The following is a 45448-nucleotide window of genomic DNA, read 5'->3' as shown; positions in this document are numbered from 1 at the left end:
AGCGAACTCGCAGTGTTCGTGCGCCAGCATGCCTCGGCATCGCTGGTTTGCGCGGCGCTTGCAGTGGCCGCTGCATGGGGTCCGCACCCCGTGGCCGGCGCCACCCTGTTCTTGCTGTGGGCCGCGTCGCCACTGGCCGCCTGGTGGGCCAGCATGCCGCGCCCACGGGGCACCGCACAGGATTTGCGCGATAAGGACCGGCTTTACCTGCATGCCCTGGCGCGCGACACCTGGCGCTTCTTTGAGCGCTGCGTCGGCCCCGAGGACAACCACCTGCCACCTGACAACCTACAACTCGTGCCGGAGTTCACACTGGCGCACCGGACATCGCCTACCAACGTGGGCTTGTACCTGCTGGCGGTCTGCTGCGCGCGCGAATTCGGCTGGATCAGCACGGGCGAGGTCATCAGCCGCCTTGAAGCCACGCTGTACAGCATCGAGCGGCTGCCCAAGCACAACGGTCACCTGCTCAACTGGTACGACACGCGCACGCTCGAAGTCCTGCAGCCCTATGTGTCGGCGGTCGACAGCGGCAACCTGGCCGGCCTCCTACTGGCGGTGGCGCAGGCCTGCATCGACCTGGCGCGGGGCGGCGCCGACGGCAAGTCGGCGCAAGACGCCTTGCTGCACCTGGCCGAACGCTGCCAGACTCTGTACGCGGCCATGGACTTCCGTGGCCTGTACGACGGCAAGCGCCACCTTTTCCATATCGGCCTGCGGGTCGATGAACAGGTACTGGACGCGAGCTATTACGACCTGCTGGCGTCTGAGTCGCGGCTGACCAGCTTCCTGGCCATCGCCAAGGGCGACGTGCCGCGCCGCCACTGGACCGCGCTCGGCCGGCCCTTCCTGTCGGTCGGTGTGGCGCCGGCGCTGAAGTCGTGGTCAGGATCCATGTTCGAGTACCTGATGCCGTCGCTGCTGATGCCGGAGCCCGAGCACGGCTTGCTGCATACGGCGGCGCTGGCGGCGGTGGCCGAACAGCGGGCTTTCGGCACCGCGCAGCAGTTGCCCTGGGGCGTGTCTGAGTCGGCCTATTTTGCGCAGGACCATACGCTGGCCTACCAGTATTCGCCCTTCGGCGTGCCACGTCTGGCGCTGCGGCGCACGCCACCTGCCGACCGTGTCGTCGCGCCCTATGCCACCATGTTGGCCACCGCGCTCGAGCCGCGTGAAGCCGTGCTCAATCTCCAGCGGTTGCAGCGGCTGGGCGCACGCGGCGAGCTGGGCCTGTTCGAGGCGCTGGACTTCACCGTGTCGCGCCAGCCGGGCACCCAGGCGTTCAGCATCGTCCAGGCTTTCATGGCGCACCACCAGGGCATGTCGCTGGCGGCGCTGTGCAACGTGCTGTGCGGCGATGCGCCCCGGCGCTGGTTTGCTGCCGACCCGCAGGTAGCGGCGCACGAGGCGCTGCTGCATGAGCGTACCCCGCGCCAGATCGTGGAAAGCGCGGAGCCGCGCCAGCCACCCGAGCCCGGTGGCTATGTGCCGGCGCCGGTGTTCCAGTCGCGCGAAGTGAACCCGCTCAGCGCCGGCTGGAAGCCCACCCACCTCCTGTCCAACGGGCGCTACAGCGTTGCCCTGCGCGCCAGCGGAGCCGGCGTCAGCCGCTGGCGGGGCCGCAACGTCACGCGCTGGCGCGACGACCTGCTGCGCGACGGCTACGGCACCTTCTTCTACCTGCGCCGCGAGGGTCAGCACGCCGTGGCCTCGCTCACCGCCACACCGGCGCCGGGCGCCAACTGGCGCTACCACGCGCGCTTCATGGCCGACCGGGTCCAGTTCCATGCGCACGACGACGACCTGATCGCGACCATCACCGTGCTGGTCAGCCCCGAGGACGACACCGAACTGCGCACCGTGACGCTGCACAACATAGGCCAAACCGAACAGGTCCTGGAACTATTCTCCTGCTTCGAGGCCGTGCTGGCCGACCCGCGCGCCGATGAAGTGCACCCGGCCTTCTCCAACCTGTTCGTACAGACCCGCTGGGAGCCGCAATGGCGCGCCCTCATGCTCACGCGTCGGCCCCGCCTGCATAGCGACCCGAAAATGGCGGTGTCGCATTTCCTGGCCGAGGCCGAGACCGACCTGATTTCGGTGGACTGCATCGCCGACCGTCGGGTGTTCGCCGGCCGCAACCATCCAGCCCACCAGCCGGCCCTGCGGCCGCAGCCGAAGGGCGCCGACGACAACCCCATCAACGGCCTCGACCCGGTGGCCAGCCTGCACGTGAAGCTGCGGCTGGCGCCCGGCGCCATCGCCAAGCTGTGCTTTGCCACAGCCGCCGCCGAAACCGAGGACGAACTGGCGCCGCGCATCGACAAGTACCTGCAGCCGATGCACGTGGAACGCGCAACCCGCATGGCCGCCACGCTGGCCCAGGTACGGATGCGCGACCTGGCATTGACCCCCGAGGAAAACCTGGCGCTGCAGGACCTGACCACGGCGCTCATGTACAGCCTGTCCCGGCCGGCGGCCGAACGCACGCCGCTGGACCAGCGCCAGCTCTGGCGCTTCGCCATTTCGGGCGACAAGCCCATCGTGCTGGTGCGCATCCATTCGCCCAGCGGGATGCCGCTGGTGCATGCGCTGCTGCGGGCGCAGCCCTGGTGGGCCTTCGGCGGGCTGGCGGTTGACGTGGTGGTGCTCAACAGCGAGCCCAACTCTTACCTGATGCCCTTGCAGCGCGACATTCTGGCGCTGCGCGACCGGCTGATGCAGGCCGTGCAATACAGCTTCCCACCCAGTGACGCTGCGGGCTTTTACCTGCTGCGCGAGCACGAGATGGCCGTCACCGAGAAAGCCGCGCTGGCCGGGCTGGCGCGTGTCGTGCTCAGCGCCGATGGCCGGCCCCTCGAAGTGCAAGTGGCGGCCCTGCGCGAGAGTTGGCTGCCGCAGCGCAACAGCGCGGTGGCCCGGGCACCACTTTCCGGCCAGGTGCCCGCGGCGGGGACCGCGACGGGAATATCACCCCAGGGCCACTTCGACCCAGCAAGCGGCGAGTTCCATTTTGAGTTGCAAGACGGCCAGACATTGCCCAGGCCTTGGGTCAACGTCATCGCCAACCCGGCGTTCGGTTTCCAGGTGTCGGAAACGGGCAGCGGCTATACCTGGGCTGGCAACAGCCGGCTGCACCAGATCACGCCTTGGTCTAACGACCCGGTGCGCGACCCCGCCTTCGAGCATTGGCTGCTGCAGGACCTGGACAGCGGCCAGGTCTTTCCCTTGGCGCCCTCCCTGTTAACTGCGCCGGACAGCCGCTGGAGCGTGCGCCATGGTCAAGGTTATTCGGTGTTTGAGGGCCTGCACGGCGGCCTGCAAGTGGAAACGACTTTCTTTGCCGACCTGAGCGAGGCGGTGAAGGTGGTGCAGGTGCGCGTCCGGCACGAAGGTGGCGGACGGCGGCGATTGCGCGCCGTGGCGATGGTGGAATGGCAGATGGGCGACGCACGCGGCGCACGGCGTACGCTGCACACCTGGAAAGGCCCCGAGCAGGCGGCCGTGTTCGCCCAGCAGCGCGAAAGCCAGGGCGGCTTCGGCGGCTCCACCGTATTTCTCGCTTTTCTCGCCACAGTCGGCGCGGCGACCGGAATGCAGTGGACCTGCAATCGTGGCGAATTCTTCGACACGCTGGGGCGACTGGTGCTACCCGACACACTGGGGCAACGCAGTGGTGGCGCGCTCGATCCCTGCGCCGCCCTCGCCGGCGAGTTCATCCTGGCCGGCGGTGGCGTGCTGGAGTTCAGTTTCATCCTGGGCCACGGGGCGGATGCGGCTGCCGCGGAGCAGATGGCCCTGGACTGGGCACAGCGCAAAACAGCGGACGATGGCGGCCAGGCACTGGCAGGCGTCAAGGCCTGGTGGTCACAGCTGCTGGGCAAAGTGCAAGTGCAAACGCCCGACCCGCTGTTCGACGCCCTGCTCAACCGCTGGCTGCTCTACCAAACCGTGGCGTGCCGCCTCTGGTCCAAGGCCGGGTTTTACCAGGCCGGCGGCGCTTTCGGCTTTCGGGACCAGTTGCAGGACGCGATGGCCTTGGGCCTGGCCGACCCGGGGCGCCTGCGCGAGCAGATCGTGCTGAACGCCTCGCGCCAATTCCCCGAAGGCGATGTCCAGCACTGGTGGCACGCGCCCGGCGGCGCAGGGGTGCGCACACATTTTTCCGACGATCTGCTCTGGCTGCCTTATGCCTGCGCTCACTATGTCGAGGTGACCGGCGATGTGGCCCTGCTCGATGAAGCCGTCCCCTTCATCGACGGCCCGCCCATTCCCGAGGGCGCCGAGGACGCCTACTATGTGCCGCACATCAGCGCGCAATCCGCCAGCGTCTATGAGCACTGCGCCCGCACCATAGACCACAGCCTGGCGGTGGGCGTACACGGCTTGCCGCTGATGGGCACGGGTGACTGGAACGACGGCATGAACCGCGTCGGCCACGAAGGCCGCGGTGAATCGGTCTGGCTGGGCTGGTTCCTGTGCAGCGTGGTCGAGTGCTTCCTGCCTTTCGCCAAAGCGCGCGGTGACAACGGGCGCGCTGCGCGCTGGGTTGAGGCGCGCAGCGGCTGGGTCGCCGCGCTGCACGATGCCGGCTGGGACGGCGCCTGGTTCCGCCGCGCCTTTTTCGACAACGGCGCGCCGCTGGGCTCGGCTGCCAACGCCGAATGCCGCATCGACCTCATCGCGCAGGCCTGGGCGGTGCTGTCCGGTGCGTCCACGGCGGCCTTCACCACCCCGGCCATGCAGTCACTCAGCGAACAGCTGATCGATGAACAAGCGGGTCTGCTGCGCCTGCTGGATCCGCCATTTCAGCATTCGGGGAACAACCCCGGCTACATCCAGGCCTATCCGCCGGGCGTGCGCGAAAACGGCGGCCAGTATTCGCACGCCGGCGTCTGGGCCATGATGGCTCAGGCCCTCACCGGTGACACCGAGGGCGCCTGGAACAGCTTTGAGGCCCTCAGCCCCGCACACCGCAGCCAGCATCCGCAGCGCGGCCCCGCCTACGAAATCGAGCCTTATGTGATGGCCGGTGACATCTACAGCGCCGCGCCCTATGTCGGCCGCGGCGGCTGGAGCTGGTACACCGGATCGGCCGCCTGGCTGTACCGTGCAGCACTGGAAACGCTGCTCGGCCTGGCCGTGCGGCCGGGCCGGCTGTCCTTGTCGCCGCGCCTGCCGGCGCATTGGCCCGCCGTGGAAATCCGCTTGAAGTTGCAAGGGCGCGACATCACCGTACACTGGCAGCGCAACCACGATGCCGAGGCGCCGCTGAAGACCGACCAGGTGCTGGGCTGGGGCGAGTGGGTGGCGCTCGATACCCTGCCGCAGCCAGCCGTGCTGCTGGTGCACGGCGAAGCGGTGCTGGCGCACCCGCCGGAAGTTGCTGTTCCAGGCCGCTCGGACTAACAACGAGCAGTTTGAATGCTACAACTTTAATAGCTGTTTACGCCCGTCCTGTCTTGGATAGAGGACTAAAAGGCTTTACAAAATGCCGTCAGCCCGCTTATCTTCCGCGCCGTCGTCAGCCACACTACGATCCCAGAAACTCGCCAATCGGCTTCAGGTCATCCACCCGGTCACAAATGGCCTTGACGATCATCAGAATGGGTATCCCCAGCAGCAGTCCCCAGACGCCCCACAACCAGCCCCATGCAAGCAGCCCTACAAAGACCGCCACCGGGCTCATGCGGCTGGTGCGGCTGGTCAGCCAGGGCGTGAGCAGGTTGCCGACGAGGGTGTGTATGAGCAGCGAGGCGCCGCCCACCGCCAAGGCCATGTTGAGCGAACCAAACTGCAAAAAACCGACCAGCGCCGAGGCTGCTGCCGTGACCAGTGAACCCACATAAGGCACCAGATTCAGCACGCCTGCAACAATGCCCCACACCGCAGCATTGTCAAGTCCGATGGCCAGCAGGGCCAGCCAGGTCAGCACCCCCACCAGCGCGCTGATCAGCAACTGCACCTGCAGGTAGCGCTGGATCTGGCCGGTGATTTCGTGCAGTGCCTGCAGCGTGATTTTCTTGTTGCTGAGGCTGGGGCCGGCCAGCTTGATCAGCTTGCGGCGAAAGGTGTCGCCAGAGAACATCAGAAAGTAGGTGAGGAAAACAACCACGGTGGTCTGACCCATCAGGGCGATCAGGCCAATCGTGCCCGACCACAGATAGTCCTTGACGTTGAAACGCGGCGGCTCGACCACCACACGCGTGGCGCCGCGGGTGCTGCCGGGCGTTGCACTCTCCTGCGCAGCCTGCTCAATTTGCGACGCGGCTTTCTGCACGGTTTCCAGCGTGCTGTCCGATCTGCCGCTGCGCGGTTTCACTGCCTCCCTGAGCTTTTGCGCCGCCGCCGGCAGCGCCTCCACGAGTTGCGAGGCCTGATCCCTGAGCGAATACGCGGTCGACCCAATCGCACTTAAAATCGCCAGCAGCAGCACCGCGGAGCCCAGCCAGCGCGGCACGCGTTTGAGTTCCATCCAGTTGACCAAAGGCGAGAGCGCGTAGCTGAACAGCACGCTGAGCATCACCGGTATAACGACGGCCTTGGCCCAGTGAAGCACAAAAACACTGGCCAGAACGGCCAGTACCACCAGCGACATATTGCGGATGTCCACCGGCATGTGAAGAAGCACCCGTTCTGGCTCGGTCAACAACGCCGCTTCAGGGTCGGCAAGCGGAATGTCTGCAGGGTGTTCTTCGGTCATCTGGTTCCTCATAAATATCCGCTGGTGCAGCCTCGCTGGCGCACTGACCTGCTGATTGGCAAAAAACGGCGCGCGCACTCCCACAATCGTCGTGCGTCCATTCAAACCCAGGAACAAGCGAAACCGTGTAGGACGCTGGCGCCGGAACGGACCGGTTGCCGTGCCTGATGGGCGCTGCTGGAGAAGCGCCATCAGCCCACGATAGCTTCCCGAACCGCGCTGAGCTGTCGCCGCGAAACCGCCAGCACTTCGTCAATGCCGTTGAGCCGCACCGCCCAGCCCTCTCCCTCCTCAGGGTCAAAATGCTTTTCGAGCGCACGTATGGCGCACCGCGCAATCAGTGCATTGCGGTGTATGCGCATGAACTGCGCGGCATGGCGCTCTTCCATCTCGCTCAGTGAGCCGTCCAGAATGTAGCTTCGGCTGGCGGTGCGCACGGTGATGTATTTGAGCTCGGCTTTGAAGTAAAGCACTTCGGCCAGCGGCACACGCTCCGTCCTGCCCCGGTCCTGGATGATCAGCATTTCATCAGGTAAATCAGGCCGTAGCGCCCGTTGTGATTGCGCCAGGCGCTCCACTTTTTGTAGCGCCTGCTGCAAGCGCTCCAGCCGCACTGGCTTGGTCAGGTAGTCCATGGCTTCGACCTCGAAGGCCTGCACAGCATGTTCGGAATGCGCCGTGACAAACACCACGGCGGGCGGCTGGGGCAAGGCGGCGATGGTTTGAGCCAGCGCGATGCCGTCAAGCCCCGGCATGCGGATGTCCAGCAACACCACATCAAAGGTGTCTCTCCTCAGGGCCGTCATGGCCTGCACGGCATCGGCCGCTTCCGCGGCCACCAGCGCAGCCGGCGCCACGCAATCGCCCAGCAGGGTACGCAGGCGCGCGCGGGCCAGTGCTTCGTCGTCAACCACCAGTACTTTGAGTGTCATCCTGGAAACCACAGTTGACCGCTTGGGCCACTAAAGAAGTCCGCAATAATGCTCACTTTTTTCATCCTGAAACATCTCACCGCTTGGCTGAGAGCGCGTCCAACTGTCGTTTCCAGGATCATGCAGGAATCTCCAGCCTGACCTGAAATACGCCGTCCTTGAACACGGTCTTAAACTGTGCCTGCACATCATGCAGCAAGAGCAGGCGCTCGCGCACATTGGCCAGTGCCAGCCCGTGGCCACGCGTTCCCACGCCGGCGGGTGTTGAATTGGTCACTTTGATCACCACCGTGCTGCCGCGCCTGAGGGTGGAGATTCTGATTTGCGCGCCGCTGGCACTGGGCTCCACGCCGTGCATGACCGCGTTTTCCACCAGCGGCTGCAGCAGCAAGGGCGGCAGTTTGGCCTGATCAGCACGGGCGTCCAGGCTCCACTGCACCTGCAGGCGCTCGCCAAAGCGGATCTGCTCAATCGCCATATAGCGCTGGGCCAGCGCGATTTCCTGCCCCAGCGTGACCGACTCGGCCGGGTCGGCCAGCGCATGACGAAACAGCTCGCTCAGGTCTTCCAGTACGGCTTCGGCCTTGGCGGGCTCGGCGCGCACCAGCGCAATGGCGCTGTTGAGCGTGTTGAACAGAAAGTGCGGACGGATGCGCGACTGCAACTCGGCCAGCCGCGCCGCCGTGGCCGCCGGTGTGCGCGCCTTGGCGCGCCAGAAAAGACCTGCCAGCACCATGGCCGAGAGCAAAGCGCCTGCCGCCGCGCTGGCCCACCAGGGCGCCGGCTGCAGCAGCCCCATCAAGGCCAGCAGGCCGCAGCCATACAACCCCGCGGCCGCACCCAGCACCATGCCGGCCAGCCACTGACGCGAAGGCTCCAGCCGGTTCAGGCGGGTCTTCAGTGCGCAAACGGCGATCAGCCAGGCCAGCGTGGCGGGCAGCACGCCGCCGGTCAGCAGAGAAAACCGCAGCAGCCAATCGACCGCCTGACTGGCCCCAAACATGGCGCCCACCCCCACCACCGCCTCCACAAACAGCACCGCGCGCAACACTACCCCGACGTGGCAGGCGTCAAACATGCTGGCGCGTGGCGGCGGGCATGGCACCGCCGCGTCGTCGTCCAGGATAGAACCTCCCTGCAGCGTGGATTCTTCTACGTTCTGTGGACAGTGCGACGGCTTCATCGATTCTGTGGAAGTTGTTGAGCTTATTTCAATCTCCAGGGCAGGTGCGGCGCGCAGATAAAATCACAAGGACGAGTATTGCACTGTCGTGGCCTTTCAACCATGGGTTGAACCACCAGGTAAGCCGAGCCCGACCGCACAGTTGTCCAGAATAGCGCACTTGGCCCCCTAGCCTCCACCCTGCACGGCCCCGACCCGTGACCGCCCGAAAGAAAGCCCGACGTGAATCAATTCGACAAAAAGTCCCAAGCCTGGTCTGCCCTATTCTCCGAGCCCATGAGCGATCTGGTCAAGCGCTACACGGCCAGCGTGTTTTTTGACAAGCGCCTCTGGCAGGCCGACATCACCGGCTCGCTGGCCCATGCCGACATGCTGGCCGCGCAACAGGTCATCGCGCCCGCCGACCATGCGGCCATCCAGAAAGGCATGGCGCAGATCACCGCGGAAATCGAGTCGGGCGCGTTTGAATGGAAGCTGGACCTGGAAGACGTGCACCTCAACATCGAAGCGCGCCTGACGCAAATCGTGGGCGATGCCGGCAAACGCCTGCACACCGGCCGCAGCCGCAACGACCAGGTCGCCACCGACGTGCGCCTGTGGCTGCGCGGCGAGATTGACCTGATCAGCGGCCTTCTCACTGACTTTCAAAAAGCACTGGTCAACATTGCCGAAAAAAATGCAGAGGTGATTCTGCCCGGCTTCACACATTTGCAGGTCGCGCAGCCAGTGAGCTTTGGCCACCACATGCTGGCCTATGTGGAAATGTTCAGCCGCGATGCCGAGCGCATGCTGGACGTGCGAAAGCGCGTCAACCGTCTGCCCCTGGGCGCCGCCGCGCTGGCCGGCACCAGCTACCCGCTGGACCGTGAGCGCGTCGCCCGCACCTTGGGCATGGTCGATGACCAAGGCCAGCCTCAAGTCTGCCAGAACAGCCTGGACGCCGTGAGCGACCGCGACTTTGCGATTGAATTCGCCGCCGCCGCCTCGCTGGCCATGGTCCACATCAGCCGCTTGAGCGAAGAGCTGGTGCTGTGGATGAGCCAGAGCTTTGGTTTCATCGACATTGCCGACCGCTTTTGCACCGGCTCATCGATCATGCCGCAGAAGAAAAACCCCGACGTGCCCGAACTCGCGCGCGGCAAGACCGGCCGCGTGGTCGGCCACCTGATGGGCCTGATCACCCTGATGAAAGGCCAGCCGCTGGCCTACAACAAGGACAACCAGGAAGACAAGGAGCCGCTGTTTGACACGGTAGACACGCTCAAGGACACGCTGCGCATCTTTGCCGAAATGGTGGGCGGCATCACCGTCAAACCCGAGACCATGGAACGCGCCGCCCTGCGCGGCTACGCCACCGCCACCGACCTGGCCGACTACCTGGTCAAGAAGGGGTTGCCCTTCCGCGACGCCCATGAGACCGTGGCCCACGCGGTGAAAGCAGCCATCTCGCATCAAGTCGATCTGTCGGAATTGCCATTGCAGGTGTTGCAGCAGTTCAACCCGAACATTGAGAAAGACGTGTACGAGGTGCTGTCCTTGCGCGGCTCGCTCAATGCCCGCGACATTCTGGGTGGCACCGCGCCGAATCAGGTGCGGGCGCAGATTAAGCGGCATCGGGCTCGGCTGGGGTAAGGGGCTTGATTTATTCCCTTGTGGCTGGCTTGAATTGCTATTAATTCAGCAGCTGGTTGCGCATGTGCTACGGGACTAGAAGCGGGAATTTCTCATAAACTACCGCATGAAATGAGGGTCTGAAATGAGGGTCAGATTCCAATTTGACTCATCTGGTTTGCCAGCGGGTATTTTGCGGCGACGTCGTAAACCGAAGTGAACACTTCAGCCACTGATTTAACCTCAGGCAACACATAGACCACGCCATGGCGGGCGTTGAACGCCGGACTCACCACGTTTTCAAAAAATTCAACCGGCACGTTGATACAGCCATAGGAAATGCGGTGGTCCTCCACAGAGGGCGAAGCGAGACGCTCGAGGCGACGCTCTTGGGGCACCAGGGTGCGCACGCGATGCATCGAGACCGCCGCATCGTAGTCCACCCACACCACATCTTCACCCGATGCGTTGCGGCCTAGCTCCGCCATGAAACGGCCCGCCGGTGTGGTTCGTTCGTGAGGCTGAACTTTGGCTATGGGCCGGCCGCCGATGCCGGCAACTGAATCATCACCTTTGGCCGAACCGATCAGCACCGGCGTCGCACCGCGCAATTTGCCTCCCGGATCAAATACGAACACCTTGGCGTTTTTCTTGTCGAGGATCACAAAAAAGAGTTGATGGTTATCGCCTGAGTCAACCACCCAGTTCGCCACCTGTTGGGCTTCGACGGAAGCACTTTCGTCACCGAAGTCCGCGAAGCGTGGCGGCGCCTGAATCGCCACCAACGCGCCTGGCAATAGGCTGGATACGGAAGCGGTACGAAATGGCGGCAAGGTCAGCGCCAGGATCGCAAGACCCACCAAAATGCCATGCTTGAGTCCGTCAACCCCATCCGAACATCCGCGTGTCCCCGAATGGCCGCCTTGGGGAGCCGGATTCTGTGAAATATGGCGATGCATAGTAGTTAAGCAAAAAGCACGCCTCTTCAACCACTGCCCGAAACACCCCGGGCCGCATGCGCGAAACGCACGATGCCCGCCCGGGTTGCCTCACGCCAGCGTGCATGAATGCCTTGACTTAATTGCGGTCAGCCTGAGCCGGGCGCTCGGTCGCCGTAACCGCAGTGTCAGTAGTGCTGGTCGAAGGCGTTTGCACGCCGGTGTCGGGGCTGGCCGTGCCCTGATTCTGCAAGGTCTGGCCGGAGCTGTAGCTCGGCGCCGTGGTGTCGGCAGTCTGGGCGTAAGCCAGGCTGATGACACCCACCACAGCGGCCGCCGCTAGTATCGAGGTCAGAGATTTGGATGCTTTCATAGCGTTGCTCCTAAGTTCATGCCCATGACAGGCAATCGGGTGACAAAATCGGCTGACCGGATTGCCAGCCGAAGATAAATTTTCCTCTAACGGCCATGCCTGCGTGTCAGCCCGACACGAAGGGTGATGTAGGACAAGCACGGTCACTAAATGCAAAACTTCAGAGCTCCCCGCATAAACTCATTTCAACATGCAAGCAGCGCGCAACTGTTGCGTAGCTGGATGATCCAACGCCTGATTTGCTGCCCGCGCCGTCCGTTCTCAGTGTTTAAGGCTGGTCTAAGCTCCAGATCGCATACTGTGCGGCTTCAAGGACACCTCAATGCGTTTACTGCTGATTGAAGACGACGCGATGATCGGCGAGATGGTGCTGCAACTGCTGCGCGACCAGCACTACGCCGCGGACTGGGTCCGGGACGGCCACATGGCCGACGAAGCCCTGCGCAGCGAGCAATACGACCTGGTTTTGCTGGACCTCGGCCTGCCGCGGCGGGACGGGCTGGAGGTGCTGCGGGCGCTTCGTGCCCGGCGCAATACCGTGCCGGTGCTGGTCGCTACGGCGCGGGATGCGGTGGGTGACCGGATTGCCGGCCTTGATGCTGGTGCCGACGACTATGTGGTCAAACCTTACGACACCGACGAACTGCTGGCCCGCATACGTGCCTTGATACGCCGCAGCGCGGGACGGGGCGAGCCGGTGTTCGAGCACAAGGGGATCAGCCTGAACCCGGCCACCCGCGAAGCCACGGTCCATGGCCAAGCCGTGTCGCTGTCGGCGCGCGAATGGGCGGTGCTTGAACCCCTGCTGGCCCGACCCGGCGTGGTGCTGTCGCGCAGCCAACTCGAAGAGAAACTCTTTAGCTGGAAGGACGACATCAGCAGCAACGCGGTGGAAGTTTATATTCACGGTGTGCGAAAAAAACTCGGTGCCGACCTGATACAGACCGTGCGCGGCCTCGGTTACCTGATCTCCAAACAATGAACAAAGTGAAGGAAGTGAACAGCCCGAGCGCCGCCGGACCGCCCCAAGGCGCGAACGCCCCCTCGGGAGGCAGCGTAGTACGCGAGGCGACAAGCGTGGGGGCTACACATTCCTTGCGCGGGCGGCTGCTCTGGTTTGTACTGGTGGCTATTTTGCTGGTCGCTGTGTTGCAAGCCGTGACCGCCTACCGGGGTGCCCTGCAACAGGCCGATGCCCTGTTCGACGATCATCTGCAGCAGATGGCCCGCTCGATGCGCAGTGGCATTCCGCTGGGGTCACCCTTGGCAGAGAGCGACGATGCGGACGGCTTTGACCTTTACGTGCAGATATGGGGGCCTGATGGCACCCAGCTGTTCCGTTCAACGCGCTCTGCACTGCCGCCGCGGGCGGTCCTGGGCTTTTCCGACGTGGAGGCCAATGGCAACCGCTACCGGGTTTATTCGCTGCAAACCGCATCGCAAACCGTTCAGATCGCGCAGGACCTGAGCGCCCGCACCGCGCGCGCCAGGTCGCTTGCCCTGCGGGCGGTGCTGCCTTTTGCCCTGCTCACGCCCTTGCTGATGCTGGCAGTCTGGTGGGTGATCACCCGATCCCTGGCGCCGATAGAACGCGCGCGCCGCGAGGTCGCCCGCCGCGCCGCTGACGATTTTTCACCCCTGAGCGATGACGGACTGCCCGACGAAGTCCGTCCGCTGGTCGACGAGCTCAATTTGCTGTTCGGCAGGGTGCGCAGCGCCTTCGATGCCCAGAAGAACTTCGTGGCCGATGCCGCCCATGAGCTGCGCTCCCCGCTGACAGCACTGAAGCTTCAGGCGCAGTCCCTGCGCCGCTCTGATGAGGACCCGGCTGCGCGTGAAGCCGGCATCGCACGCCTGAACCAGGGCATAGACCGGGCCATCCGGCTGGTGGAACAGCTCCTTCTGCTGGCCCGCGAGGAGGCCGGCAGGGGCCAAGCGCCAGCCGCTGACGAGCGGGTCAATCTGCGGGAGGTGGTGAAGCTCGCGGTTGCGGACCTTTTGCCGCAAGCGCGACTCAAGCACATTGATCTGGGTCTGGCAGAGAACCACCCCCTGCAAGCCGATGTTCAGGTGAATGGCCAGGGCGAGGCCTTGCGCATTTTGCTGCGCAACTTGCTGGACAACGCGGTCAAATACACGCCCGCATCCGGCCAGGTGGATGTATCCCTTCACCTGCAAGAGGGGCAGCCGGTACTCACGATTGAAGACAGCGGACCAGGCATCGCGCCAGGCGACCGCCCGCGCGTTTTTGACCGCTTCTTTCGCGCCAGTGAGGTACCGTCCGAAACCGGCAGCGGCCTGGGCCTGGCCATCGTCAAAGTCATCGCCGAGCGGCATGGCGCGACGCTTGCGCTGGGCCAGTCAAGCCGCTTGGGCGGATTGAAAGTCGATGTGCGTTTTCCTGCTGCCCTGCCCGCGCCCGTCCTATTTTCTGGCAGCGCCAGCGCCTGAGGCTTTTTCCGCGAGTTTAAGTTTCACCTAAGGCGGGATCCCCATAGTTGACTGTACCGGCACCGGTGTGTGCCACCAACTCAAGGAATCCAGCCATGAAATCCACAGCATTTAAAAGTACCCGACTGGTCATTGCGCTGTTGACCGCCGGTGCCATTGGCGGCGCTGGAGTGGGTGCGTTCAACGCGATGCATGTCAGTGCCGCCGCTGCGCAGACGCCAGCCGTGGTAGCCGCCAGCATGGCCCCCACGCCCATGGCGCTGCCAGACTTCACCCAGATCACCGAACGCTACGGCCCGGCCGTGGTCAACATCAGCGTGACCAGTACCACCAAGGTATCCGATGAATCACAGATGGCGCAGGGTGGCGGTGATTCGTTGTCCAACGATCCTTTCTTTGAATTTTTCCGCCGCTTCCAGCAGGGCCAACAGGGCAATGGCATGGGCGGGCAGCAGGAAGTTCCCACGCAGGTACAGGGCTCAGGCTTTATCGTCAGCAGCGACGGCATCATCCTGACCAATGCCCACGTGGTGCGCGATGCCAAGGAAGTTACCGTCAAATTAACCGACCGGCGTGAATTCCGCGCGAAGGTGCTCGGCGCCGACGCCAAAACCGACATTGCGGTACTCAAGATCAACGCCAAAAACCTGCCGGTGGTCGCCTTGGGAAAAACCAGTGACCTCAAGGTCGGCGAGTGGGTGCTGGCGATCGGCTCCCCTTTTGGTTTTGAGAATACCGTCACCGCTGGCGTCGTCAGCGCCAAGGGCCGATCATTGCCCGATGACAGCGCCGTGCCTTTCATCCAGACCGACGTGGCCGTCAACCCCGGCAACTCCGGCGGGCCGCTCTTCAACACGCGTGGCGAGGTGGTGGGCATCAACTCGCAGATCTACAGTCGCAGCGGTGGCTACCAGGGACTGTCGTTTGCCATCCCGATCGACGTGGCGACCAGGATCAAGAACCAGATTGTGGCCACCGGCAAGGTCGAGCATGCGCGCCTGGGTGTGGCTGTGCAGGAAGTCAACCAGGCCTTTGCAGACTCTTTCAAACTGGACAAGCCGGAAGGCGCACTGGTGTCCACAGTGGAAAAAGACAGCCCGGCCGCCAAGGCGGGCTTGCAGTCGGGCGACGTGATCCGCAAAGTCAATGGGCAGCCCATCGTGTCTTCGGGCGACTTACCGGCCCTGATTGGCCTGGCGGCCCCTGGCGACACCGTCAAGCTGGATATCTGGCGCCAGGGCGCGTCGAAAGAACTCACGGCACGCCTTGCCAACGCCGATGACAAATCGGCCCAGGTGGCCAGCAATAATGACGCGTCCAAGCACGGCAGGCTCGGCCTGGCACTGCGTCCGCTGCAACCCGATGAAAAGCAGCAGGTCGGCGTTGACGGCGGTCTGCTGGTGCAGCAGGCCAGCGGCCCGGCGGCCATGGCGGGCGTGCAATCGGGCGACGTGCTGATATCGGTCAACGGCATTTCGGTGAAAAATATCGAACAGGTCCGGGCGGTGGTGGCCAAATCGGACAAGTCCGTGGCGCTGCTGATCCAGCGTGGGGATGCCAAGATTTTTGTGCCGGTGAATCTCGGCTGAGTCGCCCGATCAGGCACTGATCTCTAAAAGGCGGGCTGCGGCCCGTCTTTTCACGCGCCTCTTCACTTCCCGCAGCGCTTGCCTCGACCGTGCATGCGCCTTTGGTATGAACCTAGAAACGGCAGTTGACCGCTTGATTACTTTGGTAAATCCGCATGAAATCCAGCTTTCTTGCCTTCGATCACGTTCACCTTTTGGGTGAGAGCGCTACGCAGCCACCGGCGCAGCTCGGTTTTCAGCACCTTGCCGTAGTTGTTCTTGGGCAGCGCATCAATAATTTCATAGCGTTTGGGCCGCTTGAAGCGCGCGATCTGCGCCAGGCACAAAGCATCGAGTGCCCGCGCGTCCAGCACGGCGCCAGCGCGGGGAACCACGAACGCGACCACGGTCTCGCCCCATTCGGCATCATGTTCACCCACCACCGCAGCTTCTGCCACGTCGGGATGCAGCAGCAGCGCCTCCTCGACCTCACGCGGGTAGATGTTGGAGCCGCCGCTGATGATGAGGTCTTTGCTGCGGTCTTTCAGGGTGAGGAAACCATTGGCGTCGAGTGAGCCCATATCCCCTGTCAGCAACCACCCCTCACGAAGGGCCGCCGCCGTCGCCCCGGGGTTGCGCCAGTAGCCGGCCATGACGCTGTCGCCGCGAATCAGCACCTCACCCACGTCCCCCAGAGCCAGGTCGCGGCCCTCGGCATCGGTCACGCGGATTTGCACGGGTGTTTGCGCCACGCCCACCGAAGCGATGCGCGCCGCATACTGCGGGTGCTGGGTATCCATGAGGTGAGGGCGCGACAAGACGGTCCCCACCATGGGGCTTTCACCCTGGCCGTAAATCTGCACGAAGCGTGCGCCCATGACCCGCATGGCGCGCTGGATATCGGCGGCATACATCGGCGCGCCGCCATAGACAATGGTTTTGAATGCCGCGGCACAGGACGCAGGCGTTTCCCCGTTGGCTTCGGCGTGGTCCACCAGCCGCTTGACGATGGTGGGCGCCGCAAATAGCGACAGGGCACCGATGTCGCGGCCCAGTGCGAACAATTCGGCAGGATCAAACCCGCCTGAGGCAGGCACCGCATGACGGGCTCCGGCCATGAGGTGCGGGATGGCGTAGATGCCGGCCCCATGCGACATGGGCGCAGCATAGGCGATGACGTCCTGGCTCGCAATCGGGTCCACATCGTTGAAATAACCCAGCCCCATGGTCATGAGGTTGCGGTGGGTGAGCATCACCCCTTTGGGGCGCCCCGTCGTGCCGCTGGTGTAAAACAGCCAGGCCAGGTCGTCCGGCGCGCGATCAACGATAGGCGCTTCAGTGGCCGTTTCAATGGCCTGGTCAACCCAGTCGCCGTTCTGCAACCAGCCATCGCAAATTGCGCCGCCGGGCCTGCCAGCCCGGCGCGCATCACGAGGTCCGCCTCCGGCCCCCTCATTGCGCTGGACCCCGATATTCCGCCCAGGCTCGAACGCCTGCGCTTCAGCGACCAGGGTCGGGTCGTGCGATGGCTGACGGACGGCGAAGAGCTTGCGCGCGCCCTGCCCTGTTGAAATAAATTACCCGTCACCACGCTTCATTCAAAATTTATTCAATCGACCCGGCGCCCAAACCGCTAGGATTGAGCACCTCAGGAGACAAGACATGACAGTGATCACCAACATCGAAGACCTGCGCGTTCTGGCGCAAAAACGCGTGCCCCGCATGTTTTACGACTATGCCGATTCCGGCTCGTGGACCGAGAGCACCTACCGCGCCAATGAAGCCGATTTCCAGCCCATCAAGCTGCGCCAGCGCGTGGCCGTGAACATGGAAAACCGCAGCACCGCAACGACCATGATCGGGCAGAACGTGGCCATGCCCGTGGCCATTGCCCCCACGGGCCTGACCGGCATGCAGCATGCCGATGGCGAAATCCTGGCGGCGCGGGCCGCCAAAAAATTCGGCATCCCGTTCACTCTGTCCACCATGAGCATCTGCTCCATCGAAGACGTGGCCAAGGGCACGGACGGCCATCCGTTCTGGTTCCAGCTCTACGTGATGAAAGACCGCGACTACATCGAACGCCTGATTGACCGCGCCAAGGCCGCCAACTGCTCGGCCCTGATGATCACGCTGGACCTGCAAATTCTCGGCCAGCGCCACAAGGACCTGAAAAACGGCCTGTCCGCGCCGCCCAAGCCGACCCTGGCCAACCTGATCAACATGGCGACCAAGCCGCGCTGGGGCCTGGGCATGCTGGGAACGCCACGCCGGCAGTTCGGCAACATCGTCGGCCACGTCAAGGGCGTGGACAACATGGGCAGCCTGTCCGAATGGACCGCCAAGCAGTTCGACCCGGCGCTCAACTGGGGCGACGTGGAATGGATCAAGAAGCGCTGGGGCGGCAAAATCATCCTCAAGGGCATCCAGGATGTGGAAGACGCCAGGCTCGCCGTCAACTCCGGCGCCGACGCGCTGATCGTCAGCAACCACGGCGGCCGCCAGCTTGACGGCGCCGAGAGCAGCATTCATGCCCTGCCCGCCATCGTCGATGCCGTGGGCAGGCAGATCGAGGTCCACATGGACGGCGGCATCCGCTCCGGCCAGGACGCTCTCAAGGCAATCGCCCTGGGCGCGAAAGGCACCTACATCGGCCGCGCCTTCCTCTATGGCCTGGGCGCCCTGGGTGAGGCCGGTGTGACCAAGGCGCTGGAGATCATCCGCAATGAACTCGACCTGACCATGGCGTTTTGTGGGCACACCAACATCAATACGGTGGACAAAAGTATTTTGCTGCCGGGGACGTACTAAAAGGCAGCACTGAAAAACCAGTGCTGCTCGGGCGACGGCAATAGCGAACATCGACACCCGCGCCCCAAAGCAGCACCGGCGCAATCAACGCTATGCTTGCCGGGTGAGCGCCTTTTCTCCTTCCTCCTCCGCCAAACTCCGCCGCATTGCCCACCTCGACATGGACGCATTTTTCGCGTCGGTCGAGCTGCTGCGCTATCCGCAGCTCAAGGGCTTGCCGGTGGTGATTGGCGGCGGGCGGCGCAGGGTGGACGAGGAGTTGCTGGCGGCGCAGGGGGAGCGGGCGCTTCGCTTCATCCCCGTGGCGGACTTTCCCTTGCTCAAGGACTATGTGGGGCGCGGCGTGATCACCACGGCGACCTATGCGGCGCGGCAGTTTGGCGTGGGTTCGGCCATGGGCATGATGAAGGCCGCCAAGCTGTGCCCGCAAGCGATTGTGCTGCCGGTGGATTTTGACGAGATACGCAAATACTCGCGGCTGTTCAAAAGCACCATCGCCGAGATTGCGCCGCTGATGCAGGACCGCGGGGTGGACGAGGTCTACATCGACTTCACCGATGTGCCGGGCGGCCAGCGTGAAGGCGGCCGCGTGCTGGCGCGGCTGATCCAGAAAAGCATTTTCGACAAGACCGGCCTGACCTGCTCGGTCGGTGTGGCGCCCAACAAGCTGCTGGCCAAGATGGCCAGCGAGTTCAACAAGCCCAATGGCATTTCGATTGTTCATGAGGGCGACCTGCAAACCAGCATCTGGCCGCTGGCCTGCCGCAAAATCAACGGCATTGGCCCCAAGGCCGATGAGAAGCTCGCCAGGCTGCACATTCACACCATTGGCGAGCTGGCAGCACTTGACCCTGCCGTGTTGATAGCCCATTTTGGCAAAGCCACCGGCGCCTGGATGCATGAGGCCGCCTGGGGCCGCGATGACCGCCCGGTGGTGACCGAAAGCGAACCCGTCAGCATGAGCCGCGAGACCACGTTTGACCGCGACCTGCATGCGGTGCGCGACAAGGCCGAGCTGGGCGCCATTTTTACCCGGCTGTGCGAGCAGGTGGCGGCCGATCTGCAGCGCAAGGGCTATCTGGCCAAAACCATTGGCATCAAGCTGCGCTATGACGATTTCAAGAGCGCGACACGCGACCAGACGCTTGAGCAGTTCACAGCCGACGCCAAAACCATACGGAAAATAGCGGGACTGTGCCTGAAACGGGTGCCGCTGGACAAACGACTGCGCCTGCTGGGGGTTCGCGCGGCCACGCTGGTAAAAGCCGGGGAAGAGTCAATTTACGAACAAAATAGGCATGTATCCCAATCAGGACGGTCACATGCAGCTACTGAAATAATAGCAACTGATCAGCTTTTTTAGCGGGTACGGTAAATGGGCTGCATGCGCAAAAGAAGCCCGTGCAGGTGTTGACAGCACCTTTCTCGAAACTTACAGTAAAGCCTCTGTACGGAGGCTTTATGTCAGACCCTTCCAGACACCACCCTTGGCACCACATCACATTGGCGCAACTGCAGCGCGTCAAAGACTGGCATGTGGCCCAACAAGGGGCGCGCCCTGTGGAATACCAGGTATGGGAGGCCGTGCTGACGCTGTGGGTGATGGGCTGGATCGGCTGGCTGCCCGCCTTTGCATTTGAGGCGCCCTGGGCTTACCCCTTGTGCCTGCTGGGCATTTTCACACCACGGCTGTATGTGGACTGGCGCGCACATGCCCATGGGACGCGGCGTCTCAGGTGTGACTGGCTGGATCTGGTAGCCTGATTTACATTGCAGGCATGAACCCACTCATCTGCCCTCCCCTGACGTGTTTTAGCCTCACCACCACCGAGCACATTGCCCATCTGGTGCTCAATCGACCAAAGGCGATGAACACCATGCACCCGACTTTCTGGCGCGAACTCGATGAGGTGCTGACGCACATCAACAAGGCAGCCGACGCCCGCGTGCTGGTGATCTCCAGCACCGGCAAGCACTTCAGCGCGGGCATGGCGCTGGAAACCTTTGACGGCGACATTGCCGTGGACGACCAGAGCCCCGAAGGCCGAGCGGCGATCTTCGACCTGCTGAACAGCATGCAGGCCACCTTCACCAAACTGGAGACGCTGCGCATCCCGGTGATTGCGGCGATTCAGGGCGGCTGCATTGGCGGCGCGGTGGATATGGTGAGCGCCTGCTGCCTGCGCTACGTCAGCGCCGACGCATTTTTCTGCATCCAGGAAATCAACATCGGCATGGTGGCTGATGTGGGCACCTTGCAGCGCCTGCCCAAGCTGATGCCGCTGGCGATGGTCAAAGAGCTGGCCTACACCGGCCGCAAGCTCAGCGCCGCCAAAGCGCTGGGTTACGGGCTGGTCAACGAGGTGTTCGAGTCGCCCGAGGCGATGCTGGCCGGTGCGCTGCAATGCGCCAAAGAGATTGCAGCCAAACCCCCGGTGGCCATCTGGGGCACCAAGCAGGCGATTCACTACGCGCGTGACCATTCGGTGGACGATGCCCTGCAACAGATGGGCTGGCTGCAGGGTGCGATCTGGAGCAACCAGCATGTGCGCGAGGCCGTGACGGCCATGAAGGAAAAACGTCCGGCACGCTTTGCAGCGCTTGCTCCACTCAAGAGTTTTTATGAATTAGGGCTGTAGCGCTTATTGGACGGTCGCAAACAGCTATTTAATTGATAGTAGGTTAATCTGGCTGGCATGCCGGGTCTCGCCCCGGCGGGCGACTTACTTTTCTTTGCTTCGCCAAAGAAACCTAAGGAAAAGAAAGGCGACCCGCTGTCTGGGTCCGGGTTTTTGGGGTCAGACACCAATTTCGCTGCGGTGCATGGCACCGCACCCTGCGGGCGAGCCGAAGGCTCGGCGAATTTGGGCTCTGACCCCAATAACCCCCCCTGCGCTGCTCGAAGTGACCGGAAATTTTAGAAACTAGTCCGCTTCGCGGCCGTCGGACATCTAAAATTTTGATCCGGCCTCTCCTCCGCTGCTCGGCCCAGCCAGGACGGGGTGGGAGCGGATACCAGGACAAATTCAAAGACAAACAAGCACGCGCCATGGCGCGTGCTTGTGGAATTCGGACTTCGGTATTCGTGACTTCAAAGCCCTTCTGGCTGCGCCGAGGAGCGCAGGGCCAGGCGGATCAGGGCTGGCACTTGTTTGAGGCGAAGCCGAGTTTGTGCCAGACCCCGCCTGGACCGAGCACCGCAGGTTGCCCGTAGCGCAGCGAAGGGACGCAGACAGTAGGGTCGCCTTTTCTTTGCTTACTTTCTTTTGGCGAAGCAAAAGAAAGTGAGTAGCTGCCGGGCTACCCCCGGCCTGCTAGCCACGCTAACCAATTAGCAATTTAGTAGCGACTCGTGCCCAAATCCATTGGGCTACAAATCAACGCGCCAACCAACCTGACGCATTCCAAAAAACCAAAATAACACCTACTGCCGCGCCGTTCGGATATTCGCCGGCAGGCCCTGCGGATGGCTGGTGCGAAACGGGTTGATGTCCAGCCCGCCACGGCGCGTGTAGCGCGCATACACCGACAGCTTGGCAGGCTTGCAGCGCGTCCATAGGTCCATGAAGATGCGCTCCACGCATTGCTCATGAAACTCGTTGTGCTGGCGAAAGCTCACCAGGTACTGCAGCAGCCCAGCCTGCTCGATCTGCGGGCCGCTGTAGCTGATCTGCACGCTGCCCCAGTCGGGCTGGCCGGTGACCGGGCAATTGCTTTTAAGCAGGTTGCTGGTCAGAACTTCTCTCACCGGCTGCTCGCCAAAGGCGGCGGTCAGCAGCTCGGGTGCCGGGGTGTAACGGGTGCATTCCACGTCGAGGCGGTCTAGGTTCAGGCCATCGAGCTCGTGCACAGGCTCTCGGTCAAACATGTCGGGCAGCAGCAGTTTCACGCCGACTTGCGAGGTCTGCGGCACACCGCGCCATGCGGCTTCACTGATGTCGGCCCGAAGCCGCGCCTGCACCTCGGCCGCCTCGGCAAAGCGCGTGTTGTTAAAGCTGTTGAGGTAAAGCTTGAAGGATTTGCTCTCGACGATGTTGGGGGTTTCGCAGGGCACGGTGAAGTGCGCCAACGCCACCTGCGGCTTGCCGCGCGCGTTGAGCCAGCTCAGTTCAAACGCAGTCCACAGGTCGGCGCCTAAAAATGGCGGCGCGCCGGCAATGCCGAGCTCCAGTCGCTTCTCGGCCCGTGGAATCGGGAAGAGCAGCGAAGCGTCGTACTGGTCGGCATAGCTTGACGCCTTGCCGAGTCGGGAGTGTTCAGGGGTGTTCATTTTCAATGTGCCTTATTCAACTCGCATTCACTTCGAATTTGCAGCGTCGAAGTGCGGAATCAGCAATTCCAGCAAACGGTCCACCACGCCGGGGGGTAAATCATGGCCCATGCCTTCAATACCAGCCAGCCTGGCGCCTGGAATGCGGCGCGCGGTGTCTTCGCCGCAAGCAAACGGCACCAGCGGATCGGCCTTGCCATGCACCACCAGCGTGGGCACGGCCACGCCAGCCAGCGCCGCGGCGCGCGTGCTGTCGGCAACAATGGCGACCATCTGGCGAAGAATGCCCTGCGGGTGAAAGCTTCGTTCGGTGGCGGCGGTCACGCGTTCGCGCAGCACCGCGTCGTCCATCGTAAAACCGGGGCTGCCGATCGCCTTGAACAGCCCGACAGAATGCTCGATGGCGGCCTGCGCGCCTTTGCCCGCGGGGCGGCTGAGCAGCACGCGCGTCACTTCTGGCTTGGCCGCGGGCAGGCCGCGCGCACCGCTGGAACTCATGATGCTGGCCAGGCTCAACACGCGTGCCGGGCCCAAGAGAGCCAGGCGCTGCGCAATCATGCCGCCCATGCTCACGCCCACAATGTGCGCTTTGTCAATCTGCAGCGCATCCAGCACACCCAGCGCATCGGCCGCCATGTCGTGCAGGCTGTAAGGCGGTGTGATGCGCCAGCCCAAGCGGTGTTTCAAGACCACCCACTGCAGGCTGGGAACCCTCAGGTGGTCAAAGTGCTGGCTCAGCCCCACATCGCGGTTGTCAAACCGCACGACGCGGTAACCGGCATCGACCAGGGCCTGCACCATGTCAGGCGGCCAGGCAATCAGCTGCATGCCCAGCCCCATGATGAGCAGCACGACGGGCCGGGGCTGGCCCCCTGCATCCAGGCCTGCGCCGCTGTCTTCGACTTCGATGTCAATACCGTTTGCTCTTATTTTCATAGCTGCTTTCGCCCGTAGCACCTGCACTATAGGGCTTTTTGTCTTATAAATTTGGCAAACCTGCGCCGCCGGACTGCACCCACGAAGGTCTCAGCTGCACTGCGTGCGCCGGAACACCAGGCGGTCGGGCTCGGACGCGGCGGCGTTAAAACGATAAGCTTCGGCGTCAAAGTCTTCCAGTTTCTTGACCGTGCCCAGCTTCTTTTCGATGGCGTAGCGCACCATCAGGCCGCGTGCGCGCTTGGCCATGAAGCTGATGATTTTGTACTTGCCGCCCCTGAACTCCTCGAACACGCAGGTCACCACACGGGCTTTCAGCGCCTTGCGGTCCACGGCCTTGAAATACTCTTCGCTGGCCAGATTCACGATGACGGGAGACCTGTCAGCCTCAGCGCGCTCATTGAGGTAGTCGGCAATCTGCGAACCCCAGAACTGGTACAGGTTTTTGCCGTGGTCGGTGGCCAGCGCGGTGCCCATTTCCAGGCGGTAAGGCTGCATCCAGTCGAGCGGGCGCAGCACGCCGTATAGCCCGCTCAGAATGCACACATGGTCTTGCGCCCAGCCAAACTGCGCCTCGCTCAAGGTTTTGGCGTCCAGCCCCCCGTACACATCGCCATTGAAAGCCAGCATGGCCTGCCTGGAGTTTTTGGCGGTGAATTTGGGGGACCAGGCCTGGTAGCGCGCGACATTCAGGCCCGACAGCGCATCCGACAGCTTCATCAGCGTGCTGATTTGTTGTGGCGATTTCGTTTTGAGCAGGCCAATCAGCTGGGCGGACTGGTGCTTGAAAAGCGGCTGGGTGTGCTCAGTAATGTGCGGTGGGGTTTCGTAGTCGAGCGATTTGGCAGGCGAGAGTAGAAATAGCATGGCTTGGAGTGGGGAAGGCGAAGCAAAAGCCTGACTTTACGACAGGCGCGGTCCTAATCAATGCAAATCGCTCGCCAGCGATGCCAGTGTTTCAGCGGGAATCGTCACATGCGGGGGGTAATGGGTGTGGTCGGCTTCGATCAAGATGGCCGAAGACTGCAATACCTTAGCGTGCCTGGCGCGCTGCGTCTGGTTGGCAGATTCAATGCACATAATTGATAAAAGCTATTTACAAGAGCTTGTGAATAACCAATTCTCAATTGTGGAGTGGTCGATCACAGGTCGCCTGCCGGCATCCCTTTCCTGGCAGTAACTTCGAATTACGTTATAGCGAATCGATTACGGATAGGTAAACTTATACTGGTGTCAGATTTTCGGCGGCAGCGCCCTTGGAGATTGCTCATGACTTCGCTCGTCAAAGGCTCGCATACCGGCTTGGCCAGCCTGGCTAATGCTGGCTTGGCGGCAACCGGGTTGCCTCTAGCGGCCCTGCCTTCGCCCAACACGCCGCGGTGGGCCAACCACACTTCATTCCGCGTCGATTCCGTGGCCGACGAATTCCAGATGCGCAAGGAAAGCCAAACGGCGCATGCGCGGCTGGCCGAATGGACGGTGCGCAAGGCACAATGGCGCAAAGACCGCGCCGAAGGCAAGGCACCCGAAGTGCTCAAGCCGCAGCAAAATGACAGGCCCGAGTATGTAAAAAAATCAGCAGACCGATTTTATCTGCTACTATTTTAATAGCTGCTACTTCCCGTCGCTATTTGGCTGTATGCCGATTTGACTCATGAAATCAGACAGGAGACCGCACACCATGCTGGAAACCCCCACTCCTTATTCCGAGGTGAGCTTCACCAAGGACTATGAATTCACGCAAGGCTCGGGCTATGCGCTGCCCGAGTATCCGTTTGCGGTCCCTCCCGAGTTGAGCACGGGCCAGGTGCATCGCTACCCGGTGGTCATCGTCGGCGGCGGCATCACCGGCCTGACGCTTGCCTGCTCGCTTGCACGCCTGGGCGTGAAAGCCGTGCTGCTGGACGAAGACAACACTGTGGGCTTCAATGGCGCCTCCTCCCGGGGCATCTGCTACACGCAGAAGTCGCTGGAGATCTTTCACAAACTCGGCATTTACGAGCGCATCGCGAAAAAGGGTATCCAGTGGAACGTGGGCCGCACCTTCGCGGGCGAGGACGAGGTGTATTCGTTCGACCTGCGCCAGCAAAACAGCTTCAACCTCTCCACCCAGCCACCGTTCATCAACATCCAGCAGTTCTATGTTGAGGGCTATCTGGTCGAGCGCATCTATGAACTCGGCCAGGTGGAACTGCGCTGGAAGTCGCGCGTCAGCGCCTTTGCGCAGAACGCCGACTTCGCCACACTCACGGTGGAGACACCGGCTGGCAGCTACCAGCTCGAAGCCGATCACGTGATTGACGCTAGCGGCTCCCACACCCCCTTCCATCAGTGGGTCGGTGCCACGAAGCAGACCCAGCGCGGCGATGACCGCTGGTGCATTGCCGATGTGCGCTTTTCCAGGCACCCGCCGGTGGAGCGCCACACCTGGATCGAAGCGCCCTTCAACGAGAACCGCGCCGTCTGGCAGCACCTGATGGCCGACGACGTGTGGCGCATCGACTACCAGATGGCCCCGAACGCCGACCTCGACGATGGAAGCAGCTTGACGCAAGTGCGCGAGCGTCTGCAGCGCCAGTTCGGCAAGGATGTGGAGGTCGAGATCATCTGGGTCGGGCCCTACGCCTATCGCAGCCAGTGCCTGGACCAGTTGCGCGTCGGCCGCGTGTTCTTCATGGGCGACACAGCCAAGATCGTGAGCCCCTTCGGCGCGCGCGGCGGCAACACCGGCGTGGCCGATGCCGACAACCTGGCCTGGAAGCTGGCCGCCGTGCTGCGCGAACGCGCCAGCCCGACGCTGCTGGACAGCTACAACGAGGAGCGCCTCGAAGCCGCGCAGCAGAACGTGCGGGTGACCAACCGCACCACGCGCTTTCTGCGCCCGGCTGACGGCATCGAGCGGTGCTTTCGCAACGCCGCCATCAGCCTGGCCAAACAGCACCTGTTCGCCCGGTCGCTGGTCAACACCGGCCGCATGGCCGTGGCCAACACTTACACCCGTTCGCACATTTGTGAAGGCACCACCGGCGGCCAGTCGGTGCAGAACGCTGCCTTCCGCTGGGCCGATGGTTCGCAAGGTACGGTCAACGACCTGCTGCAGTGGGCTGCGGGTGATCTGTTGGTGCTGGTGTTCGGCGAACTGTCGGCCGACGGGGCGCAGCGCCTGAAGCAGCTGGCACGGCATGCACCGGTGCGTAGCGTGCAGGTGCTGGGCCCGGACGACCGAGCGCAGGCACGCGAGCATGTGCGCGACATCAATGCCCGTGGCGTCGGCCATCTTCAGGGAGCCTGCCACGTGTTCGGTCACGCCTGGGCACTGGTGCGGCCGGACAGCTACCTGGCCGCCACCGGCGAGGCCGTGGACAGCCACCTGATCGCCGCCGTGGAAACAACCCTCGGCCTGCACTGACGACCGTAAGGACACCCATGAAAACCACCCCCAATTTCCAGGACGCCGATGCGTTTTACGAAAGCCTGCTGGACGCCCACAGCGGCCTGAGCCGCGAGGCATCCGAGCTGCTCAATGCCAGGCTGATCCTGATCATGGCCAACCAGCTGGGCGACAGCGCGCTGCTGCAAGCCTGTATTGCGGCGGCAAGCCAGACAGCCCCACCAAGCGCCCCGCCCGAAGTCTCACCCGGCGAGGGCCAGCCAGTCGAATAAAATCTGGGCAGTTACATCCAACCCAAGGCGGCATCCCTTCGATGCCGTTTTTCATTGCCCCATGACCGACGCTGCCATCCCAACCCCCGCCTCCCCTGCACCCGACGCTGCCAAAGTGTCACCACCCACGCCGGGGCTGGACAGCCTGGCCAAATCGTTTGAGCCTGCGGCGATTGAAAGCCACTGGGGCCCGCTGTGGGAGCAAAGCGGCCTGTATGAACCGACAATGGACGCTGCCAAACCCTCGTTTTCCATCCAGTTGCCACCACCCAATGTGACCGGCACGCTGCACATGGGCCACGCCTTCAACCAGACCATCATGGACTCGCTGACGCGTTACCACCGCATGCTGGGCCACAACACCTTGTGGGTACCGGGCACCGACCACGCGGGTATTGCGACGCAGATCGTGGTGGAACGCAAGCTGCAAGGTGAAGGCCAAACCCGCCATGACCTGGGCCGCAAAAACTTTGTCGCCAAGGTCTGGGAGTGGAAAGAAGAGTCGGGCTCCACCATCACACGCCAGATGCGCCGCATGGGCGACTCGGTGTCGTGGAAGCACGAATACTTCACCATGGACCCGAAAATGTCCAAGGTCGTCACCTCGACCTTTGTGCAGCTCTACGAGCAGGGACTGATCTACCGCGGCAAGCGGCTGGTCAACTGGGACCCGGTGCTGAAATCCGCCGTCAGCGATCTGGAAGTCGAAAGCGAGGAAGAAGACGGTTTTCTTTGGCACATCCGCTATCACCTGGCGGATGGCTCGGGCTCTTTAACGGTAGCCACCACGCGCCCCGAAACCATGCTGGGCGACGTGGCGGTGATGGTGCACCCCGAGGACGAACGCTACCAGCACCTGATCGGCCAGCGCGTACTACTGCCTTTGTGCGACCGCGAGATTCCAGTGATCGCCGACGACTATGTGGACAAGGCATTCGGCACCGGCGTGGTGAAGGTCACGCCCGCGCACGATGTGAACGACTATGCCGTCGGCCAGCGGCACCAGCTGCCCATCATCGGCGTGCTGACACTCGATGCCGTGATCAACGACAACGCCCCTGAAAAATACCGTGGCCTCGACCGCTTCGTGGCCCGCAAGCAGGTGGTGGCCGACCTGGAAGCGCAGGGCTTCCTCGTGGAAATCAAAAAGCACAAGCTGATGGTGCCGCGCTGCGCCCGCACCGGCCAGGTGATTGAACCCATGCTGACCGACCAGTGGTTTGTCGCCATGACCAAGGTCAGCGACCAAGACCCTAGCGGCAAGTCCATCGCCCAAAAAGCCATCGACGCGGTGGACAGCGGCGCGGTCAAGTTCGTTCCCGAGCAGTGGGTCAACACGTTCAACCAGTGGATGGGCAACATCCAGGACTGGTGCATTTCGCGCCAGCTGTGGTGGGGCCACCAGATTCCCGCGTGGTACGACGAAGACGGCAAGGTGTACGTGGCCACCGACGAAGCTGCAGCGCAAGCCCAGGCGCCCGGCAAGCAACTCACGCGAGATGAAGACGTGCTGGACACCTGGTATTCCTCGGCGCTGGTGCCCTTCTCGTCCTTAGGCTGGCCAGACAAGACGAAAGAACTGGACCTCTTTTTGCCCTCCAGCGTGCTGGTCACCGGCTACGACATCATCTTCTTCTGGGTCGCCCGGATGATCATGATGACCACGCATTTCACCGGCCAGGTGCCCTTCCACCACGTGTACATCCATGGCCTGGTGAAAGACTCACAAGGCAAGAAAATGAGCAAGTCCGAGGGAAATGTGCTGGACCCGGTGGACCTGATTGACGGAATTGAACTGGCACCGCTGCTGGAAAAACGCTCGCAAGGGCTGCGCAAGCCCGAGACGGCGCCGCAGGTTCGCAAGAACACCGAGAAAGAATTTCCGGCCGGCATTCCCGGCTATGGTGCCGATGCCTTGCGCTTTACCTTTGCGTCCCTCGCCAGCCTGGGGCGCAGCATCAACTTTGACAGCAAGCGCTGCGAGGGCTACCGCAATTTCTGCAACAAGCTCTGGAACGCCACACGCTTTGTACTGATGAACTGCGAAGGCCAGGATTGCGGACTGAATGAACACACCAAGGAGCAATGCGCACCCGGTGGCGAGCTTGAAAATTACCTGAGCTTCTCGCAAGCCGACCGCTGGATTTCATCGACCATGCAGCGCGTGGAAGCCGATGTCGCCAAAGGCTTTGCCGACTACCGCCTGGACAACGTGGCAGGCAGCATTTACCAGTTCATCTGGGATGAATTCTGTGACTGGTACCTGGAAATCGCCAAGGTGCAAATCCAGACCGGCACCGAAGCGCAAAAGCGCGCCACACGCCGCACATTGATTCGCACGCTGGAAGGCATACTGCGGCTGGCCCATCCGGTGATTCCTTTCATCACCGAAGAACTCTGGCAAAAGGTGGCACCTGTCGCTGGCCGGGCCGGCCCCTTCATCGGCCAGGCCGGCTACCCGCAGAGCCAGCCCGAAAAAATTGACCCGCAAGCCGAGGCGCATGTGGCCAAGCTCAAGACCTTGGTAGATGCCTGCCGCAATTTGCGCGGCGAAATGAAGGTGTCGCCGGCCACACGGCTGCCGCTGTTTGTGGTGGGCGATCCGGTGTTCATGAGCAGCGTCGCACCTGTGCTCAAGTCGCTGGCCAAGCTCAGCGAAGTCAAGGTGTTCGAGGGCGAAGCCGAGTGGGCCGCAGCAGCTCAGGCAGCGCCCGTGGCCGTGGTCGGTGAGGCGCGCATCTGTCTGCACATGGAAGTGGATGTCGCTGCTGAAAAAGCGCGTCTTGGCAAGGAAGCAGCGCGCCTTGAAGGCGAGTTGGTCAAGGTCCATGCCAAGCTCGGCAACGAGACTTTTGTGGCGAAAGTTCCGCCGGCCGTGCTGGAGCAGGAGCGCAAGCGCCTGACCGAGTTCACGGCCACGCTGGAGAAGATCAGGGCACAGCTGGCGCGCTTGAAGTAAGCGCGGCGCGCCCTGGGTCCATGAAAGCGCTGGACCGCAGTGCCAAACCGCCGTGCGGCGTGCCGATGGCTTCATGCATGCGGTGCGCGACATACCAGCTTGAGCGCAGCCGCGCCTCTCGCGTGTGCGAGCCCAGACGCGGCGTGACAAACAGGTTTTTCAGGCCCATGAGCGGCGAGCTGTCGCTCAGAAAATTCGCCTCGGCGCCGTCCAGAATACAGGCTTCAATGCGGCCATCGCACAGGGCTGCGGCCAGCGCGCCTTGATCAAACAGCGCGCCGCGGCTGATGCCGACCCATAACTGGCCACGCTTGCAGGAAACCAGCAACTTCTCGTTCACAAAGCCCTTGAACCGGGTGGCATACAGCATTTGCACCGACACCGCATCGGCCTGGCTCATCAACTCAGGCAACGAGACCGGCTGAATCCGCAAATGCTCCCAGATGGGCGCCGTGTAGTGCACAGCCGGGTCATAGCCGATCAGGCGAACACCCAGGCCGTTCAGCATGCCAGCCAGCGTATGCGCGGTAGGCGACAGTCCCAAAATGCCCACCGTGCTGCCATGAAGCTCACGCCCCTCCCGGGTTGTCGGTTGCTTGCGCCCCATCAGGGCCGCCACGATGGCGCGACGGTACAGCAGCAACAAACTGCTCAGCAAGTACTCTGCATTGGAGCGCACATTGGCATTGCTGGCTTGCACCACCTTGATGTCGCGCTCCTTGCAGACCATCAGGTCGGTGTTGTGCGTCCCCAGATGCAGGCGGCCTACGGCCTTGAGCCCAGGCAGGAAATCAAGCAACTCCCGGGTGACGACGGTGTGCCGTGAAAAGACAATGCCCCTGGTTTTGTAGGCCGCCTTGCGCAATGCAACCAGGTCCTCGGCGAACTCGGGACGGTATGCCACGCTGTGCCGGGCTGCAAGCCAGGCCATGGCCTCGGGCACCAATGCATCGAGAAGTAAGATGTCCACTTCGACAATCCTTTTTCTGCAGACAATGTTATTGCGCGGTTTACATACGTCCATTCGGGCTTTAGTCCGATTCGGGCGCTGTATCAACCATGTAACACTTTAGTCTTTTCCTGGTCAAAATTAATGCAAAAACTCAAACTCACCAAAGCCGTTTTTCCTGTTGCGGGACTGGGTACCCGCTTTTTACCCGCTACCAAAGCCCAGCCTAAGGAAATGCTGCCCGTCGTGGACAAGCCGCTGATCCAGTACGCAGTGGAAGAGGCTTATTCAGCGGGCATACGCCACATGATTTTTGTAACTGGACGCAATAAACGGGCCATCGAAGATCACTTCGATACCGCTTACGAGTTGGAAAACGAGCTGGAAGTGGCCCAAAAGCACGACTTGCTGGCCTTGGTGCGTTCCGTTCAGCCCGACGACATGAACTTTGCCTTTGTTCGCCAGCCCCGCTCCCTGGGCTTGGGCCATGCGGTGCTGTGCGCCGAACATCTGGTCGGCAATGAGCCCTTTGCCGTCCTGCTGGCCGACGACCTGATGGTGGGCCCGGCGGGGGGCCAGTCGGTACTGGCTCAAATGGCCGCGCAGTTCGAGCGGCTTCAGCAGTCGGTGCTGGCCGTGCAGGAAGTGCCGCTGGAGCAGACACGCCGCTACGGCATCGTGGCCGGAGAAGTCGTCAGCCCAGGGCTGATGAAAGTGCAGAAAATCGTGGAAAAACCAGCCCCGGAAGTGGCGCCGTCGCGCATGGGAGTGGCCGGGCGCTACATCCTCACGCCCGCAATTTTTGAGCATATCCGCCGTCAGGCCTCTGGTGTGGGCGGCGAGATTCAGCTCACCGACGGCATTTCAAGCCTGCTCACCGAGGAAACCGTGTATGCCCTGCAATACCAGGGCAAGCGCTACGACTGCGGCAGCAAGGAAGGTTTTCTGGAAGCCACTGTTGAACTGGCGCTGCAGCATCCCGAAGTAGGCGAGCACTTCCGCAACTACCTGAGCGGGCTCAAGCTCAATTGAGTCCCGGGCCTGCGGGGCCTGACCCGACCACAAGGCCTGGTAAATCCTCAACGCCGCTTCAGCACGTGAATGAAGTCACTGCCGGCAATTTGCTGGTCCACCAACTCATTGCCGGTCTGTTTGGCAAACGCCTGGAAGTCGCGGGTTGAGCCAGCATCGGTGGACACCACGCGCAACAGCTGGCCGCTGAGCATTTCGGTCAGCGCTTTTTTAGCTTTCAAAATGGGTAACGGGCAGTTCAGGCCGCGTGTGTCGAGTTCTTTGTCGATGTGCATGGGAATCCTTGGGTTGCTGCTATTTTAAGCAGTAACAAGGTGCGGCCCGGGTCGTCCACCGCGTCACTACCCTCGTGGGTCATGGTGGGCAAGTCACGGTAACGGATTGCTATGTTTTTTATAGCTGTTTACGCCCGTCATATATGGGCTATATGCTGCTTTTATCCACAATCAGGCAGAAACTCAGGCCGGAAAGACGCCTGTCGAGAGGTAGCGGTCGCCCCGGTCGCAGACGATGAAGACAATCACGGCATCGTTCACCGTTTTGGCAATTTCCTGCGCCACCCAGCAGGCCCCGGCGGCGGAAATGCCGGCAAAAATGCCCTCTTCGCGCGCCAGCCGGCGGCACATGTCTTCGGCGTCGCTCTGGCTGACCAGCATCAGCTTGTCCACGTGGCTGGGGTCATAAATCTTGGGCAAGTACGCCTGTGGCCATTTGCGGATGCCCGGAATGCGCGAGCCCTCGCTGGGTTGCGCGCCGATGATCTGGATGGCCGGATTTTTCTCTTTCAGGTAGCGCGAAACGCCGGTAATCGTGCCCGTGGTTCCCATGGCACTGACAAAATGTGTCACCTTGCCTGACGTGTCTGTCCATATTTCGGGCCCGGTGGTCTCGTAATGGATGCGCGGATTGTCCGCATTGGCAAACTGGTCGAGCACGCGGCCTTTGCCATCTTTCTGCATCTGGTCCGCCAGATCACGCGAGTACTCGATGCCGGCGCTTTTGGGCGTCAGGATCAGCTCGGCGCCAAAGGCCTTCATGGTCTGGGCGCGCTCAATGCTCAGGTCCTCCGGCATGATCAGCACCATGCGGTAGCCCCTGATGGCGGCCGCCATGGCCAGCGCAATGCCGGTGTTGCCCGAGGTGGCTTCAATCAGTGTGTCGCCCGGCTTGATATCGCCGCGCTCTTCAGCGCGCCGGATCATGGACAGCGCAGGACGGTCCTTCACGGAACCGGCAGGATTGTTGCCTTCGAGTTTGCCCAGAATAACGTTGCCGCGTGCTGCGTTTTCGGTGGCAGCGATGCGCTGCAAAGCGACCAGCGGCGTTTTGCCAATCGCGTCTTCAATGGTTGGATATTTCATAACCACACTGTGCCATAATTTAGGGCTTCGCTTCTTCCTGCCCGGGTGGTGAAATTGGTAGACGCAGGGGACTCAAAATCCCCCGCCGAAAGGCGTGCCGGTTCGATTCCGGCCCCGGGCACCAAATACCAAAAGCCGTTCCTGTTCAATCAGGGACGGCTTTTTTGTTGCCCTCACGCGTTGGGTGGGCTTACGCACTAACTCAAGCAGTTAGCGGATACGGCCAGAGGCGCACCTTGGGTCAGGCCGTCCGACTCCTCCCGGCACAGGCGAACATCGACGCCGCAGATCTGCCAAGCGTCAAAGTGACCAGCCCCAAGTCACTGAAGAATCAGGTGGGTCGTCGCTGTCAAGGTATCTTTGGAAACCGGGGCTAGTGCGCCAGTAGAGGAAATTTTGTAGCGGTCTTGCTCTGTACTTTTCAGATTCCCTGAGGTGTCAAAGGTTTTGAAAATCAAATTCACAATGGCGGTGCTGGCCGTGTCCGGCTCGACAACATAGCTGACCACCGTTTGCCCCTCCCGAGTTCCTGTGCTGCTGCTGCCCGTGAAATTGGTGGCTGTGCCGATAGTACCGGTATCACCGACCATGATGGATGTCGGAATGCTGGGCGGCGGCAGGTAAACGCTATAGACACCGCTCGAGCTGAAACCCAGTGGCGTGTAGTCGGTGTCGTAATAGGTGTTTATGGTTGCGGTGATCGATGCGCAGGTAGTCACATTTATTGACAATGTCAATGCGGTTGACCACGGCACCGACACTCCGTTAAAGGTTTGCCCGCCTGTGGCCGGAGCGGTGACCTCACTCGCCAAGCCGTTACAAGATCCAGAGACGTCATACCTCTTTGTATAACCATTGGCAACGAGTGTGCTGTAGGCGCTTTTCAGCGGAAACGACAGCGTTGAAGCGACCGGTCCGGTGGCTGGCGTTGAGTCACTACCGCCACCGCCACAGGCACTCAATAACGCAGCGAAGCAAAGACCGATGATGAGGCGATGAAGTTTCATGATTTTCCCTGCGGTGTTTAAGAATCTGGTTCAAAATTTCAAATCAGCAGTGTCCCAACGCTTTTCAGAGGAGCGGGGCTGATTAGGCTCGAACACCGGCTCTGTGCCGGTGCGGCTGTGCATATCCATCACTCTATACTCAAACAAACTTACTCAACAAGGCCCCCTGACATGCTGGAAAATCTGACGCCCTTTTTTCTGCACTGGGGCATCACTGCGCTTTCACTCTGGGTGGCCAGTCATATTTTCAATGGTCTAAAATTTGACAATGCTTCGTCATTGATCGTCTCTGCGCTGTTTCTCGGCTTGGCAAACGCCATCATCAAACCGCTGCTCATCATACTCACCTTGCCGCTGACGCTGCTGACGTTCGGCTTATTTGTACTGGTGATCAATGCTCTGATGATTTTGCTGGTGGCCTCGCTGATTAAGGGCTTCAAGGTGTCGAGTTTCTGGACGGCATTCTTTGCAAGCATGTTCATATCCGTGCTCAGCATCGTGATCGGCTCTTTTGTCGGTGGCAGTCCGGCAACCACCATACAAATGCCTCACGACGGCTTGTGGCTTTGAATGTCTAGCTTCAAGGGCAAGTGCATCGGAAGTGGCGGCTATCGCACTGATAGGTCGACGAAGAGCGGACGTGGTTGACCCGTTGGCGACCGCCCCCCTCGACCCATTGTGGTCATTCGAGGTGTTTTTCCAAACCGGCCCCTCAATCCGACGGACCCCTGCTACGAACCAACTACAGTTTCATTGATTGGTTTTACTAAAGTGTCTGCGGAACCGGACGCAGCCAGCGGCACCCGCATATTCAGACAAGCAATCATGGCCTGGTCCTACATGGCGTGATGCGCGCCGCCGGTAAGCTTGCCCTACACCAATGTGCACCAACGGATGGCAGTTTTTCCTGACCTAAAGTGTTTTTATAGGGGCAGCCGGGTTGACCCAATGTGCAGCCACCGACCAATGTAATAACCCCACACTTCACCCATGGAGACACTCATCACTTACCTCGCTGAAGACAACGCGACCGTCCTCGATAACCTGATCGAATCGCTTCGGGAGATCGCCGATGTCAAAGTCACAGCCCACTCCGCGACCCAGGCCGAAAGCACCCGCTGGCTTGATATGCATGCCGGAACATGGCATTTGGCCATCGTGGACCTGTTTTTAAAGGAAGGCAGCGGTCTGGGCATATTGGCAGGGTGCCGCAATCGCGAGTGGTACCAGAAGGTCGTCGTTCTGACCAACTACGCCACGCCAGAAATCCGCCTACGGGCGGCCGAGCTGGGGGCCGATGGGGTCTTCGACAAATCAACCGAGCTCGACAGCCTGTTTGCCTACTGCCGTGAGCAGACGGTCAATCTCAAGAAAGACGACGTCCAGCAGGCCGTGCGTGAAGCCATCGAGCGCAGCCGCTCTGTTGCCCCTAAATAGGCGTCGGCGAGAGTACTGCGCTGGGATTTTTGTTTTTTGGTGATGAAGGGTGCGCAGCACCTCGGTATCTGTCCAAGCCGTCTAGACTTTGGGAAAGTCGTCCTGCAATCTCTGAAGCGCTATGTTCTGCGCTACATCCAGACGCATTGCAGGAACTCCACGACCGTTGGCACTGGACCTTGGTCCTCTTGATATGCGATTAGTTTTGCGGCCAGACTACACATTTCGAGTGAATTCGTGCGTTCGAATTTTTACCGTATGCAGCGGCATCGTATTCACGCAGGCTCGTGGGCCTGCAACCACTGGCTGAGCAGCGGGTTGAACTTGTCGGGCTGCTCCATCAGGAAAAAATGGCTCGCGTTGCTGAATATCTCGGTGTGCACATTCGGCAAGCCATCGCCGAGCGCGCGCGTGGCGGTGAGCGAACAAATTGGATCGTTCTGTCCGGCCATTACCAGAGTGGGCGGCTGGATGAGCGGCAAGTCAGCCAGGGTATCGTGGTTTTGGCAGGCTTCATTTTGTCGCATGTAGCAAGCAGGCAAACGGGTTTCTCCGCCGATAAGGCGCTCGATCGCAGCTACACGATCGGGATAGTTGTTGAAGAAATCAGCTGAGACGAAATTCTGCACCGAGTGGCGCGCATGGTCAGCCCAGCTCATTCGCCAGGCCAGAGCTTCACGCATATTCAATAGAACCCGAGCTCCCAGGGGATCGAGCTTGGCAAAGGATGCGCACAACACTAGGGAGAGGACACGGTCCGGCGCCTGCAGCGCCATGTGCTGTGCCACCGCACCGCCCATGGAGCGCCCCACCACATGTGCCGCCGGAACCCCCAAATATTCCATGAGCTGCAGGGTATCTGCCGCCAGATCGGTGGTGCTCACCGGCTCGTCGATCTGAGTGCTCTTGCCCGCGCCCCGGTTGTCGAATGCAATCACGCGGTGGTGTTGTTTGAGCAGATCAATCTGGGTCAGCCAGGCGCTGTAATCGCCCGCCAACCCATGGATCAACACCACAGGGGTGCCTTGGCCTACGTCGAGGTAGCGCAGTGTGTAACGCCCCAGGGGCGCCTCTTTTGACAAATCGTTCATGCGCAGTTCCTTTGCTGAGTGATTGATTGATCCCGCTTCAGACAGGCGCGCTGCAATGGTTTATCCACTTACGGCCTACTCCACCCCCAAGTGGCTCTGCAGTTCGGCTTGTTGCTGCTCGAACAAATCGCGTGTGCCAGCAAACACCACACGCCCGGTATTGAGTAGCGCCACGTCATCGGCCACCTTCAATGCCAGACCGAGGTTTTGCTCCACCAAGACAATCGACATCTGCGTCTTTAGCATCGTGAGTATCTGGCCCACCTCGCGCACGAGCTGTGGCGCCAGGCCTTCGGACGGCTCGTCCAACAAGAGCACCCGGGGATTAGTCATCAGCGCGCGGCCGATGGCAAGCATTTGCTGTTCCCCGCCCGACAGGCTGCTGGCCTGCTGGCTCTGGCGCTCTTTAAGGCGTGGAAAAATATCGTAAATACCGTCACGCGTCCAGTGACTCTGGACACGATCCCCCTTGCGCGCAGCAACATCCAGGTTCTCGCGCACGGTGAGGCTGCCGAAAACGCGACGCCCCTGAGGCACAAGACCAACGCCACTACGGCAAATCATTTCGGGCGACCAGGTTTGTATCGCTTCCCCGTCGAGTCGAATACTCCCCGAGCGGGATGGCAAAAAACCGATGATCGAGCTGATGCAGGTGGTTTTGCCTGCGCCGTTGCGCCCCAGCAGGGCCAGAAGTCGGCCCGCCTGCAGATTCAGGCTCACATCATGCAGCACATGGCTGTCGCCGTAAAAGGCATTGACGCGATCGAGCGACAACAGGCTAGTGGCCAAGATAGATCTCCCGGGTGCGCGGGTCGTCAACCACTTCCTGACGAGTCCCGGCCGTGATCACCTCACCGTAGTGCAACAGTGTGATGCTGTCGGCAAAGGCCAATGCTGCTTTCATGTCGTGCTCGATCATGATGATGGTGATATTCCTGTCGATCGAAGCCAACAGCGCTGTAATGGTTTCGCGCTCCTGTGAGGACAGGCCCGCCAGCGGTTCATCGAGCAGCAAAAGCTGGGGCTGCTGTGCCAGGGCCATGGCGATCTCCAGCCGGCGTTTTTCACCATAGGAAGTTTGCTCCAGCGGCAGATGTGCCTTGTTTGCCAAGCCCACAGCGTCCAGCGCGCCCATCGCGCAGCTAGAGAGCGATTTCTCGTATTCAAACGAGCCCCACTGCCGCCAGCGCAGGGCCAATTTGCCCATCAGTGCGAGTTTGATGTTGTGGAGGAGCGTGTCACGCCCGAACAGGGTCAGGATCTGGTAAGTACGCGCCAGTCCACGCTGGGCGCGCGCCGCAGTGGATATCTGCGTGACATCCTGGCCCATCAACGTGATGCGTCCAGCGCAGGCTGGCAGATCCCCGGCGATCAGATTGAACAACGTGGTCTTGCCGGCCCCATTAGGGCCGATCAGTAAATGGCGCTCGCCCGGCTGCACGCTCAGGTTCACGCTGCGCGTGACCTGCAGTCCGCCAAAGGATTTGCTCAGGCCTGACAGTTCAAGAATCGGCGTGTTCACAGGGTGTCCTCGACTGGTAAGCCGGTATGCGCTGCACGCTTCTTGTCGCCCAAACGCTGGCGCCAGCGTGCCAGCCTTCGGCCAAGCCGCGCCAGACCCACTACGATCCCATCAGGCACGAACATCACGATGAAGATAAAGACAAAGCCCAGCAACATGACCCAACGGTCAATGTAGGCGCTGGCCACGTTTTTGAGCAGCACCACAAGGGCAGCACCGACCACCGGGCCGCTGAGCGTGCCCGCGCCGCCAGCAATCACCATCAAGAGCATTTCGGCCGAATTGGCCAGCGACAGGCTGTGCGGGCTGATGAACTGGTGATAGTAGACGTACATGAGGCCCGCCACCGCACCCAGAAAACCGCTGACGGTGAAAGTGATCCAACGGATCAGCCAGACGTTATAGCCCAGTGCACTCATCCGTCGAGGCTGTTCCTTGGTACCCCGAATGCTGGCACCAAACGGGGATCGCACCCAGATTGCGACCAAGCACCACACCAGCAGGAAAACAGCCAGCACGAAAAAATAAAAATTCCGTGCATCGCCAAGATCCATGCCGAACGGGCTCGGGCGAGTCAACCCGGAAATTCCGTTATCTCCGCCGGTAACCGCTGCCCAGCGGTAAGCGATGCCCCACAAGATCTGGCCCAAGGCTAGCGTGATCATCAAGAAGCTAATGCCTGTGGCGCGTAGCGCAATCAATCCAAACACGGCCGCCACGGCGGTTGTGCCGGCGAGCGCCATAGTGGCAGAGGCAAGATGCCCCCAGCCCAGATTTGTCATGAGCCAGCCGCTGGCGTAAGCCGACAGGCCCAGGTAGCCCGCATGCCCAAGCGAAGTCAGCCCGGCATAACCCACCAGCAAGTTCAGGCTGACAGCGAACAAGGCCGCAACCAGAATCTGGCTGGCCAGATTGATGTAATACACCCCGCCGATCCACCACGGCAGGCACAGAAGCAGGCCCAGCAACACCAACAACAGTACCCGCTTCACGCCGTGATTCTCCCGAACAGGCCACGGGGTCGCACCGCCAGAATGATGACCATGGGTAGAAACAAAATGATGTAGGCCAGATCGGGAAACAGAACCTGGCCAAAGCTGTAGACAAAGCCGATCAGAAAGCTGCCCACAAACGCCCCGGCAAGACTGCCCAAGCCGCCCAGGATTACGACCACCAGTGCCAGCGGCAGCATGTCGGCATCCAGTCCCGGATAAACCGACAGGATGGGCGCGGCCATTACGCCGCCAACGCCAGCTAGCGCTGTGCCCAGGCAAAACACAACAGTGAACAACCTTGAAGCAGGCACACCGATGCCCTGGGCCATTTGCCGGTCATCGACACTGGCGCGAATCATCACACCCAGTCGGGTCTTGTCCAGCAGCAGCCATAGACAGATGGCAATCACGCAACTGAACAACACCACGGCTAGGCGATATAGCGGAAAGGTCAGTCCCAGCATCTGCACGCCACCAGCCAGCCATTCGGGCGGTGAGACGGGGCGCGGGTCGCCGCCCCATATCCACAGGCTGCCATCTGCGATCACAAAGGCAACACCCAAGGTTGCCAGCACCTGCGACAAGGTGTTTCCAGCAAGTCGGCGCAAGACCAAACGTTCCACCAGCCCGCCCAAAATGCCAACGCCCAGCCCTGCGGCCAGGACTGCGACACCAAAACCGTGACCGCTCTCCAAAACGCTCAACCCAATATAGGCGCCGAACATGAAGTAAGCGCCATGCGAGAGGTTGGCAATACGCATAAGTCCGAAGATCAGCGAAAAGCCAGCGGCCAGAGTGAAGAGTACCCCACCCAAGGCCAGACTGTTCAGGCTCTGGATGAACCAGAATGACATCGAAGTACCCTTGTTCTGGACGGCCTATTTCTCGATGTTGTTGGCCGGCGGATAGTCGCGGGAATAAACCGGATTGGTCAAGAAATCCGTTTTGTTGTAGGTCCAGAATTGGCTGACAGCCGGGTAGGTCTTGATCACGGTGTTGATGAGCTTGCCGTTCTTGCGTTCGACCTTACGCACATAGATATCCATGATCGGATTCCCCAGCGCATCGAGGCTGATCTTGCCACGCGGATCGTTGCTGATTTGCACGTTGCGCAGCGCGGCCATGAAAGCTGCCTTGTCCTCGATATTGCCATTCACGTTCTTGAGCGCCTGCTCTAGCATCAGCGCCGCGCCATAAGCGCCCATGGAGTAATAGCCGGGGTCTTGCTTGTAGTCGCGGTTCATGGCCTGAACAAAGCGCTTGTTGTCCGGGTTATTGATGGACGCGGCATACCAGCCAGCGGAAATCACGCCCAAAGCCTCGTCGCCCATGGATTTGAGAATGCCTTCGTCCACGGTGGTCATCGCGCCAAGCAGGGGGATTTTGGCTTTCAAACCGTATTCGTCGTACTGCTTGAGAAACTTGATGCCATTGCCGCCCGCAAACGCCGCAAACACAGCGTCCACGTTGGGCTTGATCTGGCCGATGTAGGTGCCGTAATCGGCCACGTTCAGTGGTGACCAAAGCTTTTGCACAACCTTACCGCCGTTTTCCTCGAACGTGCGCTGAAAGCCGGCTACGATTTCATGGCCGAAGGCAAAATCATCAGCGATGATGGCAATGCGCTTGTACTTCAGTTCGCGCGCTGCATAGTCGCCCAGAACATGGCTGGGCTGAGCAGAAGTACCCACAGCACGCACAAACCACGGATTAGGTTTGCGCTGGGTCAGGTCCTCGGCGGCGGCCGAAGGAGAAATCACCGGCACCTCTGTCTTGCGGATGTAGTCATCAATGGCTAGCGCCTCGAAAGCTGCCAGCGGCCCGATGATCACCTGTACCTTGTCTTTTTCGACCAATTCCTGGGCTTTGGTCTTGGTAATAGCCGGCTGGCCGGCTGTATCCCCGACAAACAACTCCACCTTGCGGCCCGCAATTATGTTGTTGCGCTCCTTGAGGAACAGACGCAGGCCTTCCTCCATCTGCTTGCCACCAGCCGCCAGAGCACCAGATTTGATGGTCAGAAAACCGATACGGATTGCATCTTTTTCGGCCGCATGGGCCACACCAAAACAAGTTGTCGCGAACATGGCAGTGGCTGCCGCCACAACAAGCAAACTCTTAGACATGACATCTCCTTGGTCGTTGAATCTGACAAATATTCAAAGCTCATGATATATTACGATTTAACTTAAAGTCAAACAGACTTAGTAGAAAATCCCATCAATATAAGGGAATACACCAATGAATAACTGGAAATAAGCTCCAGAATTGCGTTTAATTGATACCTTATCTGATACATCAGATGTTGAAAAAAAGTCTAACTGTAATATTTTTAAATGAGATCAACCGACGCTTCTAAACCAGCGAACATCAGCCGGCTTTTGCGAGAAACTGTTTACGAACAGTTGCGCGCCGACATGATCAGTTGCCGATTGGCCCCGGGCACCGAGATCCGGGAAGCCGAGTTGGCGGCGCGCTTTGAAGTGAGCAAATCACCCGTACGGGACGCATTGATGCGCCTTGAACGGGAGGGCCTGGTTATCTCCCTTCCCAGGCAGGGCTACCGGGTGGCTCCTGTGTCGCTGAAAGATGTTCAGGACATGTTTCATCTTCGCGCCGCACTAGAACGAGCCTGCATGGAGCGCATCGTGCTGTATGCCAGCGACGAGCAGCTCGAAGAACTCAACGCGTTCAGGCATTTCAATCCCAGCGAATGGAATGGCGGCTTCGTTGTCTACAACCGCGCTTTCCATCATCGCCTTGCCCAGTTGGGCACGAATATCCGAATGCGGGACCATCTGATCGACCTGATCGACCAGATGGAGCGGGCTGTGCAAATTAGCCTGAGCAACATCAATAAAGGTGACCCCCAGTCCCTGGTACAGGAGCACAGCGAGCTCATTGATGCGCTTCAGGCGCGCGTCGTCAAGCGCGCACAGCGGCTGGCAGAACACCACATTGCAGCGGCTGGAAAACGGGTCAGAAACGCGATTTCAAAAATTGTCATTGGGGTTTAATTTTCAACTTTCTAGGGGGTTTTTCATGTCGAACACCAAACAGGCCCATCAGGTGCCCATTCACGGATTGTTTATCGATGGACGCGAAGTCCCGGCTTCGCAGACCGAACTGCTGGATGTGATCAACCCCGCCACGGGCGAGCTGCTGGCACAGATCAGCCACGCCAACGTGCACGATGTTGATGTCGCCGTGCGTAGCGCCGATACCGCCTTCCACAACCATGAATGGAGCAGCATGTCCAACCGGACACGCGCCCGGCTGATCAACAAGCTGGCCGATGTGTTTGAAACCCATCTGGATGAGATGTACCAGCTCGAGACCGCCAACAACGGGCGCTCACTCAATGAAACCCGGGCCCAGATTTCACGGCTGCCAGACTTCTTTCGCTACAACGCCGGCTTGGCCATAGCGCGGCGCGACTCGGTCATTCCGGTCGATGGCAACTACCTGAACTACACCATTCGCACCCCCATCGGCGTGGTTGGCAACTCCACGCCGTTCAACCATCCACTGATGATCATGGTTAAGAGCCTGGCTCCGACATTGGCATCGGGCTGCACCACTGTGGTCAAGCCATCCGAGTACACGCCATTGACCACGCTGCGCCTGGCTCGTCTGTTCGTCGAGGCCGGACTGCCGCCCGGCGTGTTCAACGTGGTTACCGGCCTAGGTCCGACCACCGGCAAGGCTTTGGCCGAACACCCCAGACTGGCCAAGTGGGTGCTGACAGGCGGCACGGAAGCCGGCCGAATCACCGGCGCGCTGGCCGGCGGCAACTTCGCGCATCAGACTTTGGAACTCGGCGGCAAAACCCCCGTGTTGGTGTTCGATGATTTCGATGTGGAACAGGCCGTGAACTACGCCGCCTTCGGAGCATTCGTTGGTGCGGGCCAGACCTGCATCTGCGGCAGCCGCCAAATCGTGCAGGAAAAAATTTATGACGAATTCGTGGAAAAACTGGCTGCAAAGGCCCAGACCATCCGTATCGGCAATCCGAAAGACCCTACCGTACAGCTGGGGCCGGTGGTGTCAGCGCGCCAGCAGCAACGGGTGCTGAACTATGTAAGGATCGGCATCGAGGAGGACAAAGCGCGCCTGGTCGCCGGTGGCAAGGTGCCGACTGACCCGGCGCTCAATAACGGGTTTTTCGTCGAACCAACCGTGTTCGCCGACGTGACGGCAGGCATGCGCATCTTTCAAGAAGAAGTGTTTGGTCCCTTCGTCTCGATCAGCAAATTCTCCACTGAAGCAGAGGGACTGGCACTGGCCAACGACTCACCGTTTGGCCTGGCCGGCGCGATTCGTACCAACGACATCACCCGTGCACACCGCGTAGCTGCACAGTTGAAGTGCGGCATCGTGTGGATTAACGATCATCACCGGCTCGACCCAGCCTCCCCTTGGGGCGGCGTCAAAAATTCAGGTATCGGCCGCGAATGTGGCACCGAATCGTTTGACCAGCACTTCGAAACCAAGAGCGTCATGGTGCGCCTGGATGACGCGCCGTTCGACTGGTACAAGGACACCGCCAAACAGCCGCGCCTGAATTGAGCTAAGCCATAGGAACACTCACATCAAGCGGGCTCAAACGCCGACCCCATTCACAACAACCCGATGAGTCCATCCAAATGACAGCTCAGAACACAACCATGGATTTCAGGAATGTGAAACTCACGGTGGGCGACAAACGACTGAGCGCCAAAGTCGCTGGCCAGGGCACCCCCATCGTGCTGCTTCACTCGCTGCTGGCCGATCAGACCAGCTTCGATCTGATCATGCCAATCCTTGCCCGAAGCCATCAGGTGCTGGCCCTGGATCTGCCGGGTTTCGGTGAATCCGATTTTGTGGGCGGCCAACTTGAAACGATTGCCGACCACATCGCCAAGGTCATCCAGGGTTTTGGCTTCAAGCAACGGCCCATCCTGCTGGGTAATGGTTACGGCGGCTTCATCGCGCTGCTCATCGCGATCCGCCATTCCAGCATTGCCTCGCGGCTTGTGCTCGCCGACTGCGGCGCAGCATTTTCGGAGCCCGGACGTGCTGCATTCAGAGGCATGTCGGCCACCGCCAGGGAAAAGGGACTGACCGCGATTGCTGATGTGGCGATGCGACGGCTTTTCTCGCCCGAGTTTCAGCAGCTCAATCCGCATTTGATCGAGGCGCGCAAAAAACGCTTTCTCTCGGTTGATCCTCAGACCTTCCACGGCGCGTGCGAAGCCCTGGCTTCGCTGGATCTGCGTACGCAGCTAAAGTCGGTGACCGTGCCCGCGCTGGTACTGGTGGGCGAGCAGGACGAAGCTACGCCACCCCCCATGTCGTATGAACTCAGCGCTGGATTGCCTGATGCCAAACTGGTTGTTCTCGCAGGCTGCGCCCATGTACCGCAGCTCCAGATGCCCGACGTGTTCATGGCGGCGATCAGGGAGTTTATTGATTAGGCCTGATCCATCCGGATTGGCCACCAACAAAAATTGTTCTGTCGTCTGGGTCTGGTCCACACTTGTCCCTTGTACGCGTCGATTGTTGACGCCGATCTAATACTGACCAGCCTGCCTTCAATAATTGAGTTGACTGGGTTAATAACCACTGCATGGTGATTTTTTAATCCATACAGCTCTTATATGGATGCCTCCCGGAT

Annotated in this window: 38 protein-coding genes, 1 tRNA gene and 1 pseudogene; 20 read left to right on the top strand and 20 right to left on the bottom strand. The window is 61.1% G+C overall.

The features are described from left to right. Positions 1 to 18 precede the first annotated feature (18 nt). Positions 19 to 5409: a GH36-type glycosyl hydrolase domain-containing protein gene (locus B3F77_RS10975; protein WP_293604993.1), complete on the top strand. Its 5391-nt coding sequence runs from the start codon at positions 19 to 21 to the stop codon at positions 5407 to 5409. A gap of 124 nt (positions 5410 to 5533) precedes the next feature. On the opposite strand, the gene B3F77_RS10970 is transcribed toward B3F77_RS10975, so the two are convergent. The 3 genes from B3F77_RS10970 to B3F77_RS10960 form a co-directional block, all read right to left on the bottom strand. Continuing rightward, positions 5534 to 6703, bottom strand: coding sequence for an AI-2E family transporter (locus B3F77_RS10970; RefSeq protein ID WP_293604992.1), 1170 nt, complete (start codon positions 6701 to 6703; stop codon positions 5534 to 5536). A gap of 191 nt (positions 6704 to 6894) precedes the next feature. Next, positions 6895 to 7635, bottom strand: a complete 741-nt coding sequence (locus B3F77_RS10965) for a LytR/AlgR family response regulator transcription factor (RefSeq protein WP_293604991.1) — start codon at positions 7633 to 7635, stop codon at positions 6895 to 6897. Positions 7636 to 7753: 118 nt separating this feature from the next. Next, complete coding sequence (locus B3F77_RS10960; RefSeq protein ID WP_293604990.1) at positions 7754 to 8818, bottom strand: sensor histidine kinase; 1065 nt, start codon at positions 8816 to 8818, stop codon at positions 7754 to 7756. Positions 8819 to 9040: 222 nt separating this feature from the next. Between B3F77_RS10960 and argH the strand changes: the two genes are divergently transcribed. Beyond that, positions 9041 to 10450, top strand: coding sequence for an argininosuccinate lyase (argH, locus tag B3F77_RS10955; RefSeq protein WP_293604989.1), 1410 nt, complete (start codon positions 9041 to 9043; stop codon positions 10448 to 10450). A 131-nt stretch (positions 10451 to 10581) separates the two neighbouring features. On the opposite strand, the gene B3F77_RS10950 is transcribed toward argH, so the two are convergent. Together B3F77_RS10950 and B3F77_RS10945 are read right to left on the bottom strand one after the other, a co-directional pair. Next, the gene (locus tag B3F77_RS10950) at positions 10582 to 11289 is read right to left on the bottom strand and encodes a hypothetical protein (RefSeq protein WP_293604988.1); all 708 of its coding nucleotides are present in this window, start codon (positions 11287 to 11289) and stop codon (positions 10582 to 10584) included. A gap of 217 nt (positions 11290 to 11506) precedes the next feature. Next, a complete protein-coding gene (locus B3F77_RS10945) occupies positions 11507 to 11740 on the bottom strand; it encodes a hypothetical protein (RefSeq protein WP_293604987.1) in 234 nt (77 codons plus the stop codon). Between the two features lie 322 nt (positions 11741 to 12062). Here B3F77_RS10945 and B3F77_RS10940 point away from each other — a divergent pair, with 322 nt between their 5' ends. From B3F77_RS10940 to B3F77_RS10930, 3 genes are all read left to right on the top strand, one after another. Continuing rightward, a complete protein-coding gene (locus tag B3F77_RS10940) occupies positions 12063 to 12722 on the top strand; it encodes a response regulator (protein WP_293604986.1) in 660 nt (219 codons plus the stop codon). Next, complete coding sequence (locus B3F77_RS10935) at positions 12719 to 14191, top strand: ATP-binding protein (protein WP_293604985.1); 1473 nt, start codon at positions 12719 to 12721, stop codon at positions 14189 to 14191. Before B3F77_RS10940 ends, B3F77_RS10935 begins: the two co-directional genes overlap by 4 nt. Before the next feature lie 95 nt (positions 14192 to 14286). Beyond that, positions 14287 to 15780, top strand: coding sequence for a DegQ family serine endoprotease (locus B3F77_RS10930; protein WP_293604984.1), 1494 nt, complete (start codon positions 14287 to 14289; stop codon positions 15778 to 15780). A 137-nt stretch (positions 15781 to 15917) separates the two neighbouring features. Here B3F77_RS10930 and B3F77_RS10925 read toward each other — a convergent pair whose 3' ends face one another. After that, entirely contained in the window at positions 15918 to 17141 is a 1224-nt protein-coding gene (locus B3F77_RS10925; protein ID WP_293604983.1) for an AMP-binding protein, read from the bottom strand. A gap of 280 nt (positions 17142 to 17421) precedes the next feature. Between B3F77_RS10925 and B3F77_RS10920 the strand changes: the two genes are divergently transcribed. The 4 genes from B3F77_RS10920 to B3F77_RS10905 all read left to right on the top strand — a co-directional run bounded on the left by B3F77_RS10920 (position 17422) and on the right by B3F77_RS10905 (position 21209). After that, a complete protein-coding gene (locus B3F77_RS10920; RefSeq protein WP_293604982.1) occupies positions 17422 to 18570 on the top strand; it encodes an alpha-hydroxy acid oxidase in 1149 nt (382 codons plus the stop codon). A gap of 160 nt (positions 18571 to 18730) precedes the next feature. After that, positions 18731 to 19933, top strand: coding sequence for a Y-family DNA polymerase (locus B3F77_RS10915; RefSeq protein WP_293604994.1), 1203 nt, complete (start codon positions 18731 to 18733; stop codon positions 19931 to 19933). 98 nt (positions 19934 to 20031) lie between these two features. Beyond that, complete coding sequence (locus B3F77_RS10910; protein ID WP_293604981.1) at positions 20032 to 20334, top strand: hypothetical protein; 303 nt, start codon at positions 20032 to 20034, stop codon at positions 20332 to 20334. A gap of 14 nt (positions 20335 to 20348) precedes the next feature. Beyond that, on the top strand, positions 20349 to 21209 hold the full coding sequence (locus tag B3F77_RS10905; protein ID WP_293604980.1) for an enoyl-CoA hydratase-related protein: 861 nt from the start codon (positions 20349 to 20351) through the stop codon (positions 21207 to 21209). 785 nt (positions 21210 to 21994) lie between these two features. Here B3F77_RS10905 and queF read toward each other — a convergent pair. The 4 genes from queF to B3F77_RS10885 form a co-directional block, all read right to left on the bottom strand. Beyond that, positions 21995 to 22840, bottom strand: a complete 846-nt coding sequence (gene queF / locus B3F77_RS10900; protein ID WP_293604979.1) for an NADPH-dependent 7-cyano-7-deazaguanine reductase QueF — start codon at positions 22838 to 22840, stop codon at positions 21995 to 21997. 27 nt (positions 22841 to 22867) lie between these two features. After that, positions 22868 to 23776: an alpha/beta fold hydrolase gene (locus tag B3F77_RS10895; protein ID WP_293604978.1), complete on the bottom strand. Its 909-nt coding sequence runs from the start codon at positions 23774 to 23776 to the stop codon at positions 22868 to 22870. Positions 23777 to 23866: 90 nt separating this feature from the next. Continuing rightward, positions 23867 to 24643, bottom strand: a complete 777-nt coding sequence (gene yaaA, locus B3F77_RS10890) for a peroxide stress protein YaaA (protein WP_293604977.1) — start codon at positions 24641 to 24643, stop codon at positions 23867 to 23869. Positions 24644 to 24700: 57 nt separating this feature from the next. After that, entirely contained in the window at positions 24701 to 24856 is a 156-nt protein-coding gene (locus B3F77_RS10885; RefSeq protein WP_293604976.1) for a hypothetical protein, read from the bottom strand. Positions 24857 to 25126: 270 nt separating this feature from the next. On the opposite strand from B3F77_RS10885, the pseudogene B3F77_RS10880 reads away from it, so the two are divergent. The 4 genes and pseudogenes from B3F77_RS10880 to B3F77_RS10865 form a co-directional block, all read left to right on the top strand. Further along, positions 25127 to 25384 (top strand): annotated as a pseudogene (locus B3F77_RS10880) (VOC family protein); the annotation flags it as partial. A 73-nt stretch (positions 25385 to 25457) separates the two neighbouring features. Beyond that, complete coding sequence (locus B3F77_RS10875; RefSeq protein ID WP_293604975.1) at positions 25458 to 27185, top strand: FAD-dependent oxidoreductase; 1728 nt, start codon at positions 25458 to 25460, stop codon at positions 27183 to 27185. 17 nt (positions 27186 to 27202) lie between these two features. Then, complete coding sequence (locus B3F77_RS10870) at positions 27203 to 27439, top strand: DUF2783 domain-containing protein (protein WP_293604974.1); 237 nt, start codon at positions 27203 to 27205, stop codon at positions 27437 to 27439. A gap of 61 nt (positions 27440 to 27500) precedes the next feature. After that, positions 27501 to 30398 carry a valine--tRNA ligase gene (locus tag B3F77_RS10865; protein WP_293604973.1) on the top strand — a complete coding sequence of 966 codons (2898 nt, stop codon included), beginning with the start codon at positions 27501 to 27503 and terminating at the stop codon, positions 30396 to 30398. Here B3F77_RS10865 and B3F77_RS10860 read toward each other — a convergent pair. Beyond that, on the bottom strand, positions 30370 to 31368 hold the full coding sequence (locus tag B3F77_RS10860; protein WP_293604972.1) for an NAD(P)-dependent oxidoreductase: 999 nt from the start codon (positions 31366 to 31368) through the stop codon (positions 30370 to 30372). The genes B3F77_RS10865 and B3F77_RS10860 overlap by 29 nt on opposite strands. Before the next feature lie 123 nt (positions 31369 to 31491). Between B3F77_RS10860 and galU the strand changes: the two genes are divergently transcribed. Then, positions 31492 to 32379: a UTP--glucose-1-phosphate uridylyltransferase GalU gene (galU, locus tag B3F77_RS10855; protein WP_293604971.1), complete on the top strand. Its 888-nt coding sequence runs from the start codon at positions 31492 to 31494 to the stop codon at positions 32377 to 32379. A gap of 47 nt (positions 32380 to 32426) precedes the next feature. Here the strand turns inward: galU and B3F77_RS10850 are convergent, their stop codons facing one another. Continuing rightward, positions 32427 to 32654 (bottom strand): sulfurtransferase TusA family protein, encoded by a 228-nt coding sequence (locus B3F77_RS10850; protein WP_293604970.1) that lies wholly within the window; start codon positions 32652 to 32654, stop codon positions 32427 to 32429. Between the two features lie 183 nt (positions 32655 to 32837). Next, positions 32838 to 33740, bottom strand: coding sequence for a cysteine synthase CysM (gene cysM / locus B3F77_RS10845; RefSeq protein WP_293604969.1), 903 nt, complete (start codon positions 33738 to 33740; stop codon positions 32838 to 32840). Between the two features lie 39 nt (positions 33741 to 33779). Here cysM and B3F77_RS10840 point away from each other — a divergent pair. Continuing rightward, positions 33780 to 33864: transfer RNA gene (locus tag B3F77_RS10840), tRNA-Leu, on the top strand. A 196-nt stretch (positions 33865 to 34060) separates the two neighbouring features. Here B3F77_RS10840 and B3F77_RS10835 read toward each other — a convergent pair. Continuing rightward, positions 34061 to 34747: a hypothetical protein gene (locus tag B3F77_RS10835; protein WP_293604968.1), complete on the bottom strand. Its 687-nt coding sequence runs from the start codon at positions 34745 to 34747 to the stop codon at positions 34061 to 34063. Positions 34748 to 34918: 171 nt separating this feature from the next. Here B3F77_RS10835 and B3F77_RS10830 point away from each other — a divergent pair, with 171 nt between their 5' ends. Together B3F77_RS10830 and B3F77_RS10825 are read left to right on the top strand one after the other, a co-directional pair. Beyond that, positions 34919 to 35317, top strand: a complete 399-nt coding sequence (locus tag B3F77_RS10830; RefSeq protein ID WP_293604967.1) for a phage holin family protein — start codon at positions 34919 to 34921, stop codon at positions 35315 to 35317. Between the two features lie 420 nt (positions 35318 to 35737). Then, complete coding sequence (locus B3F77_RS10825; RefSeq protein ID WP_293604966.1) at positions 35738 to 36184, top strand: response regulator; 447 nt, start codon at positions 35738 to 35740, stop codon at positions 36182 to 36184. A gap of 275 nt (positions 36185 to 36459) precedes the next feature. On the opposite strand, the gene B3F77_RS10820 is transcribed toward B3F77_RS10825, so the two are convergent. From B3F77_RS10820 to B3F77_RS10795, 6 genes are all read right to left on the bottom strand, one after another. Next, positions 36460 to 37275 (bottom strand): alpha/beta fold hydrolase, encoded by an 816-nt coding sequence (locus B3F77_RS10820; RefSeq protein WP_293604965.1) that lies wholly within the window; start codon positions 37273 to 37275, stop codon positions 36460 to 36462. Between the two features lie 75 nt (positions 37276 to 37350). Then, a complete protein-coding gene (locus B3F77_RS10815; protein WP_293604964.1) occupies positions 37351 to 38064 on the bottom strand; it encodes an ABC transporter ATP-binding protein in 714 nt (237 codons plus the stop codon). Then, complete coding sequence (locus B3F77_RS10810; RefSeq protein WP_293604963.1) at positions 38054 to 38797, bottom strand: ABC transporter ATP-binding protein; 744 nt, start codon at positions 38795 to 38797, stop codon at positions 38054 to 38056. Before B3F77_RS10810 ends, B3F77_RS10815 begins: the two co-directional genes overlap by 11 nt. After that, complete coding sequence (locus tag B3F77_RS10805; protein ID WP_293604962.1) at positions 38794 to 39789, bottom strand: branched-chain amino acid ABC transporter permease; 996 nt, start codon at positions 39787 to 39789, stop codon at positions 38794 to 38796. The genes B3F77_RS10810 and B3F77_RS10805 overlap by 4 nt, the downstream gene beginning before the upstream one ends. Continuing rightward, positions 39786 to 40646 (bottom strand): branched-chain amino acid ABC transporter permease, encoded by an 861-nt coding sequence (locus B3F77_RS10800; protein WP_293604961.1) that lies wholly within the window; start codon positions 40644 to 40646, stop codon positions 39786 to 39788. Before B3F77_RS10800 ends, B3F77_RS10805 begins: the two co-directional genes overlap by 4 nt. Before the next feature lie 24 nt (positions 40647 to 40670). Beyond that, positions 40671 to 41918, bottom strand: a complete 1248-nt coding sequence (locus B3F77_RS10795; RefSeq protein ID WP_293604960.1) for an ABC transporter substrate-binding protein — start codon at positions 41916 to 41918, stop codon at positions 40671 to 40673. Between the two features lie 210 nt (positions 41919 to 42128). Here B3F77_RS10795 and B3F77_RS10790 point away from each other — a divergent pair, with 210 nt between their 5' ends. The 3 genes from B3F77_RS10790 to B3F77_RS10780 all read left to right on the top strand — a co-directional run bounded on the left by B3F77_RS10790 (position 42129) and on the right by B3F77_RS10780 (position 45248). Then, positions 42129 to 42809, top strand: a complete 681-nt coding sequence (locus tag B3F77_RS10790) for a GntR family transcriptional regulator (RefSeq protein ID WP_293604959.1) — start codon at positions 42129 to 42131, stop codon at positions 42807 to 42809. 25 nt (positions 42810 to 42834) lie between these two features. After that, entirely contained in the window at positions 42835 to 44361 is a 1527-nt protein-coding gene (locus B3F77_RS10785) for an aldehyde dehydrogenase (protein WP_293604958.1), read from the top strand. Positions 44362 to 44438: 77 nt separating this feature from the next. Continuing rightward, positions 44439 to 45248: an alpha/beta fold hydrolase gene (locus tag B3F77_RS10780; protein ID WP_293604957.1), complete on the top strand. Its 810-nt coding sequence runs from the start codon at positions 44439 to 44441 to the stop codon at positions 45246 to 45248. Positions 45249 to 45448: the final 200 nt, after the last annotated feature.

This window comes from Polaromonas sp. UBA4122 (assembly GCA_002381615.1).
Taxonomy (GTDB): domain Bacteria; phylum Pseudomonadota; class Gammaproteobacteria; order Burkholderiales; family Burkholderiaceae_C; genus Polaromonas.
This window is presented reverse-complemented; position numbering and strand designations above follow the sequence as displayed.

Coding starts and splice junctions, on each gene's coding strand:
- B3F77_RS10970 (WP_293604992.1), bottom strand. CDS start 6,703: ATGACCGAAGAACACCCTGCAGACATTCCGCTTGCCGACCCTGAAGCG.
- B3F77_RS10830 (WP_293604967.1), top strand. CDS start 34,919: ATGCTGGAAAATCTGACGCCCTTTTTTCTGCACTGGGGCATCACTGCG.
- B3F77_RS10930 (WP_293604984.1), top strand. CDS start 14,287: ATGAAATCCACAGCATTTAAAAGTACCCGACTGGTCATTGCGCTGTTG.
- B3F77_RS10945 (WP_293604987.1), bottom strand. CDS start 11,740: ATGAAAGCATCCAAATCTCTGACCTCGATACTAGCGGCGGCCGCTGTG.
- B3F77_RS10940 (WP_293604986.1), top strand. CDS start 12,063: ATGCGTTTACTGCTGATTGAAGACGACGCGATGATCGGCGAGATGGTG.
- B3F77_RS10835 (WP_293604968.1), bottom strand. CDS start 34,747: ATGAAACTTCATCGCCTCATCATCGGTCTTTGCTTCGCTGCGTTATTG.
- B3F77_RS10785 (WP_293604958.1), top strand. CDS start 42,835: ATGTCGAACACCAAACAGGCCCATCAGGTGCCCATTCACGGATTGTTT.
- B3F77_RS10850 (WP_293604970.1), bottom strand. CDS start 32,654: ATGCACATCGACAAAGAACTCGACACACGCGGCCTGAACTGCCCGTTA.
- B3F77_RS10870 (WP_293604974.1), top strand. CDS start 27,203: ATGAAAACCACCCCCAATTTCCAGGACGCCGATGCGTTTTACGAAAGC.
- B3F77_RS10935 (WP_293604985.1), top strand. CDS start 12,719: ATGAACAAAGTGAAGGAAGTGAACAGCCCGAGCGCCGCCGGACCGCCC.
- queF (WP_293604979.1), bottom strand. CDS start 22,840: ATGAACACCCCTGAACACTCCCGACTCGGCAAGGCGTCAAGCTATGCC.
- galU (WP_293604971.1), top strand. CDS start 31,492: ATGCAAAAACTCAAACTCACCAAAGCCGTTTTTCCTGTTGCGGGACTG.
- cysM (WP_293604969.1), bottom strand. CDS start 33,740: ATGAAATATCCAACCATTGAAGACGCGATTGGCAAAACGCCGCTGGTC.
- B3F77_RS10965 (WP_293604991.1), bottom strand. CDS start 7,635: ATGACACTCAAAGTACTGGTGGTTGACGACGAAGCACTGGCCCGCGCG.
- B3F77_RS10795 (WP_293604960.1), bottom strand. CDS start 41,918: ATGTCTAAGAGTTTGCTTGTTGTGGCGGCAGCCACTGCCATGTTCGCG.
- B3F77_RS10910 (WP_293604981.1), top strand. CDS start 20,032: ATGTCAGACCCTTCCAGACACCACCCTTGGCACCACATCACATTGGCG.
- B3F77_RS10865 (WP_293604973.1), top strand. CDS start 27,501: ATGACCGACGCTGCCATCCCAACCCCCGCCTCCCCTGCACCCGACGCT.
- B3F77_RS10820 (WP_293604965.1), bottom strand. CDS start 37,275: ATGAACGATTTGTCAAAAGAGGCGCCCCTGGGGCGTTACACACTGCGC.
- B3F77_RS10905 (WP_293604980.1), top strand. CDS start 20,349: ATGAACCCACTCATCTGCCCTCCCCTGACGTGTTTTAGCCTCACCACC.
- yaaA (WP_293604977.1), bottom strand. CDS start 24,643: ATGCTATTTCTACTCTCGCCTGCCAAATCGCTCGACTACGAAACCCCA.
- B3F77_RS10780 (WP_293604957.1), top strand. CDS start 44,439: ATGACAGCTCAGAACACAACCATGGATTTCAGGAATGTGAAACTCACG.
- B3F77_RS10825 (WP_293604966.1), top strand. CDS start 35,738: ATGGAGACACTCATCACTTACCTCGCTGAAGACAACGCGACCGTCCTC.
- B3F77_RS10885 (WP_293604976.1), bottom strand. CDS start 24,856: ATGTGCATTGAATCTGCCAACCAGACGCAGCGCGCCAGGCACGCTAAG.
- B3F77_RS10895 (WP_293604978.1), bottom strand. CDS start 23,776: ATGAAAATAAGAGCAAACGGTATTGACATCGAAGTCGAAGACAGCGGC.
- B3F77_RS10920 (WP_293604982.1), top strand. CDS start 17,422: ATGACAGTGATCACCAACATCGAAGACCTGCGCGTTCTGGCGCAAAAA.
- B3F77_RS10960 (WP_293604990.1), bottom strand. CDS start 8,818: ATGAAGCCGTCGCACTGTCCACAGAACGTAGAAGAATCCACGCTGCAG.
- B3F77_RS10875 (WP_293604975.1), top strand. CDS start 25,458: ATGCTGGAAACCCCCACTCCTTATTCCGAGGTGAGCTTCACCAAGGAC.
- B3F77_RS10790 (WP_293604959.1), top strand. CDS start 42,129: ATGAGATCAACCGACGCTTCTAAACCAGCGAACATCAGCCGGCTTTTG.
- B3F77_RS10915 (WP_293604994.1), top strand. CDS start 18,731: ATGGACGCATTTTTCGCGTCGGTCGAGCTGCTGCGCTATCCGCAGCTC.
- B3F77_RS10800 (WP_293604961.1), bottom strand. CDS start 40,646: ATGTCATTCTGGTTCATCCAGAGCCTGAACAGTCTGGCCTTGGGTGGG.